Here is a 47,410-nt window from a genome sequence, read left to right as displayed (position 1 = left end):
CGGCGGTGGCCACCTGCAGGTTGCGGGAAAGCTCCACCTGGCCCTCTTTCTTGGTGGGGTCGACAGTGCCGCCCACGTTTAGAATATTGGCTGTAACGGCGTAGCCGGCGGTATGGTCCGCGCCCATGGGGGTGGTGGCGTAGGTTACGCCGTTGCCTTTGCAGGAGCGGGGGTCGTAAGCCGGGATGCCCTGGCCTTTAACGGCGGGCCCGCGGGTTACTCCGTACAGTTTACCGGCGCCCGTGGCGCCGCCGCCGGTAACCCGGCCCAGCGGAGTGCCTTTGGCCACTTCTTCCAGCGCGGCAATGGCAGCCCGGCCGTCGCCGAAGGGGATTACCCCGGCTTCCATTAAAACGCCCAGGGTACAGCCCGCTTCAATGGTATCGAGGCCCACATCGTTGCAGATGTAGTTCAGCTTGGCCACCACGTCCAGGTCGCCGATCTCCAGGTTGGGGCCGAAGCACCAGGCGGTTTCGTATTCGATGGGGGCGCAAACTTTGCCGTCCGGCATGGGGTAGACGTTGGAGCAGCGCATCACGCAGCCGGGATGGCAGGCGTGGGTGGCTTTGCCGCCCCGGGCCGTGGCTACTTCGGCCAGCTTTTCGCCGCTGACTTCGGCGGCCTTGTCGAAACGGCCGAATCTAAAGTTGCGGGTGGGCAGTGTACCGGCTTCGTTGATGATGTTCATCAGCACGTTGGTGCCGTAGGAAGGGAGACCCTGCCCGCAGACGGGGTGGTCCAAAAGTATTTTGGCGAATTTTTTAGCTGCGGCTTTAAACCGCTCGGGGTCGGCAACCGGCGCGTCGAAGGTTTTGGGGCAGTCAACGACGATGGCTTTTAATCCCTTGGAGCCCATGACGGCGCCCAGCCCGCCACGCCCGGCGTAGCGGCTGCTGTTGCCGTCGCTGTCGTTGTTGGTGACTCCGGCGGACGGCATCAGCATTTCGCCGGCGGGGCCGATGGTGATGACGGCTACTTTGTCGCCGTAACGCCGGCGGCAGAGGGAGGTGACTTCGTAGGTGCCTTTGCCGGCCAGGTCGCCTGCGGGCAGTATTTCCACTCCGTCAGGGGTGATTTTCAGCATTGAGAATTCTTGATCTGTCGGTTTGCCTTCGATGATTATGGCTTTAATGCCCAGGTTGGCTAATTTCTGCGAGGTTATACCGCCGGCGTTGGCTTCTTTGATGCCGCCGGTCAGCGGGCTCTTGCCCCCTACCGACAAGCGGCCGGAGGAGGGTGCGCTGGTGCCGGTCAGCAGGCCCGGGGCGATTACCAGTTTGTTGAACGGTCCCAGGGCGTCACAGGTGGGGGGCACTTCGCCGGCTATAATTTGTGAGGTCAGGGCACGGCCGCCCAGGGAGGCATACTTGTCCGCAACTTCTTCAAACTTTACCTCTTTTTGAGTCATATTGACCCTGATTATTTTGGACATTGTCTTTCCTCCTTTAATTTATTCTCCTCTCCTTTCCACACTGGGAGGCATAACAGTTTCCCGTTATACCCTGACGTCCTGTGAACCACCTGAGCAGAAGGTTGACAGGCTCGGAGATAATAAAATCTTAAAATAATTACTTAATTAAAATAAATAACTAAATCTTAAATGCTTCGTCAGCAAAAAACGTTCCATAGTATTAAAGCGCCAAGCATCGATTAATAGCAGGCAGCAACGTCGCCGTGCACAATAAGTACACAACGACGGTGCTTTGTTTTGGAACAATTGTTCCGTATTGATACACTATAAAAGGGTCTATTACATAGCGTTGCGGTAAATCTGGATTACATCGTCCAGCGTGGCCAGGCGCGGGTTGGTGAAGCTGCAGGCATCCTTCATGGCGTTTTCCGCCATTATTTTAAGATCCTCCTCCTTAACATTCAGTTCAGCCAGTCCGCTGGGTATCCCCACGTCTTCCGAAAGCTGCTGGATGGCTTCGATCGCCACATCAGCGGCGTCTCTTGTGCTGAGTCCCTCAATGTTTTCACCCATGGCCACTGCGATTTCGGCAAAGCGGCCGGGGCAGGCAATCAGGTTGAAGTTGCATACGTGCGGCAACAGGATGGCGTTGCAAACACCGTGGGGCAGGTTGTAGAAGCCGCCAAGCTGGTGCGCCATGGCATGCACATAACCAAGGCTGGCGTTATTAAAGGCCATGCCGGCCAGGAATTCCGCGTAAGCCATTTTATCCCTGGCTTCCATGTTCGTTCCGTTGGCAACAGCGTTGCGCAGGTTTGTAGATATAAGTTTAATGGCCATCAGCGCTGCTGAATCGGTAACCGGTGTGGCGATGGTGGAGACATAAGCTTCAACGGCATGGGTTAGCGCGTCCATACCGGTGGCGGCGGTTAATGCGGGAGGCATGCCAACCATCAGCATAGGATCATTTATGGCTACATTGGGTGTTACCCGCCAGTCGACGATAGCCATTTTAACTTTACGGTCGGTATCGGTGATAATGCAAAAACGGGTCATTTCACTGGCGGTTCCAGCGGTAGTATTGATGGCAATGAACGGGGGCATGGGCTTTGATGACTTGTCCACACCTTCGTAATCGCGAATATTTCCGCCGTTGGTGGCTACGATACCGATACCCTTGGCGCAGTCGTGGGAGCTTCCGCCACCCAGTGAAATAATCATGTCGCAATTGTTTTCTTGATAAATTTTGAGCCCGTCATGTACGTTGATGTCGGTTGGGTTGGGTTCAGCCCCGCCCCAGACGAGTGCTTTGGCGCCGGCTGCTTCTACCAGCGCTTTAATTTCTTCGGCCATGCCGGTCTTGGCCAAAAATGCGTCAGTAACAATCAAGGCGTTGGTTCCACCCAGAGTTTTAACTTGAGCGGTGGTTTCCTTTACAGCGCCCACACCCATCAAGTTAACCGTAGGAATAAAATAACCGTAAACCTGTTCTCCAAGAGCCATTAAAAATAACCTCCTTGTTTGTTATAAGTTTATTTTTTGTTAATGACAAGTTTTTTACGCAAGGCCTGTGCCAGTTCGCAATTGCGGGAATATTTCTTTAGTTTTAGCAGATAAGAATATTTTGATGATCCAAAATGGAACCAAAAAGCTAATTTTCTATCAGTTTAAAGTTCGAAGGTGGGACAGGGGTTCCAAAAAAGAGCAGTTGGGAGTGGTTTGAGGGATTGACAAGGCGATCCTGTGGTTACCCGGAGCAGGCGGGCACTGGATGGGGGAAGAGAAAACATGACTTCCAAAGAAAAAGCACCGGTTTAACGGCGCTTATATCAGCAAGCCATATTCTTTTATCTTTCGATATAGAGTGTTCCGGCCAATACCCAGGGACCGCGCGGCAGTTGAAATATTTCCTTTATAAAAGGACAGCGTTTCGGCTATTGCTTTAATTTCAACCTCCCTCAGGCTGGGAGGCAGTGGACCGGCTACGCCCAGAGTTGTCATATGTTCATACAGGCGTTCTCCTATTTGTTTGTTGATTGTATAGGCTTTAATTATATTATCCCTGGTAAGGTTTTTTCCATGTCTAACAGCATTTAATGCTGCTTCAAGGGTATCAACCGGGCTGCCGGAAAAGGCAACTTTACCGTTTTCTGTTAACACTTCCGTTTGCTCCGAACTTCTGGTGATTATCTTATCCGGCAGGTGTGACGGTAGGATTGTATTCCCGTCACATAAAGCAACCGCCTGGTTGGCAATATTCACCAGTTCCCTGATATTACCGGGCCAGTCGTAATCCAGTAAAGCCCGGGTGACTTCAGGCGAGACCTGCAAATTGCCGGTCCGCGAGATAAAACGGTTAAACAGCAAGGGGATGTCTTCTTTCCTTTCCCGCAACGGCGGGAGTTCAAGCCGGATGACGTCAAGCCGGTAAAAAAGGTCTTCCCGGAAATTTTTTGCCTGTACTGCTTTCTCCAAGTCCACATTGGTAGCGGCGATAATCCTTACGTCCGTTTGAACAGGTTTTTCCCCGCCAACCCGCAGGAACTCGCCGGTTTCCAGAACTCTTAAAAGCTTTACCTGGATGGGCAGGCCGGCTTCTCCCACTTCGTCCAGGAACAAGGTGCCGTTGTCGGCTATTTCAAAAATCCCCCGGCGCATTGAGGTTGCGCCTGTAAAAGCTCCCTTTTCATGCCCAAAAAGCTCGCTTTCCAGTAGGTTTTCAGGCAGAGCGCCACAATTAACAGGGATGAAAGTATGATCGCTCCTGCTGCTGGCAGCATGGATAAATCTGGCCAGGACTTCTTTGCCTGTCCCTGTTTCACCCTGAATCAGAACATTAATATTTTTACGCGCAATTTTTTCCGCCACCGTGGCCAGCCGGATCATTTTCTGAGTGTTTCCCACAACAAAGCCCGTACGGTTGGCTATTGCCTGCCATTCGTGCTGACCGCCGGATTGACCGGTTATTCGGTGCCGGTATTCAAATGCTTTCACCACCAGCTGCTCTATTTCAGAAATATCATCAAACGGTTTTTCAATATAATCAAAGGCCCCCAGTTGAATGGCCTTTACAGCGGTTTTGGTGGTGGCATAACCGGTCATGATGATAGCTTCACAATCCGGCTGGTTGTTTTTCAGCTGGCGTAAAATGTCCAACCCGCAGGTGTCCGGTAACTTCAGGTCAATCATAGCCACCGCAAAACCTGTCGATGCAATTAATTGAAAAGCATCGGCCCCGGTTTCGGCATAGCTGGTTTGGAAGCCTTTCCTTACCAATAGACGGCTTAAAAAGGTTCCCACTTCAATTTCATCATCAACTATTAAAATTTGATCAAGCTTGGGCAAAGGTCTCGCCTCCCGTGCCGGAATCTTCGGTATTAACCGGAATTACCAGGGAGAATTTGCTGCCCCCTTCAGGGTTGCTGTCCACTTCAATGGTGCCGCCATGGGCCTCGGCTATGCCCAGGCTGACTGAAAGCCCCAACCCTGTTCCCCTGGTGGCTGCTTTGGTGGTGAAAAAAGGATTAAAAATTTTCGTTATGTTTTCTTGTGGTATGCCCTCTCCATTGTCGGTCACTGAAGCTATTACGCAAGTTGTCCGGCCTGATTTCCGGATTTGGGTGGAGATGGCTATCTTTTTATGACCGGTACTGTTCTCCAACGCATCCCGGGCATTTAATAAAAGGTTGATCAAAACTTGGTCCAACTGGTGTTCGTTAGCCAGCACTTGGGGTAAATCGGGGTCAAGTTCCACATTTATCTCTACGTTATTGCGATTAATTTGGTACTGGATCAAGCTCAGCACTCTGTCCACAACATCGTTCAAGCTGGTCCTGGCCATCGGGCGCTGGTCCTGTCGCGAAAAAGTCAACAGGTTCTGAATGATCTTTTTACAGCGCAGGCCGCAATTGTAGATATCTTTTAACAGCTCGGTATTGGATTCGCTCGTATCACCATCGCGTAATATCATTTGGGAGTTCCCGATTATCACCGTCATGGGGCTGTTTAATTCATGAGCAACGCCGGCGGCCATTTCCCCGATGGCCGCCAGCTTGCCTGATTGCATTAACTGGGCTTCCATTTTAACTTGTTCGGTAACGTTCTTAATGTGTTGAATAACGGATTCAACTTTCCGGCCGTCCTTAAGCACCGGGTAATAATGAACGTCGTAAGTCCTTCCCAATTCCATTTGTATTCTTCTATAAGCGGGCGCTTTGGTTATCATAACCTCGTCCATCAGGCAGTGCTCGCATTTTTCAGCGCGGCCCCAGGCATAAGTATAGCACTTGCTTCTGGGTGACATGTTGCTGGGACAGCCCGGCAGCCCCTCTGACTGATTGTTGCACCGCAGTATATTATAATTCTTGTCTATAAGTAAAATTGGGTCGGTTAAAGCCCGGAATGTTTCTTCCCATTCGCTTTTGCTTTTTAACACCTGCTCATACAGCCGGGCGTTCTCTATGCAAATGCCCAGCTGGTCAGCCAACTGGCGGGTAAAATTCATCTCATCTTCCAGATAAGCATTCTCTCTGCTGCTGCCGGTCATTAAAACACCTATAACATTGCTCTTGGCAAAGAGCGGGTCCAGGGCGAGGGAGGCAAGGTTTAGTTTTTTTACCGGTGGGCATTCCAGCAGCATTGGTTGCTCTTCGTCAAGGGAGTAGAATCTGCTTTTTCTTTCCCTGACTACGCTCCACAGCAATGATTTAAAAGGTACAGGTTTGCCTGTGCAGTCGCAGTTGGGGATCATGGCTGTCATTACCAGGTCATCCTCCTGCATTAAGGCAAGACCTAAAAACTCACAATGGATTACCGATGGGAGCTTTTGGTAAACCCGCTCAATGATATCACCCAGGGACATATCTATATTAATATCTTTAATAATTTGGTGGATAATTTCCAACCGTTTGTTTTGTTTTTTTACTTCTGTATAATAATTTATTTTGGAAGAGTTAATCCCGGTGAGATTTTCGATAATGCGCATCTTGTCGTTTATCAGCTGCTTATTCTTCATTTTTGAGTCCACCTAAAGAGCTTTATAAAAAATCCGGGCCAGGTCTTCAGCGCTGGCGTCCCGGGGATTGGTTACGATGCAGGCGTCATCCAAAGCGTTTTTGCTTAATTCGGGAATGTATTCTTCTTTAAAGCCCATAGCGGATAAACCATAAGTGATGCCAATGTCCTGAACCAGTCGCTGGACCGCTTTGATGGCCTTTTCCGCAGCGTCCAGCTTATTCAGGCCTTCAACATTTTCACCCATGGCTATGGCTACCTGGCGATATTTTTCCGCGCAGGAGATCAGGTTAAACTCCATCACGTGGGGTAGCAGCACGGCGTTGGTTTCTCCGTGGTGCAGGTCTAAAAGACCGTCCACCTGGTGGGTCATGGCGTGGGTGGCGCCTAAAATAGCGTTGGAAAATGCTATCCCGGCCTGCAGGCTGGCCATGGCCATGGCTGATTTAGCCTCCATGTTGGTCCGGCAGGCCACCGACTCGCGGAGGTTTTCCGAAATCAATCTGATGGCCTCCAGCGCCCTTACGTCGGTAAGTGGGTTTGCGGCGAGGGAGACGTAGGATTCAATGGCGTGGCTAAGGGCGTCAATACCAGTTGCCGCCGTAAGACGCGCATCCTTGGTTTGTAAAAGTTGCGGGTCGATGATCGCTATGTCGGGCACCAGTGATCTTGAGATAATGGCCATCTTTTTTTTGCGCTCTTTATCCACAATAATAGCAAATTGAGACACCTCCGAGCCGGAACCGGCGGTGGAGGGCACCATGACCATGGGCGGAAGGGGCCTGGTTATTTTATTTACTCCCTCGTAATCCTGGATTTTACCGCCGTTTGAAACTAATATCGCCACCGCTTTAGCCGCGTCGATGGGACTGCCGCCTCCAACAGCCACAATTGAATCGCACTGCGTGGATAGGTATTGCTTTACGCCGCCGGCAATTTCGGTGTCTTTGGGGTTACTGGTGATGCCATGCCAGACTGTATACTCCAAACCGGCTTGTTCTATGAAACTAAGGGCTTTGTTAACCCAACTGTTATTTTTTACCCCGTCATCGGTAACTACAAAGACCTTCTTGGCGCCAAGGCGCAGGGAGCTTTCCCCCACCTGGCTGATGGCTTCCAGACCAAAGATAATTTCAGGAGCCACAAATTTTATAATATTCACAAAGTTTACCTCCCAAAATGCTTGTTCCAAAATGGTACGGTTATATTCTAACAGATAAAACAATAAATGAGTAATATAAATAATTACCTTTGATAATAAAATGTTTCAATAAAAAAATTAAGGGGTGCGGTTATTTAACCGCACCCCGGCCTGCCGTCTCTATAACATCGAGCGCTCTGCCTTTTGGATGGCCAAGCGGACAAGGTTACCGCAGTCCCTTGAAGAGACACTGCCGAAACCGCCCTCCTGGCGCACTATATCGGCAACCCCAAGTTCTTCGGCTAACTCCATCTTAAGTCGGTCGGACATAACGCCTTTCCTTCTAGCCATAGTAGCCTCCTCCTTTGGGTTTTTGAAAGACCGGCAGGTCATCATTATTATTTGTCAAAGCCAAGGTTTTAACCTGAAAAGTACTGGGAGATGTTTTGAACAATAGCGGAAACGAAGTTAAAAATACCAGCCATGTCACCCAGATCGGCTATTTGCCCGGGTGAGTGGGCATAACGCAGCGGGATGCCAAGGGTGGCTACCGGAACATCAGCAAGCTGTATAACCGAGGTGTCGGTATAAGACCTGGAAACTCCCTGCTGTATTTGAATGTTGTTATTTCGCGCCACGTTCTGCAAAAATAAGCGCATCCGCGGTCGCATAATAGCCAGGTCGTCAACCAGGCGAAGAGCTGCACCGCCCCCCAGCCTGATTTGGCGCATGTGCCTGGGAATGCCCGGGATGTCGCTGCAGACCATACTGTCCATAACGATGGCAAAGTCGGGTTTTAGGTTCATGGCCGCAACCAGAGCGCCCCGGGAGCCGGTAACCGGTGCCGGGCCGCTGCCGGGAAGCATGCCGTGTTCTTCGGTGCTGGAGAACACCCCGGTAATGGATGCTCCAACTTTTTTACCGGCCAGGTGCCGTAACAGCGCCACCAGGATGGCACAGCCCACCCTGTCGTCCAGGCACCTGCCCATGACCCTGTCTCCCTTTAACCGGCGGAAATCCCGGGCAAAAGTTACACTTGTACCTACTTCAATTCCCATATCCAGGACCTCTTGGCGGCTGGAGGCGCCCACGTCAACGAAAATCTCCCTGTTTCCGGTCACCGGCAAATGGGGGGGATGGATGCCAACGCTTCCATAAATATCCCCTCCGGACCCGTGTATGCGCACCCATAACCCCGGGCCCAGATAATCGGGCACACCGCCCAACGGGTATAAATAAATAAACCCCTCGCTGTCGATACTGCTAACCACGAAGCCTACTTCGTCCATGTGTGCGCAAAGCATAACCTTGGGCTTGTTGTCACCCGAATCACTTGAAGTAAGCGTGGCGTACAGGTTGCCCATATTGTCTGAGCCAACTGTAATTCCTGACGCCGGGAGCAGCGTTACCAGCTTATCCCGAACGGCATCTTCAAACCCGGTCACTCCCGGGATGGCGATCAATTCTTCGAGCAAACCAAAAATTTCGTCAGCAATTGAAGCCATTTACAATACTCCTTGCTAAAAATATTTTTCTATGATTATATGAGTTCAATAAAATTATATCCTCAGGTTTTAAAGTTATGCTTTAGGGTTAACATGGTGACTACCATGGCCGCTGATGGCATTGACCGCTACAATTTGGTGCATTAGCTGCTCCTTTCCCCTTCGTCAGCCTGAGGTTTCGGTGTTCTTAAATATCTTACCCCCGTCCAGATCAGCACGGCGGCGAAGATAATGCGCAATGCTCCTTCTGTCAGGATATGAGCCAGGGAGCCGCCCAGGTATGTGCCCAAAAGAATGCCCGGGATTAATCCAGGCAATATACTTGTGTTGACGTTCCCCAAACGCCAATGGGTATAAGCGCCTACTATTCCCACCGGGACCATGGCGAGGAGGGAACAACCCTGGGCGGTGTATTGGGTGAAGCCGATGAGCAGCACCATGGCAGGCACCATGATCGTGCCTCCTCCGACCCCCATCATCCCGGAGAGGAAGCCGGTAAAGATCCCTGTCGATAAGAGAACTAATATTTTCAGCCATCCCGTGGTAGGCTCGGAAACATGGTACAGGTAAGGTTTCAGAAGCAGGAGCAGGGAGACCAGGATTAAAAACCCACCGAAGGACCTCTTGAGCTTCCATTCCGGAAGGGCATTGGCAAAACGCGCACCCGCCCTGGCAGTGAATATGGCGGTGGACGCCAATAGCAAAGAGGCCGGTATATCAACTGAACCATTTAAGGCATAGGTGAAAGCTCCTGATATTCCGGTGAAGACAAGCGCCACAAGGCTTGTGCCGTGGGCCTTGTGCTGGCCCATTTTCAGGATTCCCACCATCAAGGGGATCATTATCACTCCGCCGCCGAGTCCCACAAGCCCTCCGAAGAACCCCGCCGCTAATCCGATTAACAAGTTTATCATCCTGCTACCTCAACAATCAAAGAGTGTTACATCTTATTCCAGGCAATTGCACTTGGCAGGAGCGCTGGCGTTACTACTCATTATATATTTATCTGTTAATCCAGTAAACCGTGTGGTTTGGAATTTTAGTTTCATAAACCCGGCAGAGGCGGCCGCGCTGAACGGGCTACAGATTTAATTACATATAGACATTGTAATAGTATGCTCGACTATTGAGTCTGCAAGAGCGGTAGGCGGATCACGAACCTGGTACCCCGACCAGCTTCGCTGTTGGCTGTTATAGTTCCGTCCAACCGCTGGACAGCTTCCCGGGCTATGGCGAGCCCTAAACCGGTACCGGGGATGGACTGGGTGTCGACCCCGCGTTGGAACCGCTTCAAAAATGAAGGGCATCTCCTCCGGTGCAATCCCTTTACCGGAGTCTTTTACAGTGATGACCGCGTTGCAGGCGTCCACCTGTAAGGTCAGAGCAATCTGCCCGCCGGGTGGCGTATATTTGCTGGCGTTGTCCACAAGGTTATTCAAAGCAAGTTCCATCAGGCGCTGGTCTAACAGTTTAATTGAGAAATCTACTCTGAAGCCAAAATTTACCGTGCTCTGGCCGGCTGATGTTTCTGGCAGTCTTGTCAGGTTTTATTTTGTATGTTATATTTAACATAAAATAAAGTATAACATATATTACTAGAGGAAAAGCAAATGCATATTTCCAAAATTATTGGCAACAACCTTGCCCGTATACGTAAAGCGAGAGGTTTAAGCCTGGATAAAGTTGCGGAGCAAACCGGGGTAAGCAAGCCCATGTTGGGCCAGATTGAGCGGGGGGAATCCAACCCTTCAATTGCGACCGTTTGGAAAATTGTCAACGGGTTGCATATCCCATTCACTGAACTTATGACTGAAAAAAAACCTGAAATTGAGCTTGTTCGAAGTTGTGAAGTTTTTCCAATAATTGATGATGAGATCGGTGTAACAGTTTATCCATTATTCTCTTTTCAGCAAGACCGTCGCTTTGAGATATTCTTCGTTACTCTTAATGCACACAGCTCTTACCTATCGGAACCACATGACGACGGTTCTGAGGAATACATTTTGATGATGGAAGGAACTCTCGAAGTGACAGTGGGAGAAGCAACATATACTTTGTCCGCCGGAGATATCATTAAGTTTCAAGCCGATCAGCAGCACAAATACAGGTGCATATCAAATCAAGCAGTTAGCTTTTATAATATTGTTTATTACTCTGAAATGGACTGAACAATTTCTTTAATTAATCAAATATGGTGAGAAGGGCTTGGATAATGGATATTATTGAGTTTAAGAGAAAGAGGTGTATAATATGGACAACACAGAAATAGTGATACGCAAAGCGATTCCATCAGATACCAAGGAAATATGGCATCTGTTACATAATAACAATATTCCTTGGGATATTAGCCGTATTCATAAAGAAATGGATTTCTTAACCGTGCTGTCTTTTGAAAAAAGACTGCTGGGTGTTTTCCATGGCTCGATTAACCCCGGGTTTGAAAAAATATCCTGGGTAGCCGGACACCCGATGTATCCTGAGGATTCTTTACGTGCGGTTTTGTTTTATAGCTTGTTTGGAGTCATCTGCCGTTTGCCCGGTGCCAAGATAGAACAAAAAGTGAAATCGTATCTCAAAATGCATAATAATAAGTCTAACAACATTGGTTTTGGAATCAGATGATTGATTTTCTCAATTGGTAAAACAATTTAATTAGTTCTATGCTAAATTTGCCGGCAATTAATGTTTATGATTTTCTTTGCTATTTATTGTTACTGGCAAATTTACAGATATATTGCGTTTTATGATCAAGGAATATTTTTAATTGAATCAAAAGCGATGGCTGTTATCTCATTAACGAATGAAAGATCAATGGATAAAAAAGTTTCAAACATTCAGGCAGTATTGCTTGTCGTGTCGAAGAGAAGCCGGATTTACTCTCCATGTTAATAACGGTAGCTGGCACTTTTTTATATCGAAAATATATGTCGATATTTTGTAGTATTTTGTAGTGCCAGGCACCGGTTTGATTAGCTCTCAAAGTTATGCTATGTTTAGTGCATAGATATTGATAGCAAGGAGGGCTTGTCATGCCGAACATACGACCAATTTCGGATTTACGGAACAACGCCAATGAAATATCGGAGTTTTGTCACAGGTAGCGTGAGCCGGTTTTTATCACAAAAAACGGTGTAGGCGATAGGTGCTTATGAGTATAGAAACATACGAGAGGCAGCAGGCGCTAATTGAACTCTATGGAAAGCTGGCTGAAGCCGAAGCTGAGATTGCCAGCGGCGCTGCCGGCGAGGACTTTTTTAAGGTCGCGAAGAAGCTGAGGGAAAGTGTTAATTCTTTAACATTAATGATCATTGCTATTTAGCCTTCAAAAGACTCATTTTTCTTGCTTTCATATCTCTTTTTCCAATTTCCCGCAAACTTAGAGCAGTAAGTCAACTTCTCCTTATAAGTTCCCTTTGCCGCCTCAGGCATAGGCCTCCCGCATTGCGGGCAACGCCCCTCCTCCATTCGTTTTTCACACATAGCTCTTTTTGTATATGCATCTTTTTTATTCGACTTTAATTCCATATTTACCTTCTTTTGCCTTGTGCTTATAAGTAATTAAGAGTTTTATTCCCTCTTCTTAGAAGGCCATGGTCACTGGCGATTCTGCTAACAGTTGCGGCAGAAGTGTTATAGCGGTCAGCGATTTCTTGATAAGTATATAGTGGCTTGCCAGAACCGGGAAATCTTTCTTGCTGTAGATCATCCAAATTATGACTTAAAATATGTTCGTCATAAAGACATTTTAGAGGGAATCCGTTCTTGCAATTCCAATGGCGAGTATGTTATGCTGATTGGACCTTTCAGTCCCCTTGTTAACGGGTCTTCCGGTGGAACACAGAACCGCTATGTGTAAGCTAAAGGAGAATGACAAGGGGACGGAGTTGTTGACTACCATCTCCAGTCTAAGGAAAATGTTGGAGGGACAGAGCTATTGAGTGTCAGTAACCCCGTCCCCTTGTCACTGGTTTATAACCATCGGCATTCATCCCCCGCCTACGCTTCGCTCTGAGCGGGGGTCTTCTGTCTGGTTTTTGATAAAAAAGGAGACGTTTATTGTCTCTTATGAATGCCTAACTGTTCTTTTAGGGCTGTTTGAAGAACTTGTGAAAAGTTTATATTCCTTTCAATTGCCAGCTTATTAAGCCATTGTGGGATTGATAGTGTCTTTTTTACAGAGTAGTTTTCAATTGCTTCACGCATTGTAGGCATAAAGACTTCAATAAGGACAACTACTTGATCAGATTCAAGTTTTATTTTGCTAATAGGGGTAGGGTCAGGTATCTCATCGTTGTCTTCTTCCATGCTGTAAAGGTGTAATCCTAATGCTTCTTTGGCCATAGAGATAGCTTCTTCATCAGAATCTGCACATGAAAAGCAGCCTGGAAAATCCGGAAATGATATCGAAATCCCATCATCTGCATAGTCGAATATGGCTGGATAGATATAGCGATCCTTTTTCATATCATTTTCTCCCTTATCAGATTTACTTATGGAGGAACAAAAATATTAGACTATAATTCCTGCTTGTTGCAGAATACTTTTTACTGTTTTGGTTGGTATGTTTTTCCTTGGGTGCGGAACGGTAACATTACCCTTTTTCGAAGGGTGTTTGAAGTGATGGTGGCTACCGTTTGCTTTATGGAAGTACCAACCATAAGCTTCAAGCATTCTAATCAATTCTACCGATGATATGATTTCATTTAGTATTCCTCCATACCTATATGTTAATACGTAATATGTTACGTGTCAATGTAAGAAGTAGGGGTTTTATAAGGAAGACCAATGGATGCAGTGGGTTGCCAGAGAAATGAACCTGTCAGAGACGACTTTTTTATGAAACCGGGGATGGTTTTAATTTAAGATGTTTTACCCCAACTATGAAGTTGATCTTTGTGGGCATGCAACACTTGCAAGCGCGCATATCTTTTGGAAAGCCGGCTATTTGCAGAAAAATAAGGAAGCAAGGTTTTATACTAAGAGTGGGATATTGACCGCCAAGCAAGATGGTGATTGGATAGAACTTAATTTACTTTCTGAAGCACCTGGCTCTTCAGCCTGACTTCAATGCTTTAAGATAGATGGAAAATCGGGGAGTAATCGTGATCAGTTTATCAAGTAGTGAAAGAAAATGCATCAATAGACTGGACAATAAAGGAAAGCGTAAAAGCAAAATTAAAAGTGATTGTAAAACGCACTTTAAGGCAATATGGTTATCCGCCAGATATGCAGAAGCTTGCAACAAAAATAGTATTAAAACAGGCTGAGCTAATTGCAGAGGAATTAACCCAAAAATAGGGGCAAAATTGATAGGAACAATTAAACATATTAGAGCCAATTGCATAATTCTAATCCCTTGAAGTACAAGGCTTCCCAGGTGTTGAAAAATACCTTTACCCCAAAATAAAAACCTAAATATCTTTATAATGCTGCCAAAATTAAAAGGTTTCACCTATTTGCTTGTAGAAATGTTTTTTGTACCCCTACAAAAAACACAAGCGAGGTTAAACCATAACATGTATATTCTTGAAGGAGTACTATTTCCCTTTGAAGTTTTAATAGAAAGTTACAATAAAGAAGATAAAATTTATAAAGTTATTACTCAAATTAAGTACAAGTCATTAAGCCAAATAGCGCGGTACTGGTGCAAGTTAACAATATACCGTTAGTGGAGGAATAACAATAGGGAAAATAAGCTATACCAGTTAGCTTCCGAACTTGAGCGGAATTGTACTCAGATAAAGAAAAAACATATCGATTTAACAAACAGTAGGAATATAGGGAGGAGTAAAAACAAGGTGCCGATAGCGGCACTGAACCGCTATAGGGTTGGTCAAAATGGAGTTCTTTAAATGTAACCAAATTTTAAACTCCGCTACAAGAACGGGGTTTAAAATCAACAAAATTTATTAACCTTCAATTGGCTTGACCCTGGTGTTTTCTTTTAAGTCCAGGTTGCCGTCCCGGATAATTACCTCCCCTGCTGCCAGGCCTGCTGTTATTTCAATATTCTCCCTGTCTCCGATACCTGTTTGCACCGGCCTATGTTCAACCCGGTTACCTGTCACCACCATCACTTCTTTGCCGCCACCTTTTAGGGTACGCACGGCTTCCCTGGGGATTAACAGTACATCCTGCCGGGTGGATGTTTCAATGGCCACCTTTACCTCATACCCGGGTTTCAGGTTGGCCGGGTCGGCCAGGGTGACGATAACAGGCACCCGTCTCTGGATAACCCCCAGGGCTGATTGTTTTTCCTCGGCCAGGGGATATATTTCCTTGACTTTGCCGTACAATAACTTTGCGCCAAGAACCGGGGCGGTGATTTTTACCCTTTGGCCCAGGTTTACCTCACCCAGGTCGTCGCTGAGGATATCCGCTTTAATTTCAAGCTTGTCCGGCACCGCCACACTGGCCAGCACTGTACCAGGGGTTACCACCTGTTCCTGCTTGGCCGGCAAGCTCAGGACTATGCCGTCCACGGGGCTTTGCAGCGTCAGCTGCCGCTCTTTGCGGTTGAGGTTCTGCAGCGACCGGTTCAAGCCAGCCTCCTGTGCCCGGGCGCTCTCCAGCAGTGATGTCTGCTCCTTTAGGCTTTGTTCCAGTGTTTCCACTTTGAGCCGGGCTTCTTCAACATCAACCACTGCGATAGCCCCGGATTCATACAACTCCCGGAAACGTACCAGGTTTTCCCCTGCATTTTTCAATTCCAATTCTATACGTTGCACAGCCGCTTGGGCTGCGGAAATAGAAGCTGCGGTTTGGGACAATTGAGAGCGGGTATCTTCAATTTGTAGCGACAGATCCAGGTTTTCCAGTACCACCAAGGTTTGACCTTTCTTCACCTGTTGACCCGTATCAACGGGTACCCGTACAACTCTGGCGTTCTGGACGGCGTGCAGGTCGTAGTTGGTGGCGGGTTGAACATAACCGGTATCCTCAACGGCCCGGATGATATCCCCGGTCCGTACCGGCACCGTTTCCGCCTCGGTTCCACCGGTTAAGATGGTGGCTGCGGTTATTATCGCCAGTATCACCCCGACGCCCACCAGCAGGAACATTTTTTTTCTTTTTTTTGCAACCGGCTTCATATTAGACCTCCTGTTAATCTTTATTCTTCAAAACTTCCACCAGCTGCAGCTGTCTGACACCCCTGACAGCCAACAGGTGGGCCACCATGATGAAGAAAAAACCACCCAGGGCAGAATATATATAAGTGGTCGGATAGATTATTGCCGGCATGGTAAACAGGTCCGTGCTTACCGCACTGATGTAGCCCTTAACCATCAGGTATCCGGAGGGCAGGCCCAGAGCTACTCCCAGCAGGGATTGCAGCAGGTTTTCCTTCAGCAGGATGCCGGAGACCTCCTTTACCGTAAAGCCCAGCACCCGCAAGGAGGCCAGTTCCCGCTGCCGTTCCGAGAAACTGATGACCGAAGAGTTGTACACTATAGCGAAGCCCAGCAGCAGGGCGAAGATGACCATAATAGAGATCGAGTAGACCATTGAGTCCATGTTTTGGTTGAAATTGTCCAGTTCCTGCCGGCGGCTCAGGATGGATGACACGGCGGTCATGTCCTCCAGTTCCTCTTTCAGCTGTGCGGCAAAGGCCGGGTCCACCTTCAGCATAACACCGGATACCAGCTGTCTCTCCTGCAGGATGAGGTTGGCCTGCTCCAGGGAAACGAAGGAACCTCCCCCCACCAACTGCTTGTTGATACCCACGATTTTAACCGGGGCGTGCCTGGCAGGGCCGGTGCCCAGCAAGGTTTCCACTTCCACCGTATCGCCGACCTTTGCCCCCAGCCTTTCCGCCGTCCTCTGGCTGATCAGCAGGCCCGCTTCGGGTATTTCAACGGGCTGCTCCCGGGGGTCCCTAAGTTTTTTTAAAGTGGATCCGGGGTTGAGTCCGGTTATGGAATCATCTTCGTTTTTACCGTTAAATTTGATTTTTACCGGTATCTCCAGCAGGGGTTCCGCTTTATTTACGCCCGCCACGCGAGTGATATTTAAAAGCTCGTTTTCCTTCACCGGTGAAGTAAACCGGATCAGGTAGTCATAACGCTGGTTCTGGTGGAAATGAGATTCTATCATATAGTCCACAGCGTCAATGGTGAACAGGGACACCACCAGCATGCCCACGGCAAAAACAACACCCATCATGGTGATGGCGAAACGGCCGCGGTTCCGGGCGGCGGACCTGATGCTCATCTTCCAGGCGGTATCCAGCCGGCGCCATAGCCATGACAGATTTTCAACCAGAGTTTTACCACCACCCTTGGGCGGCTCGGGACGCATGGATTCCGCGGGGTTGATGGCGGTCACGCTGCGGCATGCGGTTAAGCCGGCCAGGGTGCTTACCCCGAGGCTGAGAATGAAACCGTACAAGATGGCCTGGATGTTCACAGCCCCAATGGTTGCCGGCAGGTTGAAATATACGGCATAGGCCCGGGACATGACCGAGGCCAGGGCAAGGCCCAGCAGAGTTCCCAGCACGGCGCCGCATAAAGCCACCAGGACTGAATAACAGGTATAGTGCAGTATAACTTGCCTGTTATTGTAGCCCAGGGCTTTCATGACCCCGATTTGCAGGTGCTGGGAGCGGACCATGCGTCCCAGGATGACGAACTGGATGGCGGCGGCAATGCCCAAAAAAATGGCGGGCATAAAACGTGAAGAAGACTTCAGACTGTCCAATTCTCCCTCCAGCATGGCGTTGCTGAGCTGTTGTTTGCGCGGGTAAGCGGCCAGGTTGCCGTAGGGCTCCAGTATGCTTTTTACCTGTTCCGCCACCTTTTCAGCGTCGGTGCCCGGGGCCAGGGTAACCAGTACCTGGTTCACCTGCCCCGGCAAGTTTAATAGCTGCTGGGCCCTTTCCAGTGACATGGCGATGATGCCGAAGGACCTGGGGTCAGGTAAAAGGGTGGCGGCGTCCTTCATCAGATAAATAAATTCCGGCCCGGTGGCGGTGCCCACCATGGTCAGGGGCACCATCTTTCCCTCCGCCACGATGGTGACGGTGTCGTTGAAGTTCAGTTGGTTGGCTTCGGCATACTGGGGATCCACCAGGATCTCGATGTCACCGTTCCGGGTATATTGTTCCCCAGGCCTGGCAGCCATTGCCTCTTCGGCGAAAAACCGGCCTGTGAGCAGCTGCAGGCTGTTGATTTCTTGTTCAATGGGTAGGGAATAGCTGGTTAAGCGGGCGGTGGCCCGTTTATTATGGTCGTTTACCAGGGTAACGTCCTTTTGGATGCGCCCGGTTACTCGGGTTACCCCGGGTATGGTCTCAATCTGTTTTGTCACTTGTTGCGGAGCCTTAACCACATGGAAGTAATAGTCCGCAAAATTATGATCCCGGTAAAACTTCTCCTTTGATTCGTTTAAGTTGAAGTACGCGGTGGTCATGGCTATGTAAACGGCTATACCCACCGTAACCACAGCCACCACGGCTATAAACTGCTCCCTGGTTTTGCCGATGGTGCGCCATAATTTTTTGTGCAGGGCGCTCATTACCACTCAATCCTTTCCGGTGGCAGGGGGGAGGCATTCTCCCTGATTTCGGCTATGGTGCCGTCTCTCATGCGTATCACCCGGTGGGCCATGTCCCCGATGGGGGTATTGTGGGTAACAATGACCACGGTGCTGCCCCTGTCCCGGTTGATTTTCACCAGCAGGGCCAGGATGAGTTTGCCGGTCTGGTAGTCCAGGGCACCGGTGGGTTCGTCACAAAGTAGCAGGCGGGGATTTTTCACCGCCGCCCGGGCGATGGATACTCGTTGCTGTTCACCGCCGCTCATCTGGGAGGGAAAATGGTCCATCCGGTCGGCCAGGTCCACGTCTCTCAGCACACCGGTCACAGCCAGAGGCTCGTCCACCAAGTCGGCGGCCAGTTCCACGTTCTCCCTGGCCGTCAGGTCAGGTATCAGGTTGTAAAACTGAAATACAAAGCCAATTTCATTTCTTCTGTAACTGGTTAACTGATTGTCATTGGCCATTCCAAGATTGCGGTTTTCAAAAAACACTTCTCCTGTGGTGGGGAGGTCCATTCCTCCCATGATGTTAAGCAGGGTGCTTTTCCCGGAGCCGCTGGGCCCCAGGATCACCAGTATTTCACCCCGGTACACGTCCAATGTGGTTTCCTTCAGGGCATTGACCGTCACTTCTCCCATATGGTAGGTTTTGGTTATGCGGTTTAAACGCATCAATACCGTATTGGTCATGTCCGCACGCCTTTCAAGGTTTTTCCGAGGATTCGTCAATCTCACCCTTCGTCCAGCGCTCATATTGAACCTTTATGTCCGAGATGATGAGGGATGCCGTGGCTTTGCTGTATAACAGATCTTTAGCTATCTCGTCCATGGTCCCAGGCTGACCGGACATCAGCAGGTAGCCAAAGGTGCGGCCCGGGGTCTTGGATGCGCTGGAATTCTCCATCTGTTATATGTTCAAGCAAGCATAAAAGACTGTTCGGGCCAACGTGGTTAAACCGCCCAAGAGAACTATTCCACCAAGGAGTTCCTTATTCCCTTACGGCAAGGAAACCGAGGGTTCATTATGAACGACAAGCCTGGCCCCCCGGGACCTTTGGGTCAACATAAATTGTTTTTTGCTTGTCGTAAATAACATAGCCGGGCTTGGCCCCGTTGGGTTTTTTGACGTGCTTGCGCAGAGTATAATCAACCGGAACGTTGGAAGATTCCCGGGCGCGGCTGTAATAGGCGGCCAGGGCCGCTGCCTCCAACAGGGTTTGATCCGGAACCGGCCTGCCGCCGGTGCGAATGATTACATGCGAGCCGGGTATTTTGCAGGTATGCAGCCAGATATCGGTGTCCTCGGCGGTTTTTAAGGTCAACGTATCGTTTTGGCGGTTATTCTTTCCCACTAAAACGGTAAAACCGTCACTGGATGTGAATTCCAGCGGCTTCAATTTAGGCTGACCGGTTTTGGCCTGTTTTCTGCCCGGCATTGCAGCAGGGTTTTTAAGGTACCCCTGACCCACCAGCTCCTGCCTGATTTCCTCCAGCTCCTCGGTTTTTTCAGCCAGCTCAACCGCGGTTGCCACACCTTCCAGATATTGCAATTCCTCATAGGTCTGATTGGCCATTTTCCGGGCCGCCACCAGAGTATTCCTTGCTTTATTGTATTTTTTAAAGTAAATTTGGGCGTTTTCCGCTCCGGAGCGTTCCGGGATTAATGGAATAGTAATTGTTTTTAATTCCGGGTCGTGATAGTTTTCCAATTCAACTTCCTTTAAACCCCGCTCGACCCGGTAAAGATTAGCTGTGAGCAATTCGCCGTAAAGGCGGTACCGTTCACCTTCCCCGGCGTCAAGCGCGCTTTTTTGCTGCAGCTTTAGCTTTTTATCCAGCCTCTTGGTTTCTTTTTTAATCCGGTCCAGAATTAGAGCCTTTTGCTTGCGCAGTTCTTCCCGGGCTGCTTTATCGGAGAAAAATTTATCGGCGGTTTCATTGGCTGTTTGGTGGGAATACTTAACATTACCCTTGGGCACAACCGGTATGGGGAAAAAGTCCGCCGGACGGCCCTGCAGGTTATAAACCAAGGTGGTTTTGATTGTACCGGACTTACTTGCTTCCAATACTTGCTGCAGCGACTGCCACAGTGCCCGCAATTCGTGCTCGCCGCAGTGGTCAAGGATCAAATCCGCAGGCAGTCCCGCAAGCTCTACAATCTCGCGGCAGGTAGGTATGCTTAACCCATCCAGCTTTTTCTGAACGATGACTGCCAGTGGTTCGTCCAAATCAGCTCCCATTACCAGTTCCCTGAACTGCTCTTCCATTAATTCAAAGGGGTTGGTTTTATCCTGGCCGGGCGGGGGGATGTACGGCCGGCCGGGCAGCACTTCCCGGTGCCGGCTGACCGCGTGTGTATATCTGCGAATCCCGTCTATGATGGTATTATCCGTTCTTGATACCAGTATGATATTGCTGTGACGCCCCATAATCTCACAAAACAAAGATTTCTGTTCAGGTCGGCCCGTTTCGTCCCTGTTATCGACCCTAATATCCAAAACCCGGTCCAGCCCCGGTTGATAAAAACCAATAATTTTGCCGCCCTCCAGATGCTTGCGCAGCAGCATGCAAAACACCGGGGGCGCGGTTGGGTTGGCCCGAACGGCTGATGTAATGTGAACCCTGGCATTAATCGCATTGGCGCTGAGCAATAGCCGGTATTTACTGCCGGGTTTGGAGATGATCAGCACTATTTCATCGCGAACAGGCTGGTAAATCTTTTCAATCCGGCCTTGAGTTAATTGCTCATTTAATTCTTTGCATATACCATGCAGAAAGAGACCGTCAAAAGGCATGGCTCAAGTCCTCCGCTTACACAAATTACCTTTTAGTATATCACCCATAAAGATACAGGTAAATAGGGGTCAGGCTTGAATTATTCACTTATTTGATAATGAGAAAATAAGTGAATAATTCAAGCCTGACCCCTATTTAAAAATGGTAATTATTTCTTCTCTGTTTGCATATGATTGTTAAAAATATGTAATCTTCTGCAAGGGGTGAGGACATGCCTGGAATCTGGCCGACATTAAGCGCTGAAGAAACAGCTGTGCGCCTGGAGGTGGACAGCTCCAAGGGGCTGAGTGACCGCGAAGCCCGGACGAGATTGGAGCGGGTCGGGCCGAACATGCTTGAAAAAGGCCCGGACATAGCGATGTGGCAGATGTTTTTAAACCAGTTCAAGGACTTTATGGTGCTGGTGCTGTTGGCTGCCACCGCCATTAGCGGGTTCCTGGGAGAGTGGTCGGATGCGATCACTATATCTATTATTGTATTGCTAAATGCTGTATTGGGTGTGATGCAGGAATACCGGGCCGAGCGCTCCATGGAAGCGTTAAGGGAACTTACCGCACCCGAGGCCAGGGTGCTGCGGGGAGGGCTGGAGAAAAAAATTCCGGCTGCCGAACTTGTTCCGGGGGATATTGTTATTTTAGAGGCCGGTGACAGGGTACCTGCTGATATTCGCTTGACCCACACCGTTGACATTGAGGCTGTTGAGGCCACATTAACCGGTGAATCAACTCCAGTAAGGAAACATACCCGGACACTGGAACGGCAAGCCGGTCCCGCCGATACCGGCAACATGGCGTTTATGGGCACTGTTTTGACCCGCGGCAGGGGACAAGGTATTGTTGTAGCTACCGGTATGGCCACGGAAATGGGACAAATTGCAGGTATGATCAGAGAGGCGGAGAATGAGCCCACTCCGCTTCAACGCAGGTTGGCCCAACTGGGCAAAGGTTTGATAACATTTTGCCTGGGCGTGTGTGCCCTGGTTGTTTTAGTCGGTATCCAGCGGGGCGAACCGGTGTACCAGATGTTCTTGGTCGGGGTTAGCCTTGCCGTGGCGGCAATTCCCGAAGGTCTTCCGGCCATTGTAACGGTGGCCCTGGCTATCGGCGTGCAAAGGATGATCAGGAGAAACGCCATTATCAGGCGTTTACCCGCGGTGGAAACTCTTGGCTGCGCCACTTTTATCTGCTCTGACAAGACCGGCACCCTGACGCAAAACGAAATGACAGTAAGGCGGGTATATGTAGCCGGCGGCTGGTTGGAAGTAACAGGTGAGGGCTACGACCCCAAGGGGAAATTTACCGGCCGGTTGCAGGAATCAAGTGTGGCTGATTTTAATAAAATGATGCAAATCGCAGCTTTGTGTAATAACTCCGTCCTGCTAAGAAACAATATTTCCATCGGGGGCTTATTTAGAAAGAACGGTGGAAAAAACAGCGTTGCCTGGCAAATTAACGGTGATCCCACCGAAGGGGCGCTGATGGTTATGGCCGCTAAAGCCGGTTTCTGGCGGGAGAAATTGGAGAAACAGGATCTGCGGCTGGCTGAAATTCCCTTCGATTCAGAGCGAAAAAGAATGACCGTGATCTGCGGCGACAAAAACGGTAAAAAAGAGGCCCTGGTTAAAGGTGCGCCCGATGTGGTGCTGGGCCTGTGCACTCACTATTTAAAAGAAGGGCGCCCGGTTCCGCTGGACAACCGGGAACGTGCAATAATTCTGGCTGCTAATTCGGACATGGCGGAAAACGCCCTGCGGGTTCTCGGCCTGGCCTACCGTGAGCTGCCTGCCGGTTTTAATGTCAAGGAAGCCGGCCCGGCTGAGGTTGAGCGCAACCTGGTTTTTGCCGGGCTGGCCGGAATGATCGACCCGCCCAGACCTGCAGCCATTAGCGCTGTGCACACGTGCCGGCGGGCCGGGATAAAAGTGGCCATGATAACAGGTGACCACCAACTCACGGCGCGGTCCGTAGCCCGTGAGATGGGTATTGCCGGGCGCGACGGCCGGACGCTGACCGGAGAGGAAATAGAAAAGCTAAGTGACGAAGAATTGGCCCGCCTGGCTGAGAATACTCACGTTTACGCCAGGGTCTCACCTCGCCACAAGCTCCGAATTGTTAAAGCCCTAAAGGCAAACGGGCATGTTGTGGCCATGACCGGTGACGGTGTGAATGACGCGCCGGCTGTAAAAGAAGCCGATATCGGCATTTCCATGGGTATAACCGGCACTGATGTGACCAGGGAAGCGTCGTCGATGGTGCTGGCCGATGACAATTTCAGTTCTATAGTTGCCGCAGTCGAAGAGGGCAGGGGTATTTACGAGAATATCCGCAAATTTATCCGCTACCTGTTATCGTGTAATGTCGGTGAAGTGCTGGTAATGTTTTTGGCGGTACTGGGCGGATTGCCTTTACCCCTTCTGCCCATTCAAATTTTATGGATGAACCTGGTGACGGACGGCCTGCCGGCCATGGCGCTGGGGGTGGACCCCGTTGACGGCAATATCATGCGGCGACCGCCGCGTGATCCGGGTGAAAGCATCTTTGCCCACGGGTTGGGCCTGCGAATTTTAGGCAGTGGCTCTTTTATCGCCATGCTGACCCTGTTAGTGTTTTGGTATGCCTTTATGGAAGGCCGCAACCTGGATTTTTCCCGGACCATGGCTTTTAATACCCTGGTATTCCTGCAACTGTTTTATGTATTCGCCTGCAGGTCCGAACATGCCAGCATCCGGGAAATCGGGCTGTTCACCAACCCGCACCTGGTCGGGGCGGTGTTGATTTCAATGTTATTACAGGTTTCCGTAACCTATCTGCCCTTTTTGAACCCTATCTTCCACACGGTGCCGCTGGGCTTGGGACATTGGGTGATAATTCTGGTGTTTGCTGTGTTCCCAACTCTGTTAGGAACTTTAGCGGCCGGGTTGGGCTGTCGGGTCAAGGAAAAGGTGACCTATTTAAGGGTATAAACAATAATTAGACCCCCTTGGTTCAAGGGGGTCTAATTATTGTTTATACTGTCGGCGTTTTCGGTTCGCATGAACACCCTTCCTTTACCTAAAGCCTACCTTTTTGATTAAATAATGTTAAGTTAATTAGGTTATCACCAGCGAAACAAATCTTTAATCATCTGCTCCACCAGTACTTCCTGGTACACTGCCTTGCCCGCCTGCAACATGGATTCAATTAACTTACTGTCCCATGACACCCGCTGACCGGCAAGTTTTTTTACCTGCTCCGAAGCCAATTTGACGCCTTTGGGTGCCTGCAAGTAAGCGGCGGAGTCAAAAAACCAGGGCTTAAAAGACGCGCCGTACCTTTCAGCCAGCCGCTGGCCGATTTCCAGACCCCGGGGATCAAAATCGCCGCCGTAGCAGATTGTACACCCGGCCTCGACAAGCTGGTCCAGGAGTTTCAGGGCCGCCACGCTGGGCTGCCCGCTGGTGCAGACCAGTGCCGGAATTTCAGCTCTACCTTCGGCAAAATCCAGGATGGCGCTGAAAACGGCGGGGTTCTCCAGCGTGTAAACCGATGCCGGCAGCCACCCGGTAGATCGTTCCACAAAGCGCAAAGGAAGCAGCAAAGGGCTGGCGGTAGCGGTGGAGCTGGTGAACACGGGTTCCCGGGGATCCCCGGGGCGTACTCGCAATCCGGCCACGATAACATTGGAAGATACGTCATCTTCCTCTAATCCGGCCCGGCTGAAAAGGACCTTTCTCTTTTCCGCCCCGTATTCAGTTTCAGAAAGCCGGTACATATGATGCAGGCCGAAAAATAAAAGCCGGCCCAACGGCCTGTCACCATCCAGGGCGTGGGGGTCACCGGTTAACCGGGCAGCAAATACGGGCAGCCGCTGCCGCCTGCCGGGGTATCGCACCAGCTGGTCCACAGCTTCAACACAGGATTTCAGTAGTTCTGCGGCCTCAAGTTCATTTTGCCGGTACATGGCCAAAACTGTCCGGTATCCCGTCCCCCTGCCGGCGGCCAGTTCAGACAGCCAATCGCGGGTTACCGGGGTGAGTGTCTGCTCCTGTAGCCCGGCAAAGAATGAGGACCATTTCCGGCTTTCCAGAAGGGCCGTCTCTTTATTGGGCAAAATCTCGGCACCGAAATATAAAGACAGAAACTCCGGCAGGGCAATATCAAAGCGGCTTTGCTGCAATATGTCGTTTACTTCCCGCAGCTTGATTGAGACCTCGGCATGGTCCCGGCAGTCCCGGCCCAAAAAGCCTGACAACACGTCGCGCTCTTCCGGGGAGAGACCGTTCAACTTTACCGCGCCCCCTACCCGGCCCAGCAACCTGTACTTTTTGCTGATTGCGTCAAACAGTTTTTGAAAACAGTCATGGCTGAAGTATTGCTGCATTTCCCGGTGACTGCTCACATAAATTCCTCCGTTCTTGTACCCTGCCGGTTTGCGTTAAATGATGCTTGCCCCCATATGCTACCCGGCTTGTTCCACCGATTCATCATCCAGTTGCTCGTCCACCAGCACCCGGCGGGTGCCGTTCCAGTAATAGCGGATCAAAGTAACGTAGTCAACGTCCCGGGGCCGGTAAACTTCATAAATGGACAGCCTGGGCACGGTATCGTAGCAGCCCCACAGCACCTGGCTGGTCATCATGTAATCAAAGCCCAAATGGGTCAATAGTTCAAACATGTCCCGCATGTTTTCCTCGTCCACCCCGGCAAAAGCCTCATCCAGGCAAATGATCCGGGGTGCCTCCGGGCGGGAGTCATTATACCGGGAGTTGGCCGCCGCGAAAAGCGGAATATACATGGACAGCGCCTTCTCGCCGCCGCTGAGCACGTTGAACCGGGCGTCGGTCAATTCCCGGCGGGGTTGCCCGCCTTTTTCATAATACAGGGTGAACCTGAACCATTGACGGTAATCCAGCAGGCGGAAAATCCACTGGCGCAGGGTGTCCTGCTGGTCGGCTTCCAGCTTGGCCCTGGTAATACGAGATCGAAAGTGCTCGATCATCTGCTCGATATGCTCGTCCCGCAGCTGCCGGGGGTCGGTTTTTAACAGCCGCACCAGTTGCGCGGTATCCAGTTCCTTTTCGTTGGCCGCCGCCCGGGGCTCCCATTTCAGGTGCAGGCGCAGGCCGCTGGAAGTTTCCCGCTGCTGCATCAAATCGTTCATCTGCAGCACCCATTTTTCGGCCCGGTATATTTTGTCGCGGATGGCCTTGCCCACGCTGTGCAGGATAATCTGTTCGTACAGTTCCCGGTCTTTCTGGCTCAAAAGATGTTTTTGTTCCTCTTCCAGTCCTCTTAGTTCCTGCACCAGCAGGTGCGGCGGCACCGGGTTTTGCCTGTCCCTGGTGAACAGCACCAGCAGGCGGTGAGTTTCATCTTCAGTGACCGTTTCCGGGGCATAATCGTGCAGCGCCTGGCGGGTATTATGAAACACGTCATGCAGTTGGTCGGAAAGCTCGGTATACGATTTGCCGGCATACCGCTCCCGGTAGCGCTGGTCAACCTGGCCGGCTGCGCGGAAAACGGCCGGGCTGTCCGCCGGGTCAAACATGACCTCGGTCCAATCCATCACCAAACCTCTGTTCCACTCCACCAGCCACCGGGCAGTTTGCTGCTCCAGGTCGGATTCCGCCTGTTCCAGTTGCCGGGCCGCCTCTTCAGCATCTTTTTGCGCCACGGCCAGGTCGATTTTTATTTGGGTTACCTGCCCGTCCAGTTGTTTGATCAGCTTCTCAAGTTCTTTTTGCCGCTGCTCCAGTTCGTGCAGCCGCCGGTCAATATCGGCGATGCCCAATTCCTCCAGCAGCTGCTGGAAAACCTCTATTTTATATTGCACCGTCCGCAGCCGCTCCTGCAATCCGGCCAGTTCCGATTCTTCGTGCTCAACGTTTTCCCCGGCCTCGGCCAGGTCTTTTTCCACCCTTGCCAGGGCGGACAGGGCGCTTTTATATTCCGTCCAGAACGACTTCAATTCCCCCAGGTGGTCCCGGTAGACATTCATTTGTTCCCCGGCTTGTTCCAGGGCACTTTCGGTACGGGGGATGTTCCAGCCCGCCATATGTTCATGCAGGCGGGCGGCAGCCTCCTGCAGTTGTTTGATGACCTCCCGCAGGAGGCTGTTTTTACTTTGTTCTTCCTCCAGCGCGGCATCCAGACGCAGCCGTGCTTTTTCCAGGCTGCGCAGAGCTTCTTGCAGGGTCTCGCCGCCGGGAAATGCTTTGATATCTTCTTCCAGCCCGGCGGCGGTCGCATTCAGCAAGTCCAGCTGCTCCCGGCAGGCGGCTATGGCTTTTTCCTCTTCCTCAATTAATCCTTCCAACCTGGACATCTCTGCCATCCTGGTGCGCTGCCGGGTCTCCTTGCCGATGAACTCGGCCCGCTCTTTAATGGCGGCTTTGCCGCACAGCGCGCCCAGGCGAAAGTAACCCTGTCCGGTGATCACGGCTTCATCCGGTTTGCCGGCTTCACCTGGTCTGCCGGCGTCTCTCGCCAGGCAGACGGTGCGCAGCACATCGTCGATTATTTCCACTGTCAGACCGCTGTTTTCCGGCGGGGTGGGCACCAGGTAATCCGCCAGGGTTGCCCGTAGCAGTTGGGGGGCGGGCTTTAACCAGGTTTCTTCTTCGTTGGGGCCCAGTATGCCGATACCCTCCGGCGACACCCATGCATCCAGCAGCCCCGCTTGCTGCAGGGTGGATTCCAGAGCCGCCTTTTTTTCCTCGGTTAATTCCGGTATGAACTCGCACAGAGCGTAAAGGGGCGCGCCGGCGCCTGGGCGCTTTTGCCTGGAATACTCCCGGGCGGCGCTGCGGGGCGGCTCCGGTTCCCGGAGGTCCTTCCACTGCTGCCATTCCCGTGTTAACCGGTCTTTTTCCTCCGCATGTTGCTGCAATTTGTTTTGCCACGCCATCCGATCTCCGGTAATTGCCTCCCTGGCGGCGTGGTAAGCCTGCATAACTGGTCTTCGGACATTTTCATATGGTTCATCGGGGAATAAAGCCAGTGCCTGCATTACCCGGTGCAGGTCCTCATCCGCCAGGGACAGGCGGGATAGCTGCCGGCGCCAGTGGAAGATTTTTTCTTCCTGTTCCCGGCGGGCCTGTTCAAATTTATCCTCTTCCCTGCGCGTATGATCTTCTGCCGCTTCTCTTTTTTCCCTGGCCTGGCTGGCATCTTTTTCGGCCTGCACCCGGCGGGTTTTTAAAATGCTTTCTTCCCGGGCCAACTTGATGGCCCGGCCGATTTTCGCCTGGTGCTCCCGCACGTCCCGCTCCCAGGCCGGCCACAGGGAGCCGTCAGCGGGAACGTCCCCGTCCCAGCGCCGGTGGTAGGTATCATGGTAGCCAAAGTCCACATCCCGGGCCAGATCCTCCATATCCTGCAATACATCGTTCTGCCGGGCGGCCAGTGCCTCCCGCTGCCCGGTTAAAGTCTTTTGTTCCTCCCGGGCTTGGGCTTGCTTTTCCCGCCAAAATTGCAGGCGTCCGGCGCAGTTGTCCATGTTCCGGCGCAAATCTTCCCGCTCCGCCCGCAGGCGGTTGAGCTCCGTTCGTTTTTCCACCGCTTCGCTGGTAATCAGGGTCTGGTATTCGGTTTTGGCCCGTTCCTGGTCAGTGCCGGCCTCTTCCCGGGCGCTGGTTTTTTCCTCAAGCTCCCGGGCTAGGCTGGCGGCTATGTTCCGGCGCTCGCCGGCCTCGCGTTTCCGGTCGTCCCGCTGCTTTTTCTGCTGCAGCAATGACCGGGATTCATTGTAAAGCAGGTATTCGTTATACTTGTTGTACGCCCGGTGCAGCCTTTCCGCCTCCATCAGGTGCACCGCCAGTTCATTGAGCCGGTCATTGATTTCATCCATGTCCTCAAGCACTTCGGACAGCGGGCGCAGCTCTTCTTCCTGCAGGGCGGGCAGCGCCCCGGTGAGTATTTCGTAAATGGTCGAAGGCTTGAAATCCTTTGACAGCTTGGGGCTGCGCAGCTGGATCAAAAGGTCCAGCAACTCCTGAAAGGATTCAATCTTTTCGTAGCCGAACAGCACTTTGTTTACCAACCGCTTATACTCACCCTGCTCGGTGACCACCTGCCCCCCGCTACCGATAACTTCCTCCAGCTGGGCGCGGGTCAGGGGAATTTTCACCTCCCGGCCCTGGCTGTAATCTTTTTCATAAAGTAAAATATCCCGTCCCACCCGGCGGTTGTCGGTAATGACAAAACCCCAGAAACCCATGTTGGGGTTGTTTCTTCGAGCCCGCAGGCCAATGCCTACCGTCAGGTAGCGGTCCTGCGCCGGGTGGTAAAATTCCAGGTACAGGTAACCGGTGCGGTCGGTATGACCGCTATCGGCTTCCAGCAGCAGGTAATAATCGATCCGCCGGTCCTTGGAGCCGAAGGGATCCAGCCGCCAGGGCCGCTTATCCCCGTCCAGCACCAGGGGCAGAAAACTCTGCATGGTTACCGATTTGCCCGAACCGTTGGCCCCGCGTAAAATCAACCGGCCCCCGGCCAGGTAAAATTCAGCCTCGTCATAATACCAGAAATTAATTATCCCCGCCCGGTTCATTTGCCAGCGGCCTGTCATCACTCATCCCCACCATAAACATCATAATCTCCATTCCAGCGCCCCAGAGCAGCGTAAATCCAAACTCGCCCGTCGTCTTCCCGGCCGGCCAGGCCCCATTCTACCATATGGGCCAGCACTTCTTCCGCCAGCTCGTTGCTCCTGGATTGCCGGTGCTGCAGGCTCCAGAGCATTTTATGCTTTTCCTTTAATCTCAGTATAATTACCTCCAATTCTGCTATAGTCAGCTCGATGCGCCCGCCTTCCTCGATATATATGTCACCTTCGGCGCGGGCCAGCATGCGCCGCAATTCACCGGCCAGAAGCAGGACAATATCCGAAACCCCGCGACCGGTGGGGAAAAGATACATTTCACCGGAAGCCTCGGGATAATAAAACAAAAGCCCCTCCCGGTAACGCTGCCCTTCCAGGCCCGCAAAACTGGCCAGGTTTTCCAGGATGGTATGCCGCTGGGTGCGCACGTAATAACGCTCATCTTCGTTCCACTGCCAGTCGTATACCACCGGTTCCTGCAGCAAGCGGCGGTAAACGTGGTGGCGGCGCTTTTTCAGCTGGCCCTCGGGGGTATCCGGGTACGTCCCCGCCTCAATTGCAGCAATGGAATCGTAGGTGGTCAAGTCGCGGGGAAAACGGCGTAAAATATAACGGGCCAGGTAGGAAGATTCGTAAAGCACATTGTGTTCGTGGCCCGATCTGGCCCAATCGGATTCATCCCCGTCCACCGCCACCAGCGCACCCAGCGCTTTAAGCTGCTTCAGTGCCCGGGCCATGGACAACCGGTGGGTATACAAGGTCCAATCCAGAAAAACATCCTGGCCGGCCAGGTATTCCCGGATTTCTTCCACCATATCGGTAAGCAGGAACTGATCCATTTCGTTTTTGCCCTCCAAATACCATAGACAATAGGTAAACAGGGCGTAATCCCGCGATTCGGAAAAACTATCAAATCCCATCCAGGTTTGCGCTTGCCCCGGCGCTTTTTCCAGTTTGGCAAATTGCCTGTTGAGTAATAAAGCAAAACCGCAGTATTCTCCGAACCAGTCCCGCAGTTCCCGGTACTGCGCTCTGATGTACCCGAAAAGCTCGGGCTCGTCCTGCTTGGTGATCCAGTTGCGGTTCAACAACGCCTGGATGCACCTTTGGCGAATATCCTTAACACTCTCACCCGTTTTGCTCATACCGCTCTCCCATTCTGCCGCTGAATTTCAATAAATAATTGGGCATGTCCAGTTCCCCGTCATCGCATTCCAGTCTGGCCCTTTCCCGCCCGGCAGGCATTTCCAGGCTAATCCCGATACCCTCGGGGGTTAATATCCGTCGCGATTTATTGGCCATGCACCGGCCGATCCAGTACAGCAGGTAATAGCGCTCCCTGGCGGAAACCGGTCCCAGGTCGGCGATCCGGACTTCTTGCCTGGCCAGGTAGTCTTGCAGCACCGCCATTTCCTCCTGCAGAGCCAGTAGAAAATTCTCCCTGGCTTTTCGCTGCCGCTCACGCTGGTCCTTGATGGAACCGGTGCCCGTATCCCGGAGCCGTTTTCTGCTGCGGGAACGCAGTTCCCTGATGTTGGGACCCGCTTGCCACATGGATATATCGGCGTTATCGGTACCTTTTTCGTCCACCCCCTGGAAATGGCGGCAGCGGTACAGGCCGAATACGTGGGCCGCCAGCCGGTGGGATTCGTTGATATCATCCAGGGTGAAAAACCACTTGCCCAGGTAATCCAGTTCCCGCCGGCGGCTAACGCCAAGACGGTGCTTTTCCTGGATCCGCAGGGCGTTGCGCACGATCCGGGCGATGGTGTCCTTGGTGGTCTGCTCCAGGAAATATACGTCGCTGGGCTCGTTTTCGTGTCCTGCAAACCAACGTACCATGCTTTGCCATTCCTGCTGCAGCCGGTCCAGTTGTTCTTCGTGGGTTACCGGTTCGTCCAACTGGGGCCGGGCGGCCAGGTCCCGCTGCACATTGGCCAGGAAGGTATTCACTATGCCCGGGTCCATGGTGGCCAGCACCGCCTCTATTTTGTAAGCATGGCGCTGCAGCCCCTGGATAAAATCCTGCAGGTACCGGGTCACTGAGTCCTTGTAGGCTAAAAAAGCCTCGGTCAGCATCAGCTCTTCCACTTTGGTGCTCTGCAGGCTGGCGATATAGTCGGAAGCATTCTCGGTCAGCTTGATAAAATCACCGTAGATTCTTTCCCACAGCGAAATTGCCTCACCGGTCGGAAACTGACCGGCGGTCTTTTCCAACCGGTCCAAGTGTTCGGCGATGCTCTCAAACAAAGACGGCTCCAAAGAACCGCCGTAGCCGCGAATTTTTTCCAACCCCGCTACCAGCCGTTCAATTTCCACTGCGTAGGGGGTCATTTGATAACGAAATTTTTTACGCAGGTATTCCTCAACCGTGGCCGAACGGCCCCCGTCGTGGCGGGGCACCAGATTGCCCCACTCCACCAGCTGGTTTAAATCCTTCTGGCACTGGTCCAGAGTGTAATCTTCCTCCAGCAGACCAAAAGCTGTAACCCCATCGTGAACTTCCCGCGGTTTCAGCCAGTAGCGCAGCCGCTGGTGTTGTTCATAAAAATAGCGCATGATGCAGCGGTAGCGACCGACATTTTGCGCATTCAAGTAGCTTGTTTCGACTATCGGTTTGAGTAACAATGCAGTCATATCAATCAATTCCTTTGGTAAGGCATTTGTATAATTATAGCATATAAAGCATGGGCGTTCCCAACTTTGTCATAATGCACATTATGAAGATGTGTTTGCGCCTTTCCAGTATTAATTAAACAAGAAAATAGACTTATTAGAGTAGTGCTCGTAAAATCCGTGGGACGAATTCAGTTTTAAAAAGACAATAAAAATCGAGTAGCTCGAAGTCGGGATTGGCTATCCCGACTTCGAGCTACTCGATACAAAGGTTGACTTGGTTGACTAATTAGATTAAATGCATTTTAATATTTATACATAGAAATATTAAAATGCACTAATAGGGTGTTGAAAATGTACATAATTACAGATAAATGCCGCTTTTGCGATACCTGTATAGCTTTATGTCCGGCTGGAGCGGTTAAAAAAACATATCCATACTACAGTATTGATCAGAGCTGTTGTCTGGAATGCGGTAAATGCCGGGAAAATTGCAGTTTCGAAGCAATAGAGCTGGTTGAGTAAAGCTAATATCACAAATTAATTGCCACGGGGTTTTCGCTTCTTCGTGGCCAGGTATTCCAGTTGAAAAACTTCTTTTTCCGCAAGGCATTCCGGGCACACCCAATCCTCGGGCAGGTCTTCAAAGGAAACACCGGGTGGAATATCGTCAGTGCCTTTGGCCGGGTCATAAACATAGCCGCAAAGGGTGCAAACATATTTTTCCATCAAGTCAGCCTCCCATCATTTTTAGTCACGCCATTATTAAATCAAGCTGGATTGTCATCCTTGTATCAAAAATAAATGCAAAACCTTACATTCATTTTAAGTATTTCTTAAAAATTTAATAAAATATAAGTATGGATCCTGATGCCCTTCAGTGTCAAGTTCACTTAAATACAAAGCACTTATATTGGTTCATTTGAACGATGAGATAAATTTCATGTATACATGAATACATCATGGGAGGAAAGATTTGACCGGCGGGGAAGTGTTATAATAAACTGAACAAAAAAGCCGGGAGTGAATAGTCCGTTGAAGTTTACCAAGGTGCAGGGATTGGGAAATGATTTCGTTTTAGTCAACATGGAAGAAGTCAGCCTGGAAGAAGAAAAAAAACTAACCGGAAACCTGGCCGAAATGGCAATAAAGATTTGCGACAGGCATTTCGGTGTTGGGGCTGACGGCCTGGTATTATTACGTCCAAGTCAAAAGGCGGATATCGCCATGCAGATAATTAATTCGGACGGGAGCGAAGCCGAAATGTGCGGCAACGCCATTCGTTGTATTGCCAAATACGCCTACGAGCGGGGGCTGTCCGGTAAAACCACGATGAAGGTGGAAACAGCCGCCGGAATTATGGTTCCGGAATTGATTATTGAAGGTTCAGAAGTTACCGCCGTCCGGGTCGATATGGGTGTGCCCCGGTTGGAGCGGGAGCAGATTCCAATGACAGGGCCGGCAGGCCAAGTCATTAATGAATCTCTTGAAGCGGGAGGTAAGGTTTACCATATCACCGCCGTATCCATGGGTAACCCCCATTGCATTATTTTTGTTCCGGACGTGCATGCTGTCCCCTTGGAAAGCCTGGGGCCGGTAATAGAAACACATAACGTTTTCCCTCGCAAAACCAATGTGGAATTCGTTCAAGTTATCAATGACCATGAAGTGCGGATGCGGGTTTGGGAAAGGGGCGCCGGTCAAACTCTGGCCTGCGGCACCGGGGCGTGTGCAACGGCGGTAGCCGCAGCCTTAAACGGCTTAACCGGCAGGAAAGTCCGGGTGCAATTGTACGCCGGCCCGCTGGACATTGAATGGGCCGGTGACGGACGGGTATATATGACCGGCCCGGCACAGGAAGTTTTTACCGGTAATTACCCTGTTTGAAACAAGGATAAGATATGGTTGATTTTACAAGGAGGTCTTATAAATTGAGTTTACAATTGGAAGAAGCCCGAAGGATAAAAAATTTACCCCCCTATCTTTTCGCCCGTATCGAAAGATTAATTGCCGAGAAGCGCAAGGCGGGAATTGACGTTATCAGCCTGGGTATTGGTGACCCCGACATGCCGACGCCCGGCCATATAATTGAAGAATTACAAAAACAGGCGCAAGTGCAGGCCAACCACCAGTATCCATCCTCCGCCGGTATGCTTTCTTATCGCCAGGCGGTGGCCCGGTGGTACCAAAACCGCTTCGGAGTAGAGCTTAACCCCGACAGTGAAATAGTTTCCCTTATCGGCTCCAAGGAGGGGATAGCTCACATCTCCTGGTGTTACCTTAACCCCGGGGATACAGTGCTGGTGCCCGACCCGGGCTATCCTGTTTACGCAGGGGGCGCCATCCTGGCCGGTGCCGAACCATATTACATGCCTTTGCAGGCCGAAAAGGGCTTCCTGCCGGACCTCGGGGCGATCCCCGCCGGTGTCGCCCGCCGGGCCAAAATGATGTTTATCAATTACCCCAACAACCCAACCGGTGCGGTGGCAGGTGAAGAATTTTATCATGAAGTAATTGCTTTTGCCAGAGAAAACAATATTTTGATTTGCCATGATGCGGCCTATTCGGAGATGTCCTATGACGGGTATAAGCCGCCCAGCTTCCTGCAGTTCGAGGGCGCTAAAGAAGTGGGCATTGAATTTCATTCCGTCTCCAAAACCTATAATATGACCGGCTGGCGGATCGGCTGGGCTGCCGGCCATCCGGCTGCGGTTGAGGCGTTGGGGCGGCTTAAGTCCAATATTGATTCCGGGCAGTTCCAGGCCATTCAGTATGCTGCAATTAAAGGCTTGACCGGGTCCCAGGATGATGTAATCAAGATGCAGAAGATTTACCGGGAGAGAAGGGACATTCTGGTTGACGCGCTGAACGGGATGGGTTGGAATCTGGCCAAACCAAAGGCAACTTTCTATGTTTGGGCACCCGTGCCGGCAGGCCACACCTCTGAGTCCTTCGCTGAGCTGGTACTGGAAAAGGCCGGTGTGGTTATTACCCCGGGTACGGGTTATGGCGAAAACGGAGCAGGGTTTTTCCGTATTGCACTGACTGTTCAAAAAGAACGCATGATTGAGGCGCTGGAAAGGATGAAGCGGAATATAGGGACAGTAAGGTTTTAAATATAGGTAACTACTTAGGAGTCAGGAGTCGGTGGTCAGTAGTCAGCATAAGAGAACGGTTTGTCATCTCGTAATATTTTGAATTCTGATTACTGAATTCTGAATACCTAAACAGTAACAAATATAGATGCAAAAAAAGCTTTACGCTAAATACAGGAGGAGAAAATAAATGCGATTAGCTGATAGGGCAAAAAATATCAGCCCGTCACCAACTCTGTCCATCGACGCCCGGGCCAAAAAAATGATTGCCGACGGCATTAATGTTGTTAATTTCGGCGTGGGTGAGCCCGACTTTGAGACGCCGGAAAATATTAAACTGGCAGCCAAGGAAGCCATTGACAAAGGTATGACCAGGTACACCCCTGTGGCCGGGATACTGCCCCTGCGCCAGGCGATCGTTAAAAAGCTTGCCCGTGATAACGGGCTAATTTACGAGCCCGGGCAAATCGTTGTCTCTGCGGGCGCCAAACACTCGCTTTATAACGCTTTCCAGGTGCTTTGCCAGGCAGGAGACGATGTAATTTTACCGGCCCCGTACTGGGTAAGCTACCTGGAACAAATCAAGTTAACCGGGGCTAATCCGGTGGTAATACCGACCCGCATTGAAAACAGTTTCAAACTTACACCCGGTGAATTGAGTGCGGCCATCACACCCAATACCAGGGCAATCATATTAAACAGCCCCAGCAATCCAACCGGTGCTGTATATACACGGGAAGAACTAACCGCACTGGGGGAAATACTGGTTAAGCATAACATTGCCATTATATCTGATGAAATATATGAAAAATTATTGTATGACGGCAACGAACACGTCAGTATCGCCTCTCTGAGCCCGGAATTAAAGGAGCTTACCGTGGTGATCAACGGGGTTTCCAAAACCTATGCCATGACCGGCTGGCGTATCGGTTATGCCGCAGCGCCGGGTCCGGTGGCCAAGGCTATGGCGGACCTGCAAAGCCATTCCACTTCCAACCCCACCTCCATAGCCCAAGCGGCCACGGTTGAGGCTTTGGTGGGGACACAGGAGCCGGTTAAAAAAATGGTTGCCGAATTTGTTAAACGCAGGGACTACATGGTGGAGAGGTTGAATGCCATTCCGGGAGTCAACTGTGACCGGCCGGGCGGCGCGTTTTACGTCTTTCCGGAAATTAAGTCGCTGCTGGGCAAAAGTTATGACGGTACTGTGATCAACGGCGCCTCGGATCTGGCGGCAGTGCTGCTGGAAAAAGCTCATGTAGCCATCGTGCCCGGGGTAGCTTTTGGTGATGATACTTGTTTCAGGCTGTCTTACGCCACCTCGATGGATAATATCAAAGAGGGTGTCGACAGGATAGAAAAAGTTCTCACTCAACTAAAATAAAAAGCCGGCCTTTTAGGCCGGTATTTAATTCTTCTGGATTGATCATGTATCACGGGCTGTCGCCGCATATAAATTATAGTTAGAAGTTTATTTTTTTTGACTGGGGGTTTCCTTTTTAGATATAATTAACCGGAATTCAAAGGAATTCTTTAATCATGGTAGAAAAATATATTGTTTGTAACTGGAGTTAATACTTAAGGTAAATATTTTTTTCACATTGGGTGGTGAGAAATTGATAAAAAGCATGACCGGGTTTGGGCGCGGGGAAATGAATGATGAAAAAGTTAAAATCAATGTTGAAATGAAATCCGTAAATCACCGGTATTGCGAAATCGTATTACGTATGCCCCGGTCATTAAATGCACTGGAGGACAGAATTAAACGGGTTATTCAAAAAAGGATAGCCCGCGGCAGGGTGGAAGTTTATATCAAAATAGAGCTTTGCGGCCAAAACAGAGCAATTGTGAGGACCGACGGGGAATTGGCCGCTTCCTACCTTAAAGCATTGACCGAATTGAATAGCAAGCTGCATTTGCCCGGTGAGGTGGAAATTTCTAAGTTACTGCAGCTGCCGGGAGTATTCAACCTGGAGGAACCCGAGGAGGATGTTGAACTGTGGTGGCCTGTCCTGGAAAGTACTTTAAACCAGGCCCTTGACGGCCTGATGGAAATGCGGCTTAAAGAAGGAAAACAATTGTTTGAAGATGTAATGGCCAGGACAAACCGCATTTCCGATATGGTGGCGCAGGTTGAGAAACGCTCCCCGGTGGTGGTGGAGGAATACCGGGAGCGACTGCGGCTGCGGCTTAAAGAGATACTGGAACAGGGTAACCTGGACCCTTCCCGGTTGGAGGGTGAAGTCGTGATTTTTGCCGAGCGTTCAAGCATTGCAGAGGAAATTGTCAGGTTGGGCAGCCACTTAACTCAACTGGCCGGGTGTTTGAACAGCGATGAATCCGTCGGCAGAAAAATGGATTTCCTGCTTCAGGAAATGAACCGGGAGATCAATACCATTGCTTCCAAAGCATCAGACCTGACCATAAACAGCCTTGTGGTTGAAGTGAAAAGTGAACTGGAAAAAATAAGAGAACAAATTCAAAATATGGAATAAATAAGGAGGACGGCAATATGGAGATCAAACTGGTAAACATAGGCTTTGGCAATATTGTTTCAGCAAATAGAATAATAGCTATTGTCAGCCCCGAATCCGCGCCGATTAAAAGAATCATCACCGAGGCCAGAGACCGGGGGATGCTGGTGGATGCCACTTACGGGCGCCGCACCAGAGCGGTAATTATCACTGACAGCGATCACGTCATTCTTTCTGCCGTTCAGCCGGAAACCGTGGCCCATCGTTTGGTGAATAAGGACGGCTCACTTAAAAACGATGAAGAATAACAGGGTTGACCGGTATGAAGAGCATAGGAAATTTAATTGTAATATCAGGTCCCTCCGGTTCCGGTAAGGGTACAGTTTGCCACGCCTTGACTCAAGAAAATCCAAGTCTTGTGGTGTCGGTTTCGGCTACCACCAGAAAACCTCGGGGCGCAGAGAAACACGGAATTGATTATTTTTTTTTAACCAGGGAACAATTTGAGGAGATGATTGCCGGGGATCGCCTGCTGGAATGGGCTGACGTATATGGCAATTATTACGGCACGCCGCGTGAACCTGTTGAAAAAAACCTTTCCACGGGGCGGGACGTTATACTTGAAATTGATGTTCAAGGCGGTTTACAAGTTAAAAACAAATTTCCACAATGTGTTTTGATTTTTTTGATCCCTCCGTCGCGCGACCATTTGGAAACCCGGCTTAAACAGCGCGGCACAGAAAGTGCCGGTGATATTGAACGCAGGCTGAGCTGGGCTGAGAGGGAACTCAAGGAAGTGCAAAAATATGATTATCTGGTTATCAACGACCGGGTTGAAGAAGCGGCGCGGAAAATTGGCGCCATTGTCACCGCAGAAAGATGCCGTCCCGCGCTTTTGGACGTGGAATCATTTCTAAAAACCAACTGGAAATAATCAAAATTCGGAGGGATAATGCGATGGCGATGCATAAGCCTTCTCTTGATGAATTGATGCGTAAGGTTGATAGCCGGTATTCGCTTGTTGTTATAGCGGCTAAAAGGGCCCGGCAGCTAACTGAAATGGCGCTGCAGCAGGATGCCGACAGGGATGGAGAGGTAACCGGCAACCCGGTCTCTGCGGCGCTTTTTGAAATAGCAAAAGGCAATATCAAGTTTAAAAGAACAAGGCAGGGTATCAAATAGCGGGGGTGCCAAATGCTAAAAGGCAAGTTTGTTGTTATCGGCGTAACCGGGGGGATAGCGGCACACCGTGCACTTGACCTTACCAGCACCCTGGTTAAGGCCGGGGCGGAAGTACATGTAATTATGACCCGGGGGGCCCGTGAGTTTGTCGGCCCCCTTGCCTTCGAAGCCCTTTCCGGCAACCGGGTGCATGTGGACACGTTCAGTGCGCCGCCGGGTTGGCGGTATCCCCACCTGGAACTGGCCCGGAGGGCCGATATAGCTCTGGTGGTGCCTGCTACAGCCAACATCATGGCCAAAATGGCTTATGGTATGGCCGACGATTTGCTTACCACATCAATATTGGCCATGACCTGCCCTATCGTGGTTTGTCCTGCCATGAACGTATATATGTACCGCAACGACATAGTGCAGGAAAACATTAAGCGGTTGCGCAAGTTGGGCTTTATCTTGATGGAACCCGGTGTCGGCAGACAGGCCTGCGGTGATGAAGGTCCCGGCCGCCTGGCCGCTGTCGAGGATATTGTGAATATGATTAAAAAAGTACTTATGCCGGAATGTGACCTTGCCGGCAGCCGGGTGTTGGTGACAGCCGGGGGAACCAGGGAGCCGATTGACCCCGTCAGGTATATTTCCAACCGGAGTTCGGGCAAAATGGGTTACGCTCTGGCAGAGGCGGCTGTCAACAGGGGGGCGGTCGTGCACCTGGTGACAGCGCCAACTTGCCTGGAACCTCCTGATGGGGCTAAAATTTATTACGTTAATACGGCGATAGAAATGTTCCGGGAAGTTATGAACCTGTACCGGGAAGTTGACGTCGTGGTTAAGGCGGCGGCAGTCTCGGATTATCGCCCTAAAACAGTATCAGACCAGAAAATCAAAAAAAGCGACTCCGGGCTGGTTTTGGAGCTGGAAAAGAACACAGATATTCTGTATGAGCTGGGCAAACAAAAAACGCACCAGATACTGGTTGGCTTTGCGGCAGAGACGGAAGACCTGATCAAAAACGCCAGGCAGAAGCTGGCTAAAAAAAACCTGGACTTTTTAGTTGCCAATGACGTCACCCAGCCAGGTGCCGGGTTCGGCACTGATACCAATATCGCTAAATTAATTTTTCCTGGGGGGCGAATAGAATCTTTGCCTATGATGGACAAGCTGGAACTGGCCGATAGAATCTGGGATGAAGTCGTAAAGCTCAGGCACGGGAAAACAAAATAAAGCGGCGGTTTATTCCGCCGCACCGGTGCTGGAATCTTCATTATTCATAATGGTTACAAAAACGGTTTGCCCTTCTTTAAATCCCCTGACCAGTTCGCAGTGGCGTAAAATGGCAAATTGTTTCTCCAGTTCCCAGGGCGGAAGGTCGAAACTGGCAAACAATTCTTCCCTGGGGATTTTACCTTTTTCTTTGATTAATTCATATATTCTTTTTTGCAGCGGGGTGAGACCCTCAGTGCCTTTTTGCCCCAGCAGCTTGCGTGTGGCCTGGGCGCTCGAAACCGCTGTCGGATCGCATGGCCTGGGCGGTTGCACAGCACCAATATAGCAATCTTCGCAGAGCTGTTTGCCGTACCATTCCATGCTTTCGCCCGCTTCTATTTCACAGCCGCATCTGTCGCAAATCATATGAACACCTCCTAATTTTATCAGACATTAATTTAGCTGCAAAATGTAAACATGTTAAATATAATGGCGCACTAAATCCTATAATTTATTTCTCCATACCTTCTTTTAATTTCTGCAGTAGAGTTAAGAAAAGTTCTTTTTCATCGGTTGTCAGGCCCGCCATGGTCTCCTGAGTAAAAGAAACATGGACGGGTAGAATAATTTCCAGCAGGTTGGTGGCTTTGGTTGTCAGCTTAGCCCTGAAGATCCTGCGGTCCCGGCGGTCAACTTCCCGGACCACCAGACCGTCTTTTTCCATCCGGTCAATCAGCCCGGTGATATTGGCCCTGCTGACAAGCATCCGCTCACCCAGTTCGGATAACGCCAGGCCCTGATCGCCTGCCTGGCGAAGTTGCATCAGTGCGTTGAATTTGGGCTGGGACAGGCCAAACCTGGCAAAATGCCTGGCCATGTTGTCCTCGAAAACATCATAACATTTTATCAGTTCAATAACTGTTCTAATGGCAAGGTACGAATCTTTATTTGCATTTTCGTTGGGATCGGCCATTTTTTGTCCTCCACTTTTTCATTTTAATTAGAATATTCGACATTTGTCAATAAAAATTCAGCGGAGGGGTGTAAGACATCATGCCTGATATCAAAGAAAGCGTGCTTGAGCTTGTTTGCCATACACCGGTGGTACGGCTGCATAAAGTTAAGGATAATTGCCCTGCAGACATACTGGTAAAGTTGGAAATGTTTAATCCCAGTGGAAGCGCCAAAGCCAGGGCCGCCCTGGGGATGATTACCGCTGCCGAACAAAAAGGCATAATTAATCCGGGAGCTACAATTGTCGAGCCGACCAGCGGCAACCAGGGCATCGCACTGGCTATGGTTGGCGCGGTAAAGGGTTACCGGGTCATTGTGGTAATGCCGGATTCCATGAGCAAGGAAAGAAGACAGCTGGCCAGGGCCTACGGCGCAGAGGTGGTGCTGACGCCGGCTGCTGAAGACGTCGGCGGGGCTGTTCGTAAAGCCAGGGAGCTTGCCTCCCAAATCCCGGGGGCCTGGATGCCCGACCAGTTTTCCAACCCTGATAACCCGGCTTTTCACGAGCGGACCACCGCCCGGGAGATTTTGGAACAGGTTGGCGGGGAGATTCACGCCTATATCGCCGGTGTCGGCACGGGTGGCACGCTAACCGGTGTGGCCAGGGTTTTGAAAAAGCGTTACCCGGGGCTTAAAGTTTATGCCGTAGAGCCAAAGGGTTCCGCTGTTCTTTCGGGTGGTAAGCCCGGGCCGCATGGCATTCAGGGCATTGGCGACGGTTTCGTTCCCGACAATCTGGACTTATCCCTGGTTGACTCACCTTATGCCGTGGGCGATGATGAGGCCTATGCCATGACCAGGCGGCTGGCCCGGGAGGAAGGGATCCTAACCGGCATCTCCGGCGGCGCCGCCGTTGTTGCCGCCCTGGCCGTCGGCCGTGAACTGGGCGCCGGTAAAACTGTACTGGCGATATTACCTGACACAGGCGAGCGCTACCTCAGCACCCCCGTATTTGGGGGTCAGGCTTGAAATATTCCCTTATTAATGGTATGATTATCCAGGTGATTAAAGATGGCGAGAAAACCACGTATCCATTTTCCGGGAGCCTTATACCACGTAATGGTTAGAGGCAATAACGGAGAAAAAGTGTTGCTGGATGACATACATAAGAGAAAATATTTTGACGTATTGGCTCGATATAAAGAAAAACTGGGTTTTAAGCTGTATGCATACTGTATTATGGATAATCACGCACATTTTTTAATAGAAGTACAGGATATTTCATTGTCTCAGATTATGCAGCGGATACAGCAAGTCTATACCCAGTGGTTCAACCGTAAATACAGCAGGACAGGACATGTATTTCAACAAAGGTACAAAGCACTGCTATGTGACAAAGATAGCTATTTGTTGCAGCTGATCAGATATATTCACAATAATCCCGTAAAAGCAAATTTGAATGGCGGCATAGAGTATAAATGGAGCAGTCATGCATATTATGTTGGGAAAGAAAAAGGCGATTTCATTGACATGTCCGAAGTGCTAAGTATCTTTTCAGCGAATAGTAGAGAAGCTTTAAAGCAGTATTTGCGATTTATGAATCAGAAACCGGAGAAGATAATATATAAGAACTTCGAGGAACTTCAACCAAAAATGCAAGCTGTAAAAAATAAAGAGGCAAAGAAAAAAATAAGCATTGATGAAATAATGGAAACAATCTGTATCAACGAAAATGTCAATATTGACGAACTTACCAGAAGGACAAAAATCCAGAGAATATCTGATATTCGAAAAGCTATAGTCCTGTTAAGCGAAAGGTATTGCAAAATAACCAATACAGTGTTGGCACAAAAACTTAATTTGCCCCTGTCAATGATATCAAAAATAAAGTCGGGTGCTTGTAAAGGTACAGCTTACGTCGAAGATGTTATTCGAAGATTCGAAGATTAAAGCAAGTAAGTGAATAATTCAAGCCTGACCCCTTAGGAGAATTAAAATGCTGAAGCTGATCAAAAGGCTTCTCCTCAAACGCAGGCGGCAGATGGAAGCGCTGTTTGATGTGGCTACCATCCAGGTCGATGATCTGACCGTTACTATGTCCCGCCGGGAAAGCAACACCAATCCCCCATATGAGTTCAGCATGTACATACCACGGCTGGAATTCAGGCAGAAGTATTATAAGGACAGGCTGGAAAAAGATGCGAAAGAGATAATCCTCGAAAATATAACCATAGTTCATGCACCCCAGCACCCGCCTTCGGAAAGCCGGAATAAAGTAAAGTATAATATCTGCCATAAAATGGATTGAGGTACGGCATTAATCTGTTCTATAATTAAGGCTGGATAAGATAATATAACATTTGACACCGGACTTGAGGGATAGTAAATGACTGACCAGCTATTTGCCGATGTACTTGTCGAGGTACCGGTCCATGAAACCGGCCGGACTTTTCAATACCTTGTGCCACGGGAAATGCAGCCGTTATTGCATTTTGGACACAGGGTGCAGGTACCGTTTGGCGGGAGAAAGGTTACCGGTTACGTAGTTGGTTTGAGCCGGCTCAAGTCGGTTGACAAAATCAAGGAAATCAGCAAGTTGTTAGATGAAAAGCCTTTATTCCGGGAGGATCAATATGCCTTAGCCAGGTGGATGGCCGAGTACTACCTGTGTGATACCATCAAGGCGTTGCAAACAATAATATCGCCGGTTTTAAAGAAAACCTCCGCCAGGCTGGTTACCCGCTATTACTGCGGCGTTGACAGTGAAAGATTACCCGGCCTGAGGGACGAGCTGGGCCGGCGGGCGCCCAAAAGCCTGGCGGTTCTTGAAAAAGTATTGCACAACCCCGGCATGACCAGAGGAGAACTGGCAGCTGCGGCCGGAGTTTCCACTTCGGTTGTGGATAGATTATATGCCAAAAAATTGCTCAGAGCGGAAAACATGGTTTCGTTCCGGGACCCTTACCCGCAGGCGGAAATGGGCTTAATGGAAAAGGTGAAGTTAAATGACTTGCAGCAAAAAGCCGTGGTGGAAATCAATAACTCAATTACAAGCCGGCGGCACCGGGTCTTTTTACTGCATGGCATAACAGGCAGCGGTAAAACCGAGGTTTACCTGCACTGTATTGAGCAGGCCGTGCGGGAAGGAAGACAGGCTATCACGCTGGTGCCGGAAATATCTCTGACACCACAAATGGTCAAGTTGTTCAGATCCAGGTTTGGCCGGGAAGTGGCCGTTTTACACAGCCGGATGTCCGATGGCGAAAGGTTTGACGAGTGGGACCGCATTGAAAGGGGCGAGGCGCCGGTTGTGCTGGGGGCCCGCTCGGCCGTATTGGCCCCTGTGCGTGACCCCGGACTGATTATTGTGGATGAGGAGCATGAGTGGTCATACAAACAGGAGGAAACACCCCGGTATCACGCCCGGGCCGTTGCTCTTTACCGGGCCCAAAAAAGTGCCGGGGTAGTGGTGCTGGGCAGCGCCACCCCGGCGTTGGAAACCTACTGCCGAGCCACGCCGGGTGGTGTTTACCAGCTGATCAGCATGGATAAGCGGGTCGAGGGCAGGGATTTGCCCCAGGTTAACCTGGTTGATATGCGTGAGGAAACCCGGTCCGGGAACGGGGGCATCTTCAGCCGGGTACTGATTGCCGAGCTGAAAAAAAGGATTGCCGGTGGTGAACAGGCCATCATATTTTTAAATCGCAGGGGCTTGAACACCCTGGTCGTATGCCGGGCGTGCGGCCTGGTCTTAAAGTGCCCGCGCTGTGATATTTCCCTTACCTACCATACCGGGGGCCGGCTGCGCTGTCATTATTGCAATTATTCGGTTCGGGCCCCCAGGCTCTGCCCGGATTGCGGCGAGGGCCAGCTTAGTTTTTTCGGCACGGGGACCCAGCGGGTTGAGAAAGAACTTCGCGCGGCCATCCCCGGTGCGCGGGTGCTGCGCATGGACGCCGACACTACCACCCGTAAGGGTTCCCACCAGCAAATACTGGAAGAGTTTGAGAATGGGGCGGCGGATATACTGGTGGGCACCCAAATGATTGCCAAAGGGCTTGATATCAGCGGGGTGACCCTGGTGGGCGTGGTTAATGCGGATATTACTTTACACATGCCTGATTTCAGGGCAGGGGAGCGCACCTTCCAACTGCTGGCCCAGGTGGCCGGAAGGACCGGCCGGGGCGATAAACCCGGGGATGTACTGATTCAAACCTATACGCCGGAACACTATGCCGTTCAGGCGGCAGCCAGGCACGATTACCTGAATTTCTTTCAAAAAGAAATGTCGTTGCGAAAAACAGCGGGCTACCCGCCTTTTGCCAAAATGGCCAGGGTGCTTGTGACCGGGCCGGAAGAAAGTGCGGTGAAAACAGCGGCGGAAAAGTTGCGGGTGATGCTGGATGAGTTTGCGGAAGCACGGGATGGGGGAAGAATATATTTAGTGGGTCCAGCGCCGGCCCCCCTGGCCCGGTTAAGAAATGCCCACCGGTGGCATATCATCACCTGGAGCCGGGATTACGGCAAGCTGCACCGGATGTTAAAAAAATTCAGGCAGTCTGGCGGGTGTTCACCACCCGGCAAGGGTTTGTACGTAAGCCTGGATATAGACCCGCTTAATTTAATGTAAAACAAATATTAATGTGCAGGGGGGCAAACTCCATGGCGGTTTATAAAATTGTGGAGGCCGGGGACGATATATTAAGGGATAAGGCTCGGCCCGTAGCTAAATTTGGTAAATACATAGAAAAACTTTTAGACAATATGAAGGATACGATGTACGCCAATAAAGGTGTTGGGCTGGCTGCGCCTCAAATTGGCGTTTCCAAGCGTGTTATTGTGGTTGATGTAGGGGACGGGCCGGTAGAGTTGATCAATCCGGAAATAATAGATGTAGACGGAACGCAAACCGATTCCGAAGGTTGCCTGAGTGTTCCCGGTGTTTTAGGAGACGTTACCCGGGCCTATAGTGTTGAGGTTAAGGGTTTGGACCGCAGCGGCAAAGAAATCGGAGTCCGGGCGGAAGGCTTTTTTGCCAGAGCCCTGCAGCATGAAATAGATCATTTGGACGGAATCCTATTTATAGATAAAGCAAAAAATTTGAGAAAAATCTAATGTAACTATTCAGAAGTCAGAAGCCGGTGGCCAGAATAAGAAAACCGAAAAAAGCATTTGAAGATTTACTTGGATGGCAGAAGGCGCAAAAGACTTAATTAAAATTTAATGAACTTAGGAGTTATTGATGAAGGTTGTTTTTATGGGGACTCCTGATTTTGCCGTCCCTACGCTTAAAGAAATAATCAATGCCGGCCATGAAGTGGCGGCGGTGGTCACGCAGCCTGACCGGCCGGGCGGCAGGGGGAAAAAAATTAAAATGGCCCCGGTTAAGCTTGCCGCCGGGGAACTTGGCCTGCAGGTGTTTCAACCGGACAAGGTGCGGGACCCCGGCTTTGTTCAAGAACTGCGCCGGCTAAACCCCGAACTCATAGTTGTTGCCGCCTTCGGCCGGATTTTGCCCGGTGAGATACTAAATCTGCCGCGCTACGGGTGCATCAATGTACATGCCTCATTACTTCCGGCCTACCGAGGCGCTGCTCCCATCCACCGGGCCGTCATCAACGGCGAGCGGGAAACCGGTGTAACCATTATGCTGATGGATGCGGGCCTGGATACAGGGGATATGCTCTTGCAGGAAAAAATAACCATTGGGCCCGAGGACACTGTTGGTGTGGTGCATGACCGCCTGGCCGTTTTGGGCGGCAGGCTGCTGGTAAAAGCCATGGAACTCATTCAGACCGGGCGGGCCAAGCCTGTCCCCCAGGATGATTCCAAATCATCCTATGCTGCCATGCTAAAGCGCGAGGATGAGATAATTTGTTGGGCGGAGGATGCCGTCGTGATTAAAAACCG

At 50.6% G+C, this 47,410-nt stretch carries 44 protein-coding genes, 2 pseudogenes and 1 riboswitch (1 of these 47 cut by a window edge); of the genes and pseudogenes, 21 read left to right on the top strand and 25 right to left on the bottom strand.

Annotated elements, in window-relative coordinates:
* The 10 genes and pseudogenes from H569_RS0102410 to H569_RS23535 all read right to left on the bottom strand — a co-directional run.
* A partial coding sequence (locus tag H569_RS0102410) for an aldehyde ferredoxin oxidoreductase N-terminal domain-containing protein (RefSeq protein WP_027363668.1) occupies positions 1–1,432 on the bottom strand: 1,432 nt, incomplete at its 3' end.
* A 12-nt stretch (positions 1,433–1,444) separates the two neighbouring features.
* Positions 1,445–1,560: riboswitch (molybdenum cofactor riboswitch) on the bottom strand.
* Positions 1,561–1,750: 190 nt separating this feature from the next.
* Positions 1,751–2,914: an iron-containing alcohol dehydrogenase gene (locus H569_RS0102405; protein WP_027363667.1), complete on the bottom strand. Its 1,164-nt coding sequence runs from the start codon at positions 2,912–2,914 to the stop codon at positions 1,751–1,753.
* A gap of 321 nt (positions 2,915–3,235) precedes the next feature.
* Complete coding sequence (locus tag H569_RS0102400) at positions 3,236–4,756, bottom strand: sigma-54-dependent transcriptional regulator (protein ID WP_027363666.1); 1,521 nt, start codon at positions 4,754–4,756, stop codon at positions 3,236–3,238.
* On the bottom strand, positions 4,743–6,425 hold the full coding sequence (locus H569_RS0102395; RefSeq protein WP_207637511.1) for a GAF domain-containing sensor histidine kinase: 1,683 nt from the start codon (positions 6,423–6,425) through the stop codon (positions 4,743–4,745). Before H569_RS0102395 ends, H569_RS0102400 begins: the two co-directional genes overlap by 14 nt.
* A gap of 12 nt (positions 6,426–6,437) precedes the next feature.
* Positions 6,438–7,586, bottom strand: a complete 1,149-nt coding sequence (locus H569_RS0102390) for an iron-containing alcohol dehydrogenase (RefSeq protein ID WP_027363664.1) — start codon at positions 7,584–7,586, stop codon at positions 6,438–6,440.
* Positions 7,587–7,745: 159 nt separating this feature from the next.
* Positions 7,746–7,916 carry a small, acid-soluble spore protein, alpha/beta type gene (locus H569_RS0102385; RefSeq protein ID WP_027363663.1) on the bottom strand — a complete coding sequence of 57 codons (171 nt, stop codon included), beginning with the start codon at positions 7,914–7,916 and terminating at the stop codon, positions 7,746–7,748.
* Between the two features lie 68 nt (positions 7,917–7,984).
* On the bottom strand, positions 7,985–9,070 hold the full coding sequence (locus H569_RS0102380) for a M42 family metallopeptidase (protein ID WP_027363662.1): 1,086 nt from the start codon (positions 9,068–9,070) through the stop codon (positions 7,985–7,987).
* A 143-nt stretch (positions 9,071–9,213) separates the two neighbouring features.
* A complete protein-coding gene (locus tag H569_RS0102375; protein WP_207637510.1) occupies positions 9,214–9,984 on the bottom strand; it encodes a sulfite exporter TauE/SafE family protein in 771 nt (256 codons plus the stop codon).
* Positions 9,985–10,193: 209 nt separating this feature from the next.
* Positions 10,194–10,391, bottom strand: coding sequence for a sensor histidine kinase (locus tag H569_RS23265; protein ID WP_257720079.1), 198 nt, complete (start codon positions 10,389–10,391; stop codon positions 10,194–10,196).
* A 16-nt stretch (positions 10,392–10,407) separates the two neighbouring features.
* A pseudogene (locus H569_RS23535) lies at positions 10,408–10,521 on the bottom strand (sensor histidine kinase); the annotation flags it as partial.
* A gap of 159 nt (positions 10,522–10,680) precedes the next feature.
* Here H569_RS23535 and H569_RS0102360 point away from each other — a divergent pair.
* From H569_RS0102360 to H569_RS18970, 3 genes and pseudogenes are all read left to right on the top strand, one after another.
* The gene (locus tag H569_RS0102360; protein WP_027363659.1) at positions 10,681–11,238 is read left to right on the top strand and encodes a helix-turn-helix domain-containing protein; all 558 of its coding nucleotides are present in this window, start codon (positions 10,681–10,683) and stop codon (positions 11,236–11,238) included.
* An 82-nt stretch (positions 11,239–11,320) separates the two neighbouring features.
* Positions 11,321–11,692, top strand: coding sequence for a hypothetical protein (locus H569_RS0102355; RefSeq protein ID WP_027363658.1), 372 nt, complete (start codon positions 11,321–11,323; stop codon positions 11,690–11,692).
* A gap of 407 nt (positions 11,693–12,099) precedes the next feature.
* Positions 12,100–12,389 (top strand): annotated as a pseudogene (locus tag H569_RS18970) (type II toxin-antitoxin system Phd/YefM family antitoxin).
* On the opposite strand, the gene H569_RS0102345 reads toward H569_RS18970, so the two are convergent.
* The 3 genes from H569_RS0102345 to H569_RS21630 all read right to left on the bottom strand — a co-directional run bounded on the left by H569_RS0102345 (position 12,386) and on the right by H569_RS21630 (position 13,741).
* Entirely contained in the window at positions 12,386–12,595 is a 210-nt protein-coding gene (locus H569_RS0102345; RefSeq protein ID WP_027363657.1) for a hypothetical protein, read from the bottom strand. The pseudogene H569_RS18970 and the gene H569_RS0102345 overlap by 4 nt on opposite strands.
* A 528-nt stretch (positions 12,596–13,123) precedes the next feature.
* Positions 13,124–13,534: a type II toxin-antitoxin system HicB family antitoxin gene (locus H569_RS0102340; protein WP_027363656.1), complete on the bottom strand. Its 411-nt coding sequence runs from the start codon at positions 13,532–13,534 to the stop codon at positions 13,124–13,126.
* Positions 13,535–13,579: 45 nt separating this feature from the next.
* Entirely contained in the window at positions 13,580–13,741 is a 162-nt protein-coding gene (locus H569_RS21630; protein WP_207637509.1) for a type II toxin-antitoxin system HicA family toxin, read from the bottom strand.
* A 193-nt stretch (positions 13,742–13,934) separates the two neighbouring features.
* Here H569_RS21630 and H569_RS21155 point away from each other — a divergent pair, with 193 nt between their 5' ends.
* Positions 13,935–14,132 (top strand): PhzF family phenazine biosynthesis protein, encoded by a 198-nt coding sequence (locus H569_RS21155; protein WP_027363655.1) that lies wholly within the window; start codon positions 13,935–13,937, stop codon positions 14,130–14,132.
* Positions 14,133–14,191: 59 nt separating this feature from the next.
* On the top strand, positions 14,192–14,368 hold the full coding sequence (locus H569_RS21625; protein ID WP_238492444.1) for a type I restriction enzyme endonuclease domain-containing protein: 177 nt from the start codon (positions 14,192–14,194) through the stop codon (positions 14,366–14,368).
* A gap of 611 nt (positions 14,369–14,979) precedes the next feature.
* Here H569_RS21625 and H569_RS0102320 read toward each other — a convergent pair.
* The 5 genes from H569_RS0102320 to H569_RS0102300 form a co-directional block, all read right to left on the bottom strand.
* The gene (locus tag H569_RS0102320; RefSeq protein WP_027363654.1) at positions 14,980–16,161 is read right to left on the bottom strand and encodes an efflux RND transporter periplasmic adaptor subunit; all 1,182 of its coding nucleotides are present in this window, start codon (positions 16,159–16,161) and stop codon (positions 14,980–14,982) included.
* A 13-nt stretch (positions 16,162–16,174) separates the two neighbouring features.
* A complete protein-coding gene (locus tag H569_RS0102315) occupies positions 16,175–18,583 on the bottom strand; it encodes an ABC transporter permease (protein WP_027363653.1) in 2,409 nt (802 codons plus the stop codon).
* Entirely contained in the window at positions 18,583–19,293 is a 711-nt protein-coding gene (locus H569_RS0102310) for an ABC transporter ATP-binding protein (RefSeq protein ID WP_027363652.1), read from the bottom strand. Before H569_RS0102310 ends, H569_RS0102315 begins: the two co-directional genes overlap by 1 nt.
* Before the next feature lie 13 nt (positions 19,294–19,306).
* Complete coding sequence (locus tag H569_RS0102305; RefSeq protein WP_027363651.1) at positions 19,307–19,507, bottom strand: hypothetical protein; 201 nt, start codon at positions 19,505–19,507, stop codon at positions 19,307–19,309.
* A gap of 118 nt (positions 19,508–19,625) precedes the next feature.
* Positions 19,626–21,398, bottom strand: coding sequence for an Rqc2 family fibronectin-binding protein (locus H569_RS0102300; RefSeq protein WP_027363650.1), 1,773 nt, complete (start codon positions 21,396–21,398; stop codon positions 19,626–19,628).
* Between the two features lie 212 nt (positions 21,399–21,610).
* On the opposite strand from H569_RS0102300, the gene H569_RS0102295 reads away from it, so the two are divergent.
* Positions 21,611–24,361, top strand: coding sequence for a calcium-transporting P-type ATPase, PMR1-type (locus H569_RS0102295; protein ID WP_027363649.1), 2,751 nt, complete (start codon positions 21,611–21,613; stop codon positions 24,359–24,361).
* Positions 24,362–24,495: 134 nt separating this feature from the next.
* On the opposite strand, the gene H569_RS0102290 is transcribed toward H569_RS0102295, so the two are convergent.
* From H569_RS0102290 to H569_RS0102275, 4 genes are read right to left on the bottom strand one after another with little or no spacing between them, the layout of a single operon-like run.
* Positions 24,496–25,776, bottom strand: a complete 1,281-nt coding sequence (locus H569_RS0102290; RefSeq protein WP_051273150.1) for a TIGR02679 family protein — start codon at positions 25,774–25,776, stop codon at positions 24,496–24,498.
* A gap of 60 nt (positions 25,777–25,836) precedes the next feature.
* Complete coding sequence (locus H569_RS0102285) at positions 25,837–29,946, bottom strand: TIGR02680 family protein (protein ID WP_238492443.1); 4,110 nt, start codon at positions 29,944–29,946, stop codon at positions 25,837–25,839.
* The gene (locus H569_RS0102280; protein WP_027363646.1) at positions 29,946–31,124 is read right to left on the bottom strand and encodes a TIGR02678 family protein; all 1,179 of its coding nucleotides are present in this window, start codon (positions 31,122–31,124) and stop codon (positions 29,946–29,948) included. The genes H569_RS0102285 and H569_RS0102280 overlap by 1 nt, the downstream gene beginning before the upstream one ends.
* Positions 31,108–32,616: a TIGR02677 family protein gene (locus tag H569_RS0102275; RefSeq protein ID WP_027363645.1), complete on the bottom strand. Its 1,509-nt coding sequence runs from the start codon at positions 32,614–32,616 to the stop codon at positions 31,108–31,110. The genes H569_RS0102280 and H569_RS0102275 overlap by 17 nt, the downstream gene beginning before the upstream one ends.
* 333 nt (positions 32,617–32,949) lie before the next feature.
* Between H569_RS0102275 and H569_RS21620 the strand changes: the two genes are divergently transcribed.
* Complete coding sequence (locus H569_RS21620; RefSeq protein WP_081410839.1) at positions 32,950–33,120, top strand: 4Fe-4S binding protein; 171 nt, start codon at positions 32,950–32,952, stop codon at positions 33,118–33,120.
* A gap of 15 nt (positions 33,121–33,135) precedes the next feature.
* Here H569_RS21620 and H569_RS0102265 read toward each other — a convergent pair whose 3' ends face one another.
* Positions 33,136–33,324 carry a rubredoxin gene (locus H569_RS0102265; RefSeq protein ID WP_027363643.1) on the bottom strand — a complete coding sequence of 63 codons (189 nt, stop codon included), beginning with the start codon at positions 33,322–33,324 and terminating at the stop codon, positions 33,136–33,138.
* A gap of 306 nt (positions 33,325–33,630) precedes the next feature.
* Between H569_RS0102265 and dapF the strand changes: the two genes are divergently transcribed.
* The 8 genes from dapF (at position 33,631) to coaBC (ending at position 40,564) form a co-directional block, all read left to right on the top strand.
* On the top strand, positions 33,631–34,482 hold the full coding sequence (dapF, locus tag H569_RS0102260; protein WP_027363642.1) for a diaminopimelate epimerase: 852 nt from the start codon (positions 33,631–33,633) through the stop codon (positions 34,480–34,482).
* A 44-nt stretch (positions 34,483–34,526) separates the two neighbouring features.
* Entirely contained in the window at positions 34,527–35,711 is a 1,185-nt protein-coding gene (locus H569_RS0102255) for an LL-diaminopimelate aminotransferase (protein WP_034629196.1), read from the top strand.
* A 169-nt stretch (positions 35,712–35,880) separates the two neighbouring features.
* Entirely contained in the window at positions 35,881–37,074 is a 1,194-nt protein-coding gene (locus H569_RS0102250) for a pyridoxal phosphate-dependent aminotransferase (protein WP_027363640.1), read from the top strand.
* 232 nt (positions 37,075–37,306) lie between these two features.
* Complete coding sequence (locus tag H569_RS0102245; protein WP_027363639.1) at positions 37,307–38,185, top strand: YicC/YloC family endoribonuclease; 879 nt, start codon at positions 37,307–37,309, stop codon at positions 38,183–38,185.
* A 17-nt stretch (positions 38,186–38,202) separates the two neighbouring features.
* Positions 38,203–38,472 carry an extracellular matrix/biofilm regulator RemA gene (gene remA / locus H569_RS0102240; protein ID WP_027363638.1) on the top strand — a complete coding sequence of 90 codons (270 nt, stop codon included), beginning with the start codon at positions 38,203–38,205 and terminating at the stop codon, positions 38,470–38,472.
* 14 nt (positions 38,473–38,486) lie between these two features.
* Positions 38,487–39,098, top strand: a complete 612-nt coding sequence (gene gmk / locus H569_RS0102235) for a guanylate kinase (RefSeq protein WP_027363637.1) — start codon at positions 38,487–38,489, stop codon at positions 39,096–39,098.
* Positions 39,099–39,121: 23 nt separating this feature from the next.
* A complete protein-coding gene (rpoZ, locus tag H569_RS0102230) occupies positions 39,122–39,346 on the top strand; it encodes a DNA-directed RNA polymerase subunit omega (RefSeq protein ID WP_309294766.1) in 225 nt (74 codons plus the stop codon).
* Between the two features lie 12 nt (positions 39,347–39,358).
* A complete protein-coding gene (gene coaBC, locus H569_RS0102225) occupies positions 39,359–40,564 on the top strand; it encodes a bifunctional phosphopantothenoylcysteine decarboxylase/phosphopantothenate--cysteine ligase CoaBC (protein WP_027363635.1) in 1,206 nt (401 codons plus the stop codon).
* A gap of 9 nt (positions 40,565–40,573) precedes the next feature.
* Here the strand turns inward: coaBC and H569_RS0102220 are convergent, their stop codons facing one another.
* Entirely contained in the window at positions 40,574–40,972 is a 399-nt protein-coding gene (locus H569_RS0102220) for a hypothetical protein (RefSeq protein WP_027363634.1), read from the bottom strand.
* 85 nt (positions 40,973–41,057) lie between these two features.
* Positions 41,058–41,519 (bottom strand): MarR family winged helix-turn-helix transcriptional regulator, encoded by a 462-nt coding sequence (locus tag H569_RS18960; RefSeq protein WP_051273146.1) that lies wholly within the window; start codon positions 41,517–41,519, stop codon positions 41,058–41,060.
* Between the two features lie 80 nt (positions 41,520–41,599).
* Between H569_RS18960 and cysK the strand changes: the two genes are divergently transcribed.
* The 6 genes from cysK to fmt form a co-directional block, all read left to right on the top strand.
* A complete protein-coding gene (gene cysK / locus H569_RS0102210; protein WP_027363633.1) occupies positions 41,600–42,529 on the top strand; it encodes a cysteine synthase A in 930 nt (309 codons plus the stop codon).
* 42 nt (positions 42,530–42,571) lie between these two features.
* Positions 42,572–43,450, top strand: a complete 879-nt coding sequence (locus H569_RS21150; protein WP_051273144.1) for a transposase — start codon at positions 42,572–42,574, stop codon at positions 43,448–43,450.
* 46 nt (positions 43,451–43,496) lie between these two features.
* Positions 43,497–43,808 carry a hypothetical protein gene (locus H569_RS0102200; protein ID WP_027363632.1) on the top strand — a complete coding sequence of 104 codons (312 nt, stop codon included), beginning with the start codon at positions 43,497–43,499 and terminating at the stop codon, positions 43,806–43,808.
* A gap of 78 nt (positions 43,809–43,886) precedes the next feature.
* Positions 43,887–46,130 carry a replication restart helicase PriA gene (gene priA / locus H569_RS0102195; protein WP_027363631.1) on the top strand — a complete coding sequence of 748 codons (2,244 nt, stop codon included), beginning with the start codon at positions 43,887–43,889 and terminating at the stop codon, positions 46,128–46,130.
* 32 nt (positions 46,131–46,162) lie between these two features.
* Positions 46,163–46,615: a peptide deformylase gene (gene def / locus H569_RS0102190; protein ID WP_027363630.1), complete on the top strand. Its 453-nt coding sequence runs from the start codon at positions 46,163–46,165 to the stop codon at positions 46,613–46,615.
* Between the two features lie 127 nt (positions 46,616–46,742).
* Positions 46,743–47,410: the 5' portion of a methionyl-tRNA formyltransferase gene (gene fmt, locus H569_RS0102185; RefSeq protein WP_027363629.1), read on the top strand. Its footprint extends 286 nt past the window's final position; the window shows 668 of its 954 coding nt (coding positions 1–668); its start codon is at positions 46,743–46,745; its stop codon lies off the right edge, out of view.

Source organism: Desulfotruncus alcoholivorax DSM 16058 (assembly GCF_000430885.1).
In the GTDB taxonomy this organism is placed as follows: Bacteria; Bacillota; Desulfotomaculia; order Desulfotomaculales; family Desulfallaceae; genus Desulfotruncus; species Desulfotruncus alcoholivorax.
The sequence above is the reverse complement of the archived record's forward strand: the minus strand, read 5'-3'. Positions and strand labels throughout refer to the sequence as shown.

What these genes read in the sequence shown, in the direction of transcription:
- remA (WP_027363638.1), top strand. Translation starts at nt 38,203, where the DNA reads ATGGAGATCAAACTGGTAAACATAGGCTTTGGCAATATTGTTTCAGCA.
- H569_RS0102375 (WP_207637510.1), bottom strand. Translation starts at nt 9,984, where the DNA reads ATGATAAACTTGTTAATCGGATTAGCGGCGGGGTTCTTCGGAGGGCTT.
- H569_RS0102320 (WP_027363654.1), bottom strand. Translation starts at nt 16,161, where the DNA reads ATGAAGCCGGTTGCAAAAAAAAGAAAAAAAATGTTCCTGCTGGTGGGC.
- cysK (WP_027363633.1), top strand. Translation starts at nt 41,600, where the DNA reads ATGCCTGATATCAAAGAAAGCGTGCTTGAGCTTGTTTGCCATACACCG.
- H569_RS0102340 (WP_027363656.1), bottom strand. Translation starts at nt 13,534, where the DNA reads ATGAAAAAGGATCGCTATATCTATCCAGCCATATTCGACTATGCAGAT.
- gmk (WP_027363637.1), top strand. Translation starts at nt 38,487, where the DNA reads ATGAAGAGCATAGGAAATTTAATTGTAATATCAGGTCCCTCCGGTTCC.
- H569_RS0102310 (WP_027363652.1), bottom strand. Translation starts at nt 19,293, where the DNA reads ATGACCAATACGGTATTGATGCGTTTAAACCGCATAACCAAAACCTAC.
- H569_RS0102220 (WP_027363634.1), bottom strand. Translation starts at nt 40,972, where the DNA reads ATGATTTGCGACAGATGCGGCTGTGAAATAGAAGCGGGCGAAAGCATG.
- H569_RS0102295 (WP_027363649.1), top strand. Translation starts at nt 21,611, where the DNA reads ATGCCTGGAATCTGGCCGACATTAAGCGCTGAAGAAACAGCTGTGCGC.
- H569_RS0102300 (WP_027363650.1), bottom strand. Translation starts at nt 21,398, where the DNA reads ATGCCTTTTGACGGTCTCTTTCTGCATGGTATATGCAAAGAATTAAAT.
- H569_RS21150 (WP_051273144.1), top strand. Translation starts at nt 42,572, where the DNA reads ATGGCGAGAAAACCACGTATCCATTTTCCGGGAGCCTTATACCACGTA.
- H569_RS0102380 (WP_027363662.1), bottom strand. Translation starts at nt 9,070, where the DNA reads ATGGCTTCAATTGCTGACGAAATTTTTGGTTTGCTCGAAGAATTGATC.
- H569_RS0102385 (WP_027363663.1), bottom strand. Translation starts at nt 7,916, where the DNA reads ATGGCTAGAAGGAAAGGCGTTATGTCCGACCGACTTAAGATGGAGTTA.
- H569_RS0102275 (WP_027363645.1), bottom strand. Translation starts at nt 32,616, where the DNA reads ATGACTGCATTGTTACTCAAACCGATAGTCGAAACAAGCTACTTGAAT.
- H569_RS0102355 (WP_027363658.1), top strand. Translation starts at nt 11,321, where the DNA reads ATGGACAACACAGAAATAGTGATACGCAAAGCGATTCCATCAGATACC.
- H569_RS0102285 (WP_238492443.1), bottom strand. Translation starts at nt 29,946, where the DNA reads ATGACAGGCCGCTGGCAAATGAACCGGGCGGGGATAATTAATTTCTGG.
- H569_RS21620 (WP_081410839.1), top strand. Translation starts at nt 32,950, where the DNA reads ATGTACATAATTACAGATAAATGCCGCTTTTGCGATACCTGTATAGCT.
- H569_RS21630 (WP_207637509.1), bottom strand. Translation starts at nt 13,741, where the DNA reads ATGCTTGAAGCTTATGGTTGGTACTTCCATAAAGCAAACGGTAGCCAC.
- H569_RS0102265 (WP_027363643.1), bottom strand. Translation starts at nt 33,324, where the DNA reads ATGGAAAAATATGTTTGCACCCTTTGCGGCTATGTTTATGACCCGGCC.
- H569_RS0102360 (WP_027363659.1), top strand. Translation starts at nt 10,681, where the DNA reads ATGCATATTTCCAAAATTATTGGCAACAACCTTGCCCGTATACGTAAA.
- H569_RS0102280 (WP_027363646.1), bottom strand. Translation starts at nt 31,124, where the DNA reads ATGAGCAAAACGGGTGAGAGTGTTAAGGATATTCGCCAAAGGTGCATC.
- H569_RS18960 (WP_051273146.1), bottom strand. Translation starts at nt 41,519, where the DNA reads ATGGCCGATCCCAACGAAAATGCAAATAAAGATTCGTACCTTGCCATT.
- H569_RS0102405 (WP_027363667.1), bottom strand. Translation starts at nt 2,914, where the DNA reads ATGGCTCTTGGAGAACAGGTTTACGGTTATTTTATTCCTACGGTTAAC.
- H569_RS0102250 (WP_027363640.1), top strand. Translation starts at nt 35,881, where the DNA reads ATGCGATTAGCTGATAGGGCAAAAAATATCAGCCCGTCACCAACTCTG.
- H569_RS0102395 (WP_207637511.1), bottom strand. Translation starts at nt 6,425, where the DNA reads ATGAAGAATAAGCAGCTGATAAACGACAAGATGCGCATTATCGAAAAT.
- H569_RS0102200 (WP_027363632.1), top strand. Translation starts at nt 43,497, where the DNA reads ATGCTGAAGCTGATCAAAAGGCTTCTCCTCAAACGCAGGCGGCAGATG.
- def (WP_027363630.1), top strand. Translation starts at nt 46,163, where the DNA reads ATGGCGGTTTATAAAATTGTGGAGGCCGGGGACGATATATTAAGGGAT.
- rpoZ (WP_309294766.1), top strand. Translation starts at nt 39,122, where the DNA reads ATGGCGATGCATAAGCCTTCTCTTGATGAATTGATGCGTAAGGTTGAT.
- H569_RS21155 (WP_027363655.1), top strand. Translation starts at nt 13,935, where the DNA reads ATGTTTTACCCCAACTATGAAGTTGATCTTTGTGGGCATGCAACACTT.
- H569_RS0102345 (WP_027363657.1), bottom strand. Translation starts at nt 12,595, where the DNA reads ATGGAATTAAAGTCGAATAAAAAAGATGCATATACAAAAAGAGCTATG.
- H569_RS0102315 (WP_027363653.1), bottom strand. Translation starts at nt 18,583, where the DNA reads ATGAGCGCCCTGCACAAAAAATTATGGCGCACCATCGGCAAAACCAGG.
- coaBC (WP_027363635.1), top strand. Translation starts at nt 39,359, where the DNA reads ATGCTAAAAGGCAAGTTTGTTGTTATCGGCGTAACCGGGGGGATAGCG.
- H569_RS0102305 (WP_027363651.1), bottom strand. Translation starts at nt 19,507, where the DNA reads ATGGAGAATTCCAGCGCATCCAAGACCCCGGGCCGCACCTTTGGCTAC.
- priA (WP_027363631.1), top strand. Translation starts at nt 43,887, where the DNA reads ATGACTGACCAGCTATTTGCCGATGTACTTGTCGAGGTACCGGTCCAT.